Source organism: Micromonospora sp. CPCC 205539, from assembly GCF_036906815.1.
Classification (GTDB): Bacteria; Actinomycetota; Actinomycetes; order Mycobacteriales; family Micromonosporaceae; genus Micromonospora.
This window is the reverse complement of the sequence record NZ_JBAKHW010000012.1, coordinates 57672-114604: the sequence shown is the minus strand read 5'-3', so window position 1 is coordinate 114604 and position 56933 is coordinate 57672. Positions and strand designations below refer to the sequence as shown.

The 56933-nt window shown below is 72.5% G+C and carries 52 protein-coding genes and 1 riboswitch (2 of these 53 cut by a window edge); of the genes, 26 read left to right on the top strand and 26 right to left on the bottom strand.

The window, feature by feature from the left end; all coding sequences use genetic code 11:
* Positions 1-354, top strand: the 3' portion of a protein-coding gene (locus tag V6V47_RS13195) for a WXG100 family type VII secretion target (RefSeq protein ID WP_334628466.1). The gene continues 990 nt to the left of window position 1, outside the view; the window shows 354 of its 1344 coding nt (coding positions 991-1344); the start codon falls outside the window, past its left edge; the stop codon is at positions 352-354.
* Between the two features lie 83 nt (positions 355-437).
* On the opposite strand, the gene mycP is transcribed toward V6V47_RS13195, so the two are convergent.
* Both mycP and V6V47_RS13185 read right to left on the bottom strand, forming a co-directional pair.
* Positions 438-1670 (bottom strand): type VII secretion-associated serine protease mycosin, encoded by a 1233-nt coding sequence (mycP, locus tag V6V47_RS13190; RefSeq protein WP_334628465.1) that lies wholly within the window; start codon positions 1668-1670, stop codon positions 438-440.
* A gap of 51 nt (positions 1671-1721) precedes the next feature.
* A complete protein-coding gene (locus tag V6V47_RS13185) occupies positions 1722-2063 on the bottom strand; it encodes a helix-turn-helix transcriptional regulator (protein ID WP_334628464.1) in 342 nt (113 codons plus the stop codon).
* Between the two features lie 199 nt (positions 2064-2262).
* On the opposite strand from V6V47_RS13185, the gene V6V47_RS13180 reads away from it, so the two are divergent.
* Complete coding sequence (locus V6V47_RS13180; protein WP_334628463.1) at positions 2263-2991, top strand: carbonic anhydrase; 729 nt, start codon at positions 2263-2265, stop codon at positions 2989-2991.
* Between the two features lie 54 nt (positions 2992-3045).
* Here V6V47_RS13180 and V6V47_RS13175 read toward each other — a convergent pair whose 3' ends face one another.
* From V6V47_RS13175 to V6V47_RS13165, 3 genes are all read right to left on the bottom strand, one after another.
* Entirely contained in the window at positions 3046-4065 is a 1020-nt protein-coding gene (locus tag V6V47_RS13175; RefSeq protein ID WP_334628462.1) for a coiled-coil domain-containing protein, read from the bottom strand.
* Positions 4066-4069: 4 nt separating this feature from the next.
* A riboswitch (cyclic di-AMP (ydaO/yuaA leader) is annotated at positions 4070-4200 on the bottom strand.
* 166 nt (positions 4201-4366) lie between these two features.
* The gene (locus V6V47_RS13170) at positions 4367-5719 is read right to left on the bottom strand and encodes a YibE/F family protein (protein ID WP_334628461.1); all 1353 of its coding nucleotides are present in this window, start codon (positions 5717-5719) and stop codon (positions 4367-4369) included.
* A 237-nt stretch (positions 5720-5956) separates the two neighbouring features.
* Positions 5957-6253, bottom strand: coding sequence for a metal-sensitive transcriptional regulator (locus tag V6V47_RS13165; protein ID WP_334628460.1), 297 nt, complete (start codon positions 6251-6253; stop codon positions 5957-5959).
* Positions 6254-6348: 95 nt separating this feature from the next.
* Between V6V47_RS13165 and V6V47_RS13160 the strand changes: the two genes are divergently transcribed.
* The 4 genes from V6V47_RS13160 (at position 6349) to V6V47_RS13145 (ending at position 10047) form a co-directional block, all read left to right on the top strand.
* Positions 6349-6558: a heavy-metal-associated domain-containing protein gene (locus V6V47_RS13160; protein ID WP_334628459.1), complete on the top strand. Its 210-nt coding sequence runs from the start codon at positions 6349-6351 to the stop codon at positions 6556-6558.
* Between the two features lie 12 nt (positions 6559-6570).
* The gene (locus V6V47_RS13155) at positions 6571-7512 is read left to right on the top strand and encodes a hypothetical protein (protein ID WP_334628458.1); all 942 of its coding nucleotides are present in this window, start codon (positions 6571-6573) and stop codon (positions 7510-7512) included.
* A 12-nt stretch (positions 7513-7524) separates the two neighbouring features.
* Complete coding sequence (locus V6V47_RS13150; RefSeq protein WP_334628457.1) at positions 7525-9789, top strand: heavy metal translocating P-type ATPase; 2265 nt, start codon at positions 7525-7527, stop codon at positions 9787-9789.
* A gap of 84 nt (positions 9790-9873) precedes the next feature.
* A complete protein-coding gene (locus V6V47_RS13145; RefSeq protein WP_334628456.1) occupies positions 9874-10047 on the top strand; it encodes a CsbD family protein in 174 nt (57 codons plus the stop codon).
* 254 nt (positions 10048-10301) lie between these two features.
* On the opposite strand, the gene V6V47_RS13140 is transcribed toward V6V47_RS13145, so the two are convergent.
* Positions 10302-11618, bottom strand: coding sequence for a DUF2786 domain-containing protein (locus V6V47_RS13140; protein ID WP_334628455.1), 1317 nt, complete (start codon positions 11616-11618; stop codon positions 10302-10304).
* Between the two features lie 267 nt (positions 11619-11885).
* Between V6V47_RS13140 and V6V47_RS13135 the strand changes: the two genes are divergently transcribed.
* Positions 11886-12377: a DUF2243 domain-containing protein gene (locus V6V47_RS13135; protein ID WP_334628454.1), complete on the top strand. Its 492-nt coding sequence runs from the start codon at positions 11886-11888 to the stop codon at positions 12375-12377.
* The gene (locus V6V47_RS13130; protein WP_334628453.1) at positions 12374-13228 is read left to right on the top strand and encodes a cytochrome c oxidase assembly protein; all 855 of its coding nucleotides are present in this window, start codon (positions 12374-12376) and stop codon (positions 13226-13228) included. Before V6V47_RS13135 ends, V6V47_RS13130 begins: the two co-directional genes overlap by 4 nt.
* A gap of 50 nt (positions 13229-13278) precedes the next feature.
* On the opposite strand, the gene V6V47_RS13125 is transcribed toward V6V47_RS13130, so the two are convergent.
* The 6 genes from V6V47_RS13125 to V6V47_RS13100 form a co-directional block, all read right to left on the bottom strand.
* Positions 13279-13554 carry a hypothetical protein gene (locus tag V6V47_RS13125; protein WP_334628452.1) on the bottom strand — a complete coding sequence of 92 codons (276 nt, stop codon included), beginning with the start codon at positions 13552-13554 and terminating at the stop codon, positions 13279-13281.
* A 20-nt stretch (positions 13555-13574) separates the two neighbouring features.
* On the bottom strand, positions 13575-14672 hold the full coding sequence (locus V6V47_RS13120; protein WP_334628536.1) for a CaiB/BaiF CoA transferase family protein: 1098 nt from the start codon (positions 14670-14672) through the stop codon (positions 13575-13577).
* A 74-nt stretch (positions 14673-14746) separates the two neighbouring features.
* Positions 14747-16915: a 3-hydroxyacyl-CoA dehydrogenase NAD-binding domain-containing protein gene (locus V6V47_RS13115; RefSeq protein ID WP_334628451.1), complete on the bottom strand. Its 2169-nt coding sequence runs from the start codon at positions 16913-16915 to the stop codon at positions 14747-14749.
* Between the two features lie 14 nt (positions 16916-16929).
* Positions 16930-18144, bottom strand: coding sequence for an acetyl-CoA C-acetyltransferase (locus tag V6V47_RS13110; RefSeq protein WP_334628450.1), 1215 nt, complete (start codon positions 18142-18144; stop codon positions 16930-16932).
* The gene (locus V6V47_RS13105) at positions 18134-19300 is read right to left on the bottom strand and encodes an acyl-CoA dehydrogenase family protein (RefSeq protein ID WP_334628449.1); all 1167 of its coding nucleotides are present in this window, start codon (positions 19298-19300) and stop codon (positions 18134-18136) included. Before V6V47_RS13105 ends, V6V47_RS13110 begins: the two co-directional genes overlap by 11 nt.
* A 141-nt stretch (positions 19301-19441) precedes the next feature.
* Positions 19442-20458, bottom strand: coding sequence for a peptidoglycan recognition protein family protein (locus V6V47_RS13100; protein WP_334628448.1), 1017 nt, complete (start codon positions 20456-20458; stop codon positions 19442-19444).
* Positions 20459-20811: 353 nt separating this feature from the next.
* On the opposite strand from V6V47_RS13100, the gene V6V47_RS13095 reads away from it, so the two are divergent.
* The gene (locus tag V6V47_RS13095) at positions 20812-21456 is read left to right on the top strand and encodes a TetR/AcrR family transcriptional regulator (protein ID WP_334628447.1); all 645 of its coding nucleotides are present in this window, start codon (positions 20812-20814) and stop codon (positions 21454-21456) included.
* Positions 21457-21624: 168 nt separating this feature from the next.
* Here V6V47_RS13095 and V6V47_RS13090 read toward each other — a convergent pair whose 3' ends face one another.
* Positions 21625-22503 carry a zf-HC2 domain-containing protein gene (locus tag V6V47_RS13090; RefSeq protein WP_334628446.1) on the bottom strand — a complete coding sequence of 293 codons (879 nt, stop codon included), beginning with the start codon at positions 22501-22503 and terminating at the stop codon, positions 21625-21627.
* A 72-nt stretch (positions 22504-22575) separates the two neighbouring features.
* Here V6V47_RS13090 and V6V47_RS13085 point away from each other — a divergent pair, with 72 nt between their 5' ends.
* The 8 genes from V6V47_RS13085 (at position 22576) to V6V47_RS13050 (ending at position 34599) form a co-directional block, all read left to right on the top strand.
* Positions 22576-23616: a TRM11 family SAM-dependent methyltransferase gene (locus tag V6V47_RS13085; protein WP_334628445.1), complete on the top strand. Its 1041-nt coding sequence runs from the start codon at positions 22576-22578 to the stop codon at positions 23614-23616.
* A 732-nt stretch (positions 23617-24348) separates the two neighbouring features.
* Positions 24349-24438 (top strand): K(+)-transporting ATPase subunit F, encoded by a 90-nt coding sequence (gene kdpF, locus V6V47_RS13080; RefSeq protein WP_036390805.1) that lies wholly within the window; start codon positions 24349-24351, stop codon positions 24436-24438.
* Positions 24438-26093 carry a potassium-transporting ATPase subunit KdpA gene (kdpA, locus tag V6V47_RS13075; RefSeq protein ID WP_334628444.1) on the top strand — a complete coding sequence of 552 codons (1656 nt, stop codon included), beginning with the start codon at positions 24438-24440 and terminating at the stop codon, positions 26091-26093. The genes kdpF and kdpA overlap by 1 nt, the downstream gene beginning before the upstream one ends.
* A gap of 20 nt (positions 26094-26113) precedes the next feature.
* Positions 26114-28321: a potassium-transporting ATPase subunit KdpB gene (gene kdpB / locus V6V47_RS13070; protein ID WP_334628443.1), complete on the top strand. Its 2208-nt coding sequence runs from the start codon at positions 26114-26116 to the stop codon at positions 28319-28321.
* Positions 28321-29202: a potassium-transporting ATPase subunit C gene (locus V6V47_RS13065; RefSeq protein ID WP_334628442.1), complete on the top strand. Its 882-nt coding sequence runs from the start codon at positions 28321-28323 to the stop codon at positions 29200-29202. The genes kdpB and V6V47_RS13065 overlap by 1 nt, the downstream gene beginning before the upstream one ends.
* Before the next feature lie 61 nt (positions 29203-29263).
* On the top strand, positions 29264-31813 hold the full coding sequence (locus V6V47_RS13060) for a sensor histidine kinase (RefSeq protein WP_334628441.1): 2550 nt from the start codon (positions 29264-29266) through the stop codon (positions 31811-31813).
* A complete protein-coding gene (locus V6V47_RS13055; RefSeq protein ID WP_334628440.1) occupies positions 31810-32490 on the top strand; it encodes a response regulator in 681 nt (226 codons plus the stop codon). Before V6V47_RS13060 ends, V6V47_RS13055 begins: the two co-directional genes overlap by 4 nt.
* A 99-nt stretch (positions 32491-32589) precedes the next feature.
* Complete coding sequence (locus tag V6V47_RS13050; protein WP_334628439.1) at positions 32590-34599, top strand: FAD-dependent oxidoreductase; 2010 nt, start codon at positions 32590-32592, stop codon at positions 34597-34599.
* A gap of 20 nt (positions 34600-34619) precedes the next feature.
* Here V6V47_RS13050 and V6V47_RS13045 read toward each other — a convergent pair whose 3' ends face one another.
* The 4 genes from V6V47_RS13045 to V6V47_RS13030 form a co-directional block, all read right to left on the bottom strand.
* Positions 34620-34979, bottom strand: a complete 360-nt coding sequence (locus V6V47_RS13045; RefSeq protein ID WP_334628438.1) for an SAV_915 family protein — start codon at positions 34977-34979, stop codon at positions 34620-34622.
* A gap of 43 nt (positions 34980-35022) precedes the next feature.
* Positions 35023-35544, bottom strand: a complete 522-nt coding sequence (locus tag V6V47_RS13040) for a universal stress protein (RefSeq protein ID WP_334628437.1) — start codon at positions 35542-35544, stop codon at positions 35023-35025.
* Positions 35523-35948, bottom strand: a complete 426-nt coding sequence (locus V6V47_RS13035) for a hypothetical protein (protein ID WP_334628436.1) — start codon at positions 35946-35948, stop codon at positions 35523-35525. Before V6V47_RS13035 ends, V6V47_RS13040 begins: the two co-directional genes overlap by 22 nt.
* Positions 35949-36088: 140 nt before the next feature.
* Positions 36089-37021 carry an SDR family oxidoreductase gene (locus V6V47_RS13030; RefSeq protein WP_334628435.1) on the bottom strand — a complete coding sequence of 311 codons (933 nt, stop codon included), beginning with the start codon at positions 37019-37021 and terminating at the stop codon, positions 36089-36091.
* A 195-nt stretch (positions 37022-37216) separates the two neighbouring features.
* Between V6V47_RS13030 and V6V47_RS13025 the strand changes: the two genes are divergently transcribed.
* On the top strand, positions 37217-37972 hold the full coding sequence (locus V6V47_RS13025; protein ID WP_334628434.1) for a dienelactone hydrolase family protein: 756 nt from the start codon (positions 37217-37219) through the stop codon (positions 37970-37972).
* Between the two features lie 45 nt (positions 37973-38017).
* Here the strand turns inward: V6V47_RS13025 and V6V47_RS13020 are convergent, their stop codons facing one another.
* Positions 38018-38548: a DUF421 domain-containing protein gene (locus tag V6V47_RS13020; RefSeq protein WP_334628535.1), complete on the bottom strand. Its 531-nt coding sequence runs from the start codon at positions 38546-38548 to the stop codon at positions 38018-38020.
* A gap of 169 nt (positions 38549-38717) precedes the next feature.
* Between V6V47_RS13020 and V6V47_RS13015 the strand changes: the two genes are divergently transcribed.
* The gene (locus V6V47_RS13015; protein WP_334628433.1) at positions 38718-39668 is read left to right on the top strand and encodes a PrsW family intramembrane metalloprotease; all 951 of its coding nucleotides are present in this window, start codon (positions 38718-38720) and stop codon (positions 39666-39668) included.
* Positions 39669-39688: 20 nt separating this feature from the next.
* Here V6V47_RS13015 and V6V47_RS13010 read toward each other — a convergent pair whose 3' ends face one another.
* The 4 genes from V6V47_RS13010 to V6V47_RS12995 all read right to left on the bottom strand — a co-directional run bounded on the left by V6V47_RS13010 (position 39689) and on the right by V6V47_RS12995 (position 46887).
* Complete coding sequence (locus V6V47_RS13010; RefSeq protein ID WP_334628432.1) at positions 39689-40630, bottom strand: sugar kinase; 942 nt, start codon at positions 40628-40630, stop codon at positions 39689-39691.
* On the bottom strand, positions 40627-41247 hold the full coding sequence (locus tag V6V47_RS13005; protein WP_334628431.1) for a bifunctional 4-hydroxy-2-oxoglutarate aldolase/2-dehydro-3-deoxy-phosphogluconate aldolase: 621 nt from the start codon (positions 41245-41247) through the stop codon (positions 40627-40629). The genes V6V47_RS13010 and V6V47_RS13005 overlap by 4 nt, the downstream gene beginning before the upstream one ends.
* An 86-nt stretch (positions 41248-41333) precedes the next feature.
* The gene (locus V6V47_RS13000; RefSeq protein WP_334628430.1) at positions 41334-43757 is read right to left on the bottom strand and encodes an ATP-binding protein; all 2424 of its coding nucleotides are present in this window, start codon (positions 43755-43757) and stop codon (positions 41334-41336) included.
* Positions 43758-43854: 97 nt separating this feature from the next.
* Complete coding sequence (locus tag V6V47_RS12995; RefSeq protein ID WP_334628429.1) at positions 43855-46887, bottom strand: S8 family peptidase; 3033 nt, start codon at positions 46885-46887, stop codon at positions 43855-43857.
* Between the two features lie 595 nt (positions 46888-47482).
* Between V6V47_RS12995 and V6V47_RS12990 the strand changes: the two genes are divergently transcribed.
* The 3 genes from V6V47_RS12990 to V6V47_RS12980 are packed head-to-tail and all read left to right on the top strand — an operon-like array spanning position 47483 to position 49357.
* Positions 47483-48091 carry an ArsR/SmtB family transcription factor gene (locus V6V47_RS12990; RefSeq protein WP_334628428.1) on the top strand — a complete coding sequence of 203 codons (609 nt, stop codon included), beginning with the start codon at positions 47483-47485 and terminating at the stop codon, positions 48089-48091.
* A gap of 1 nt (position 48092) precedes the next feature.
* Positions 48093-48554 carry a DUF6069 family protein gene (locus tag V6V47_RS12985; protein ID WP_334628427.1) on the top strand — a complete coding sequence of 154 codons (462 nt, stop codon included), beginning with the start codon at positions 48093-48095 and terminating at the stop codon, positions 48552-48554.
* Between the two features lie 44 nt (positions 48555-48598).
* Positions 48599-49357, top strand: coding sequence for an SRPBCC family protein (locus V6V47_RS12980; protein ID WP_334628426.1), 759 nt, complete (start codon positions 48599-48601; stop codon positions 49355-49357).
* A gap of 64 nt (positions 49358-49421) precedes the next feature.
* Here V6V47_RS12980 and V6V47_RS12975 read toward each other — a convergent pair whose 3' ends face one another.
* Positions 49422-49901 (bottom strand): winged helix-turn-helix transcriptional regulator, encoded by a 480-nt coding sequence (locus V6V47_RS12975; RefSeq protein ID WP_334628425.1) that lies wholly within the window; start codon positions 49899-49901, stop codon positions 49422-49424.
* Between the two features lie 175 nt (positions 49902-50076).
* Between V6V47_RS12975 and V6V47_RS12970 the strand changes: the two genes are divergently transcribed.
* Positions 50077-51654, top strand: a complete 1578-nt coding sequence (locus V6V47_RS12970; RefSeq protein WP_334628424.1) for an MFS transporter — start codon at positions 50077-50079, stop codon at positions 51652-51654.
* Positions 51655-51762: 108 nt separating this feature from the next.
* On the opposite strand, the gene V6V47_RS12965 is transcribed toward V6V47_RS12970, so the two are convergent.
* The 3 genes from V6V47_RS12965 to V6V47_RS12955 all read right to left on the bottom strand — a co-directional run bounded on the left by V6V47_RS12965 (position 51763) and on the right by V6V47_RS12955 (position 54580).
* A complete protein-coding gene (locus V6V47_RS12965) occupies positions 51763-52629 on the bottom strand; it encodes an oxidoreductase (RefSeq protein ID WP_334628423.1) in 867 nt (288 codons plus the stop codon).
* A gap of 171 nt (positions 52630-52800) precedes the next feature.
* The gene (locus V6V47_RS12960) at positions 52801-53982 is read right to left on the bottom strand and encodes a low temperature requirement protein A (protein ID WP_334628422.1); all 1182 of its coding nucleotides are present in this window, start codon (positions 53980-53982) and stop codon (positions 52801-52803) included.
* Positions 53942-54580: a DUF5994 family protein gene (locus V6V47_RS12955; protein WP_334628421.1), complete on the bottom strand. Its 639-nt coding sequence runs from the start codon at positions 54578-54580 to the stop codon at positions 53942-53944. The genes V6V47_RS12960 and V6V47_RS12955 overlap by 41 nt, the downstream gene beginning before the upstream one ends.
* 378 nt (positions 54581-54958) lie before the next feature.
* Here V6V47_RS12955 and V6V47_RS12950 point away from each other — a divergent pair, with 378 nt between their 5' ends.
* The 3 genes from V6V47_RS12950 to V6V47_RS12940 all read left to right on the top strand — a co-directional run.
* Positions 54959-55132 carry a hypothetical protein gene (locus tag V6V47_RS12950; protein WP_334628420.1) on the top strand — a complete coding sequence of 58 codons (174 nt, stop codon included), beginning with the start codon at positions 54959-54961 and terminating at the stop codon, positions 55130-55132.
* A complete protein-coding gene (locus V6V47_RS12945) occupies positions 55129-56133 on the top strand; it encodes a glycosyltransferase family 4 protein (protein WP_334628419.1) in 1005 nt (334 codons plus the stop codon). The genes V6V47_RS12950 and V6V47_RS12945 overlap by 4 nt, the downstream gene beginning before the upstream one ends.
* 108 nt (positions 56134-56241) lie before the next feature.
* Positions 56242-56933: the 5' portion of a glycosyltransferase gene (locus tag V6V47_RS12940; protein ID WP_334628418.1), read on the top strand. It continues 445 nt past the right edge of the window; 692 of the gene's 1137 nt are visible here — the first part of the coding sequence; its start codon is at positions 56242-56244; the stop codon falls past the right edge of the window.

Here is a 56933-nt window from a genome sequence, read left to right as displayed (position 1 = left end):
TCCCCGAACATGGGCCCGATGATGGGCGGCGGCGCCGCAGGCGCCGGTCGCGGTGGCGGCCGGGGCGGTGGCCGCGTCGGCGGCGCGGGCGGCAAGCTGGGCGGCGGCATGGCGCCCGGCATGGGCGGCGTCGCTGGCGGTGCCGGTGCCGGCCGTGGCGGCACCGGTCGCGGTGCAGCGGGTGCCGGGGCCGGAGCCCGGGGCGCGGGAGCCCGGGGTGCCGGTGGAATGGCCGGGATGGGCGCCGGTGCGGGGTACGGCGCCGAGGAGGAGTCGGCCCGCAACACCTGGCTGGAGGAGGACGAGGACGTCTGGGGCGCCGACGGCGACGGCACCCCCGGCATCCTGCGCTGATCGTTCGCGCACCACGACGCCGACGGCTCTGACCGGCCGGCGTCGTGGTGCGCGCGTTTGCGACCCGGAAACCGGGCTGTCGGTCAGCCGGCGACGGGTGAGTCGGTGCGCCGGCCCGGGCGCCAACCGCGGCGGCGGCCCCGCATGATGATCGGTCGGGCGGCCAGCAACAACGCGGCCAGCAGGCCGCCGATCGCGGCCGTCCAGATCGCGGCGGTGCGCTGCCAGCTCAGGGGGTCGTCCGGCCCGGTCGGTGCCGGGAGTAGGCCGGCGGGCGGGTTGGTACGGGTGCCCAGCAGGCTCGTCACCGCCCGGTACGGGTTGACGACGCCGTAACCGAGCTCCGCGTTGTGCCCCTCCGGCGGGTTGTCGGCCGTGCGCTCGATGCGGTCGGCGATCTCCTGTGGAGTGAGATCCGGGTGGGCGGCGCGAACCAGCGCGACCACCCCCGAGACGTACGCCGAGGCGAAGCTGGTGCCGCCCGTCGGCTCAGCGAGGTAGCCGGGCCCGGCGGGTGCCGGGCCGACGATGTTCAACCCCGGCGCGGCGATGTCGACATAGCCACCGCTGACCGAGCTGTCCACGTGGCCGCCCTGCTCGTCGACACCGGCGACCGCGATGACCCCGGGGTAGGCGGCCGGGTAGGCCGTCCGGTCCTGCTGCGACTCCCCCCGGTTACCGGCGGCGGCGACCAGCACCACCCGCTTGGCGAGCGCGCGCTCGACGGCCGTCGCGAGCTGGGGGCGGTTTTCGGTCACCAGGGACAGGTTGATCACATCGGCGCCGTTGTCGACCGCATAGTCGATGGCCCTGGCGATCTCCCCGGGTAGACCCTCGTCGTTGGTGCCCTTGATGCTGGGCAGCACCCGGATCGGCAGGATCCGGGCCGCCGGTGCGATGCCGCTGAACGGCGCGCCGGTGCCCTCCTTGCCAGCGATGATCCCGGCCACCAGCGTGCCGTGCCCAGCCTGGTCACACTGGCCCTGGTGGGCGGGCAGGTTGTTGAAGTCCTTGCCCTCGAGCACCTGCCCCTTGAGCAGCGGGTGGATGGCGGAGACCCCGGAGTCGATCACCGCGACCGTGATCCCGGTGCCCCGGGTCAACGGCCAGGCGGCGGACGGCTCCAGTCGGCGCAGCGCCCACGGCGTTTCGACCGGGGCGCTGCCGCCGGTCGGCCCGCAGGTGGGCGGTGCCGCGACCGCTGGAGAGGGGCCCACCACGGCAGCGCCGAGCAGGGCGGCCAGCGCCCCACTGAGGACAGTCCGGATTGGGCGGCGGGTCGGGGTGGTCGCGCTCAACGGCAGGCATTCGCGCACCCTCAGAGATTACCGCCGTGCCCCGACGGGCATCGGCCCGGACGACGGCGATCAGGACCGGCGGGCCGCCTGGTCCTCGGGCGTCTCGGCGAAGAGCGCGAGCAGATCGCCGACCTCGCGGTCGTCCTCGGCGGGGTGCCGGAACCGGCCGGCCGGGTTGAGCGTGTATTCGTTTCGCCGCCCCACCCGGGTGCGGTGCAGGTAGCCGCCCGCCTCCAGGTCGGCGACGATCGCCTGCGCGGCCCGCTCGGTCACGCCGACCTCGGCCGCGACGTCGCGCAGCCGAGCCGTGGGGTCGCGGGCGATGGCCAACAGGACGTGCCCGTGGTTGGTGAGGAACGTCCAGTTCCGGCCACCGCCGGTGTCGCTGCCGCCCGTCGCCGTGCTCGCCATCGTGGCACCGCCTCTCCGGTTCCCGCCCTGCCCTGTCGGGCGCTGCCGGCGGACCGGCGGGGCCAACGTATGAAATCTAAATCACGCATATCTTGACGCATCTTGCGGTGCGTGTGACCGTGGAGCCGGGTCAGCGCCCGCCGCCGACCCAGTTGACCATGCGGCTGAGCAGGCCAAACGTAACGAGACGAGGTGCGGGATGAGTCTTCCCGGTACGCCCGACGGTCAGCCAGGTCCGCAGCGCACCACCGACTCCGTGTCGGTGCCGGCCAATCCGGCCCGCGCGTACGCCGAGCTGGCCGCCGGCAACCAGCGCTTCGTCAGCGGCGCCCCGCACCACCCCAACCAGGACGCCGGGCACCGGGCAGCGGTGGCCGACGGACAGCACCCGTTCGCGGTGATCGTCGGCTGCTCCGACTCCCGACTGGCTGCCGAGATCATCTTCGACCGCGGTCTGGGTGACCTGTTCGTGGTCCGCACGGCCGGGCACACCGCCGGCCCCGAGGTGCTGGGCAGCGTCGAGTACGCGGTGACCGTGCTCGGCACCCCGCTGGTGGTGGTGCTCGGCCACGATTCGTGCGGCGCCGTGCAGGCTGCCCGGGAGTCCGACGCCACCGGCACCATGCCCCCCGGGCATCTCCGTGCGGTGGTCGACGCCGTACTGCCCAGCCTGCGGCGGGCCGCCGCCGAGGGGGTGGACGACATCGACGGCATCGTCGACGTCCACATCGCGCAGACCGTCGAGACGCTGCTCGGTCAGTCGCCCGTGCTGGCCGCCGAGGTGGCGCAGGGGCGCTGTGCCGTGGTGGGGGTGTCGTACCGGCTCGCCGCTGGCGTGGTGCGCCCGGTGACCGCCGTACCGGCCGGTGCCGCTCCGCTCGACGTACTGACCGGTTCCACCGACCCGGCCGCGCACGCCGCCGCCTGACGCGGCGAGGGCCGCCCCGCGCGAAGCGGGACGGCCCTCGACGGAGCGTGCGGGTCAGAGCAGCGACATGTGTACGTGGTCGGTGTGGTTCGACGGTCCGCTGTACGACTTCCAGCCGGTCGCCGGGAACCAGATCTGTCGGTTCCAGATCACGTAGTAGATGCCGAGTCGATCGGCGTTGCGGATGAGGAACGCGGCGACGTTGTTGCCGTACATCCGGGTGTCGTCGTTGTGCCACGGGGCGAAGCCGCTCTTCTGCAGCGACCAGTCGCAGGCGCGGCCCTTCGGGTGCTCCCACGGCCCGCCGGAGCGGTAGCAGCCGACGAACCGGTTGAAGCCGGCCCGTTTGACCTCCTTGTACGCGTGCAGCGTGCGGGGAGTGACGCAGCCGGAGGTGGTCGGGTCCTTCTCGCTGCACGACTCGGACTTCCAGTCCCCGTCGGCGGTGCGGCCCGGGCCGATCTTGGCGACCGGCGAGGTGGCCGACACCAGACCGCCGGTGAAGCCCTTGCCGCCGACCAGCGAGAGCGCCTTGTCCGCTTCGTACTTCTGCTTGGCCATCACGGCGGCCTGCTTCTGCTGCTCGCGGACCTCCGTGTCGAGGGCCAGCTTGGCCTGCTCGGCGCGCTGCTTGACGGTGTTGACCTCGGAGAGCTTCTTCTCGTTGACCATGTTCATCTCGTCGAGCACCGCGGCGCGCTGGACGAACGAGTCAGGGGCGTCGCTCTCCAGCAGCATCGCGAGGGCGCCGATCCGGCCCGTCCGGTACGACTGGGCGGCGATCTGCCCGACCTGTGGGGCCAACGCGGCCAGGTCGGCGTTGGCGCGCGCCACCTCCTGGCCCAGCTCCACCTGCCTGCGCTTGGACTTGTCGAGCTTGGACTTGGCCGCCGAGTATTCGCGGTTGGTCTTCTCGATGACGTCGGTGAGCAGTTGGGGCTCGCCGTCCTCCTCGTGCCCGGACGGCGTCGGAGTCGCCGGGGCGGCGTGCGCCGGGAGGGGGCCGACGAGCACGGTCAATGCGGCGATCACGGCCACCACGGGTGTCGACCAGCGGCGTAGGGGTGCCGTCACAGTGTTCCCTTCCGTCGACCGCCGACCGGGTTAGCTGACGGGTTCGGGGCGGAAGTGGCCCCTACCGCTGACGCGGATTCACCCCACGTGCCTGGGTCCCCGGCTCGCCGTGCGGCGATTGGGCGGTGGCACCGCAGGCGCCGCTTCGCGCCTTCGGCGGTGACCGGCAGTGAGGTTACCCGAGAGTCCTTCGCCTGAGCTACGTCCAGATGCCGACTAAAAGCGTCATTTCGCCATGGCGCTGCGTGACCAGTGACGCGGTTCTCAGGGCGAATGCCCCACCTCGTCACACTGAGGAGTGTCACCATGCCGTCTCCGTGCTCCTGTCCGGGTCTGGCCACGCGTCGATGGCGGTGGCGGGGGGTGTGGACCGGGCCGGGTCGGACCGACCCGCGCGCGGTGAACTCAGTGCGGCCAGTGCCTCCGCCCGGGACGGCCCGGCGGGGGCCTCGACCGTCGGCGTGTCGCCGGGCCGGCCGGCAGCGGCCACCACCGCGGCCAGCCCGGTGGTCAGCGGGACGGCAGCGATCAGGCCGAGCGTGGCCACGATGCTGCGGACGATCTCCTGCGCGAGGAACTCGCTGGTCAGGATCTGCGCGACCGGCCGCGAATCGGCGGTGAGCAGGAGCAGTAGCGGCAGCGAGGCGCCGGCGTACGCCAGCACGATGGTGTTGACCGTGGAGGCGATGTGCGCCCGGCCGACCCGGGTGGCTGCCCGGTAGAGCTGGAGCCGGGTCAGCCCGGGGTTGGCGTTCGCCAGCTCGGTGACGGTGGCCGCCTGGGTGACTGTCACGTCGTCGAGCACACCGAGCGAGCCGATGATGATCCCGGCGAGAAGTAGGCCGTGCAGGTCGACGTTGGCCTGGAACATCGACAGCGTGGTGGCGTCCTCGCTGCCGAAGCCGGTGAGGTGGGTGGCCGCGGTGGCGACGGTGCCGAGGACGCCCGTCAGCACGAGGCTGCCCAGGGTGCCGAGCACCGCGACCGAGGTCTGCGCGGTGACGCCGTGCGTCAGGTACAGCACCACGAACATGATCAGGGCGGCCCCGACCACCGCCACCAGCAGGGGCGACCGACCGGCGGCGATACCCGGCAGCACGAAGGTGAGCAGGATGGCGAAGCTGGCGGCCAGACCGCCCAGCGCGGCCAGGCCCCGCCAGCGGCCGAACGCGACGATCGCGGCCGCGAAGACCACCGCCAGCCACACCAGCGGCGTACCGCGCTGATGCTCGGCGATGTGCCAGGTGCTGGCGGTGGGATCGGTCGGATCGGTCAGCTCGACCAGGATGACGTCGTCGCCGGCTTCGATTCGCGGGGCGCCGGGGCCGTCCGGCACCGGCGTGTCGACCTGCTGGCCGGCCGCCGGCCCGTCGTCCACCCGGACGGTGATCGTGCCGCACGGCCCGGCTCCGGCGCCCGGGGTGCCCTCGGTGCCCGGTGGTGTCGGTGGGCAGGGCACGGTGACCACCCGGACGGCCGTGCCGTGGTGGCGCGGCACGTCGGCGCCGCCGTCGCTCGGTGCCGCGCCACCTCGTGGCCAGAGCACCACGGCGGCGAGCACGGTGGCGATGAAGAGGGGCACCACCGTTGCGACGAGGATCCGCCGGACCCCGGGTGGGGCGGGCGGAGCGGTACGGCCATGGTCGGAACCCAATGCGTGACTCCCAACGATCCAGTGCGGGGTACGTGCCGGCAGGCCGGTCGGTTCACCGCCGTCGCGGGAATGCGGCGAAGGTTGCGGCAGATCGCTGGTCGGCGACCTGCCGCTGACGGACGGTGAGTGCCCGGCCTGGTCGTCGCCGCCCGACCGGGCAGGTGGATTTGGGGGCCATCGTGGGAAATGCTAACCAGCCCGACCCGGGGACGCAGGTCGTGGCGGAGTGTCGTGCTGTCAGCCGCGCTTCATCAGCCGGCCGACGGCCGCCATCATCTCGGAGGCCATCTCGTCGGCCCGGCCCTCGGCCGCACCCTCATGCATGCAGTGCCGGGCGTGCCCGTCGAGCAGCCCCAGGGCGACCTTGTCGAGAGCGGCCTGGATCGCGGAGATCTGGGTGAGCACGTCGATGCAGTAGCGGTCCTCGTCGACCATCTTCTCGATGCCCCGGACCTGGCCCTCGACACGGCGCAGGCGCGCGAGCAACTGGTCCTTGCTGGCGGTGTACCCGCGGATCGGCGTGGGAGTGGTCATGCCGATCAGAATAACCTACCCCTGGGGGGTATGGTAACGTTCTCGCAGTACCCCTAGGGGGTATGGGTTCCGAGACGGTTAAGGGAGACAGGCCGATGGTCGACACGACGTACCAGGTGCAGGGCATGACCTGCGGGCACTGCGTCAGCTCCGTCAGCGCCGAGGTGCGCGCCATCCCCGGGGTGCACGACGTCCAGGTCGACCTGGCCGCCGGCCGGGTCACCGTCAGCAGCGACCAGCCACTGGATGCCGAGCTCGTCCGGGCCGCCGTCGACGAGGCCGGCTACGACCTCATCGACGACTGATCGGGGCCCGCCATGAACACGGTGACCAGACTGGGCGGCTTCGCCCTCGGTCTCGCGGCGGTCTTCGGCGCGGCGTACGGGATGGGCCGGGTGGTCGATCCCGTGACCCCGTCCGCCGACAACCGGCACGACACCGCAGCGCACGGTGAGCGCGACGATTCCGTCGACCGGATCCCCGGTGGTCTGCTGGTCTCCGAGGGCGGCTACACCCTCGAACCGGTCGCCGCCCCGGCCGGCGAGTTCGCCTTCCGGATCGGGGGTCCGTCCGGCCAGCCGGTGACCCGGTTCGACGTGGCGCACGACAAGCAGATGCACCTCATCGTCGCCCGGCGGGACCTCTCCGGCTTTCGCCACGTGCACCCCGACCTGAGCCCGGACGGCACCTGGCGGGTCACCTCCCCGCTGGCCGGTCCCGGGCAGTGGCGGGCGTTCGCCGACTTCACCCCCACCGGGGGTCGACCGCTGACCCTCGGCGTGGACGTGGCCGTGCCCGGCGCGTTGACCGAGCGGCCACTGCCCGCCCCGGCGACCAGCACCACCGTCGACGGTTACACGGTCACCCTGGCGGGCGCGCCGGAGCCCGGCCGCACCTCTCCGCTCACGTTCACCGTGACCCGGGCCGGGCGGCCGGTCACCGACCTGGAGCCCTACCTGGGCGCGTACGGGCACCTGGTGGCGCTGCGCCGGGGTGACCTCGCGTACCTGCATGTGCACCCGGACGGGACACCCGGCGACGGGCGGACCAGGCCCGGCCCGGCCGTCACCTTCCTCGCCGAGGTGCCGTCGGCCGGCAGCTACCGGCTCTACCTCGACTTCCGGCACGACGGTTCGGTGCACACCGCCGAGTTCACCGTCGTTGCCGGCACCACGCCGGCCGGCGCCGACCCGACCCCGGGCGCTCCCGCACCGAGCGGCAGCGCCGACCACGGCGCCCCCGGGCACGGGCACAACTGACGGGACGCGACGATGACCACCACCAGCAACAGGCCACTGCCCGAGGCGCCGAATCGCATCGAGTTGGCGATCGGTGGGATGACCTGTGCCGCCTGCGCGGCCCGGGTCGAGAAGAAGCTGAACCGGATGGACGGGGTGAGCGCGACCGTCAACTACGCCACCGAGAAGGCCACCGTCCGGTACGCCGACGACGTCACCCCGGACGACCTGATCGACACCGTGCAGAAGACCGGTTACTCGGCGGTGCTGCCGGCCCCGCCGGCCGCCGTCGGGCCGGCCGCGCAGCCGGTGGACGAGCTGCGTGGTCCGCGTACCCGGCTCTGGGTCTCGGCGGCACTCAGCGTGCCGGTGGTCCTGCTGGCCATGGTGCCGGCCTGGCAGTTCGACTACTGGCAGTGGCTGTCGCTGACCCTGGCCGCGCCGGTGGTGGTCTGGGGCGGGCTGCCGTTCCACCGTGCCGCCTGGGTCAACCTGCGGCACGGCGCGGCGACCATGGACACGTTGGTCTCGCTCGGCACCCTGGCCGCGTTCGGCTGGTCGCTCTGGGCGCTCTTCCTCGGCGACGCCGGCACGCCCGGCATGACGCACCCGTTCCGCTTGGCCATCAGCCGCACCGACGGCGTCGGCAACATCTACCTGGAGGCGGCCGCCGGGGTGACCGTGTTCCTTTTGGCCGGCCGCTACTTCGAGGCCCGATCGAAGCGGACCGCCGGCGCAGCCCTGCGCGCCCTGCTCGACCTCGGCGCCAAGGATGTGGCGGTGCTGCGCGACGGGGTGGAGACCCGCATCCCGGTGGACCGACTCGCCGTCGGTGACCGGTTCGTGGTCCGCCCCGGGGAAAAGATCGCCACCGACGGGGTGGTCGACGAGGGCACCTCCGCCGTCGACGCCAGCATGCTCACCGGCGAGTCGGTGCCGGTCGAGGTCGGTCCCGGTGACGCTGTGGTCGGCGCCACGATCAACACGGCCGGCCGGCTGGTCGTCACGGCCACCCGGGTCGGCGCGGACACCCAGCTCGCTCGGATGGCCGAGCTGGTCGAGCAGGCGCAGAGCGGCAAGGCGGCCGTGCAGCGGTTGGCCGACCGGATCTCCGGTGTCTTCGTGCCGATCGTCATCACGCTGGCCGTGGGCACTCTCGGCTGGTGGCTCGGCACCGGTGCCGGGCCGACCGCCGCGTTCACCGCCGCGGTGGCCGTGCTGATCATCGCCTGCCCCTGCGCGTTGGGTCTGGCTACGCCGACCGCGCTGCTGGTGGGCACCGGTCGGGGCGCGCAGCTCGGTGTGCTGATCAAGGGGCCGGAGGTGTTGGAGTCGACCCGGCGGGTGGACACGGTGGTGCTGGACAAGACCGGCACCGTGACGACCGGCCGGATGACAGTGGTGGACGTGGTGCCGGCGGCCGGGGAGGAGCACGCAGAGCTGCTCCGGCTCGCCGGCGCGGTGGAGGCCGCCTCCGAGCACCCGATCGCCCGGGCGGTCGCTGCCGCGGCGGCCGAGGCCGGGGCGCTGCCCCCGGTGAGCGGCTTCGCCAACCTTGAAGGGCTGGGCGTGACCGCCACCGTCGACGGGCGGGCCGTGCTGGTCGGTCGGCCCCACCTGCTGCGCGAGCGCGGACTCGACGTACCGCCGGAGGTTGCGCGGGCGGTGACCGACGCGGAGGCCGCCGGGCGGACGGCGATCCTCGCCGGCTGGGACGGGCGGGCCCGAGGCATGCTCGCGGTCGCCGACGTGGTCCGGCCGACCAGCCGGGCCGCCGTGACCCGGCTGCGTGCCCTGGGGCTCACCCCGATCCTGCTGACCGGGGACAACGCCACCGTGGCCCAGGCGGTGGCGGCCGAGGTGGGTGTGACCGAGGTGATCGCCGAGGTGCTGCCTACCGGCAAGGTCGACGTGGTCAAGCGGCTCCAGGCCGAGGGCCGGTCGGTGGCGGTGGTCGGCGACGGGGTCAACGACGCCCCGGCGCTCGCCCAGGCCGACCTGGGCCTGGCCATGGGCACCGGCACCGACGTGGCGATCGAGGCGTCCGACCTCACCCTCGTCCGAGGTGACCTGAACGCCGCGGTGGACGCCATCCGGCTGTCCCGGCGCACGCTCGGCATCATCCGGGGCAACCTGTTCTGGGCCTTCGGGTACAACGTCGCGGCCCTGCCGCTGGCCGCCGCCGGGCTGCTCAACCCTATGATCGCCGGCGCCACGATGGCCTTCTCCTCGGTCTTCGTGGTGGCCAACAGTCTGCGGCTGCGCCGGTTCCGCTCGGTCGGCGACGACGTTGTGTGACGGACGGCTCTCGTCGAGATGATTGGGCCGCCGGCGGCGGGGGTATTGCTGATGGCGTAGCGACGCTCGCAATGGAGGTTGGCAATGGGTATCGACGACAAGATCAACAACGCCACCGAGGACGCGGCCGGCAAGCTCAAGGAGGGCACCGGTCGGGCCACCGATAACGAGCAGCTCGAGGCCGAGGGCCGCGCGGACCAGTCCGTGGCCAAGCTCAAGCAGGCCGGCGAGAAGATCAAGGACGCTTTCAAGAGCTGACGTACGCCTTCCGCACGCCGGGCCGGTGAACTCTCACCGGCCCGGCGTGTTTCGTCCGCCCGGCCCCACGCTCATTGCTCGGCGGCCGGGACGGTTCCAGATCGGCAGCATGTACTTCACGGCGGTGCTCCTCGGGTCGCGGTCGCACCCCGGTCTGGGGCGCGGCTCACCGGAGGTCGGAGCGGACCGCCCGTTCCCTACCGATCATCAGAAGAAGATCGCAGAATCTTCCGCCGTGGGGGTTACACGCCGGGTCAGTCGGCGCGAGTCGGCCGACCGCGTACCTGCTTCGGTGGTCGGCCACCGCCGAGGTCCAGCGACGCCCGGTCGGCCGCCGAGGTGCCGGAGGACCAGCCCTCGGCATCCCGGACGCTGAGCCGGTGCCGCGTGACGCCGGGAAAGAGGGTGGTCAGCCGCTCCTGGACCGCCTCGCCGCGCGCGGCGAGCACCGGCAGCAGCTTCTCCGGCCCGGCCGTCTCGGCGGCCTCCCGGTCCGCCGCCTCGGTGGCCGCCCGCAGTCGCTCGCCGATCCGCAGCGCGAACGCGTTCAGGAAGGACTCGTCCCAGACCTTCGTTCGTCGCCCCGCGCCCGGTCGGCGCTCGGCCCGCCCGCGCAGCATCGCCGCGGTGGCCTGGACCAGCAGCGAGGTGTAGAGCAACTCCACCGCCACGAGGTCGGCCGGCCAACCCAGCACGGTGGCGAAGCCGAGGTCGTCGGACCAGACGGCCTCGCACCGGTTCGCCGCCGCCACCTCCTGCACCAACAGCGCCTTCGCCCCCGCGTACGGGGCGTCGGTGCCGAGCCGTACCCCGCCGGGCAGGTCGGTGCGTTCGGCCCCGGCCGCCAGCAGCGCTTCGTCGATGCTGTGCCGGGCGATCAACTCCTGCGCCTTGCCGGTCAGCGCCTCGGCCTCGGCCGGGAACGTGGTCGACTCGGCCTTGGCCAGCAGGGCCCGTACCCGGTCCAGCATCGGCGAGCCAGACCTGCCACGGGCCGGTTGGTCGGCGGTCGCCGCACCCGAGGTGCCCGGCGGCGGGCGCAGCACCGCGATCGGCGGCAGGCTCTCCACCAGCACGAGAGTGTCCACCGCCGTGCGCAGCGCGTCGACCCGATCCAGCCCCTCCCGCGCGGACCAGCCGGCCAGCACGCTCCGGTCGTCGTGGAGGGCCTCGGCGGCCAACTCGCGGAGCTGCTCGTCCCACCATGCCGGGACCGGCCCGGACTGGTCCCGCCGCTGCGCGGCCATCGCGTCCCGAACCAGCCGGGTCGGGCGGGCACCGAGGCGCCGGGTGGCGATCCGGTCCAGGTCCACCGGCTGCCAGCCGCGCGGCCAGAGCCGTCCCACGCCGCGAACCAGGCGACGCAGCAACGCCGCGTCCACCTCCGCCGCACCGTCCGCCGCGCCGGTGCCGACCATCAGCCGGTCCAGCTGCCGTTCGGCCTGCCGTACGTCGGTGCCGCGCACCGCCGCGAGCGCTTCAGCCACGAGTTCGTCCGCGTCCGGCACGAGCATCTCCTTCTGCGGGTTCGCTGCCGGCCTGGGTTGGTCCGCCCGCAGCTCAATGATCATGCCGGTAGCCGTCCGACGGGTGTGGAACGGGGATGTCACCAGTTACCCAGCGCGCTATCGCCCGCCCGCCCGCTTTGATCAACACGAGGTCCGGGATGTGGCGGTATCCCCGGAGGTCGGACCCCCCGATGTCGGCGACCTCGTGTCGACCATGCCGTGCCCTGGCCCGTGCCCGAGGCTTCGGCCGTGCCCGTGGCCTCGGTCGGGCGCGGGTCGTTTAGTCCGGGGGAGTTCGGGCGCTGATCCGAGGCGGATGCGAGGTGTGTGGTGGCCGGTTCGAGCCTGCCGGGGGCGCGCGCCGCCGCCGTACCGGACGGTCGTTCGTCGACACTTGCCGGAATCCTGATCGGCATCGGGGTGATGGCCGCGGTGGATCAGATCATCTTTCATCAGCTGCTGGCCTGGCATCACTTCTACGACCGGTCCACCCCGACGGTGGGCCTGCTCTCCGACGGGCTGCTGCACTCCGCCGAGGTGCTCGCCCTGGTCGGCGGGCTCTTCTGGTTCGCCGACCTGCGCCGGCGGGCCGCCTCGGCAACCTCGTACGTCTGGGGCGGGTTGCTGCTCGGCGCCGGAGGGTTCCAGCTCTTCGACGGCCTGGTCGACCACAAGGTGCTCCGGCTGCACCAGATCCGCTACGGCGTACACCTCGTGCCGTACGACGTGGTGTGGAACGTGGCCGCGGCGCTGCTGCTGGTGGCCGGCGCCCTGCTCCTCTGGCGTGCCCGGTCCCGCCCGCCAGCTGACCGCCCTCGGTGACGGCGACGTTCGACCTGCCGGCGGTCGCCCACCAGGGGCACTCGGCGGATGGTCCCGGTTGGTTTCCGCTGGCGGTGGTGGGCCTGCTGGCCGGTGGCTACCTGCTGGCCGCCGTCCGCGACCAGCGAGGTTGGGACCATCGGCGTACCGCCGCCTGGCTGGCCGGCTGCGCGCTGCTGGCGATCGCGATCGGGCCGCTCGCCGCTTCCGCCCACGACCCGCGCGGGCACATGGCCCAGCACGTGCTGCTCGGGATGGTGGCACCCCTCGGACTGGTGCTCGGCGCCCCGGTGACCCTGCTGCTGCGGATCGCGCCACCGCCGACGCGTCGGATGGTGGGCCGACTGCTGCGCGTACGCCCGCTGCACCTGCTCGCCCACCCGGTCACCGCGGGGCTGCTCAGCACGGGTGGGCTGGCACTGGTGCTGCTCACCCCGGTGTACGCGGCCGCGGAGCGGCAGCCCAGCCTGCACCACGCTCTGCACCTGCACTACCTGGCCGCCGGGTACCTCTTCGCCTGGTCGCTGGTAGGGCCGGATCCGGCACCGCGCCGGCCGGGGCTGGGCGTGCGGTTGGGTGCGTTGCTGGGTGCGGCGGCCGGTCACGCCGTGCTGGCGAAGTACCTCTACGCGCACGCCGGCACCCTCCCGCCGGGGCTGGCCGACCCGGATCCGGCGGCTTTCCGGTCCGCCGCCCAGCTCATGTACTACGGCGGAGACATAGCCGAGCTGCTGCTAGCGGTGACTCTCTTCGCCAGCTGGTACTCCCGGCCCAGTCGCCTCCGACCCCGCCGACCGCCCCGGCCGCCCCGACCCGCCCGGCCCGCCCGACCCGCTCAACCCGCCCGGTGATCAAGGGGTTTGCGTCAGGAGAGCGCACATCCTTGACGCGAACCTCTTGATCAACCCGACGGAGGGGCGGCCAGGGCGCTGCTGAGCCTCCCGAGGAACGCACGGATGGCCTCCTCGCTGTGGTGCGTCTCGGCCTGGTCGTTGAGGGGACCTGGGAAGCGCAGCGCCTGCTCGAGCGCGTTTAACGTCTCCGCCCGGTCTCCCGGGTAGAGCCCGCCGATCACCCCGTCGGCAACCCGGATCACCACCGCGTCGTCGAGCGTACGGTCGAACTGGATCCCGTAGAGGAGCCCGTTGACGTGGCCCTTCCAGCTGCTCGTCCCCATGCTTGGCGGCTCCTCGGAGGTCACGTGCGTGCCGGCCAGTCGGTGAGGATCGCGTCGACCGGCAGGACATCCCGGTCCGGGTCCGGCGCCGGGACGGGCAGATCCGCTGGCGTACGACCGAAGCGGGGCGCCGGGGCCGGCTGGATCTCGCCGCCCACGTCGACGAAGGTGCCCCGGGCCGCGTTGTGCGGATGCCGGTGCGCCTCGCCCGGGGCGAGCACCGGTGCGACGCAGGCGTCCGAGTCGGCGAAGATGGCCGTCCACTCGTCGCGGCTCCGTTCGGCGAACCGATCGGCGAACCGTCGACGCAGCTCATCCCAGCCGGATGGGTCGTACTGGGCGGGTAGGTCCGACTCGTCGGCGAGGTCGAGGCCGGCCAGCAGCGTGGCGTAGAAGGCCGGCTCCATCGCGCCGACGGCCATGAAGCCGCCGTCGGAGGTGCGGTACGTGTCGTAGAACGGCGCTCCGCCGTCGAACATGTTGTGCCCGCGCGGCGCGCCCCACAGGCCGGTGCCGAGCAGCCCGTGCAGGAACGCGGTGAGCAACGCCGAGCCGTCCACCATCGCCGCGTCGACCACCTGGCCGACCCCGGAGCGTTCCCGTTCGAGCAGCGCGGCGAGCACCCCCACGGCGAGCAGCATGCCGCCCCCGCCGAAGTCACCGAGCAGGTTCATCGGCGCGTACGGACGCTCACCGGCCCGACCCAGCGGCTCCAGCGCCCCGGCCACCGCGATGTAGTCGATGTCGTGTCCGGCCCGGGGTGCCAGTGGACCGTCCTGACCCCAGCCGGTCATGCGCGCGTACACCAGTCGGGGGTTGCGGGCCTGGCACGTCTCCGGTCCGAAGCCCAGCCGCTCGGCCACCCCCGGTCGGTACGCCTCGACCAGGACGTCCGCCCGCTCGACCAGGCGCAGCAGGTCGGCCACCCCGGCCGTGGACTTCAGGTCCAGCGAGGTGACCCGCCGGCCGCGCTGCAACGGCCCACTGGTCGGCGCGGCCAGCCGTCCCGCACCCGGGCTGCCCGGCCGGTCCACCCGCACCACGTCCGCGCCGAGGTCGGCGAGCACCATGCAGCCGAACGGCGCCGGGGCCAGACTGGCCAGTTCGACCACCCGCACCCCGGCGAGCGGCCCGCCGCGCGCCGACCCTGCCGACTCGCCGCCCGCCGCCCCGGACGGGCTGCTGGACGCCGTCACGCGACGCCTGCCGGTTCGGTGCGGTCGGTGGCCGGGGAGGCGAGCCGCTCGGCCAGGTCCGCGGGGGGCGTGAACCGGTCGCCGTAGCGGGCGGCCAGCTCGGTCGCCCGGGCCGCGAAGCCGGCCGGCCCGCCCGCGTACTGCCGGACGTAGCGGATCACCCCGCCGGTCCAGGCCGGGAATCCGATGCCGAAGATCGAACCGATGTTGGCGTCGGTCTCGGTACGCAGAACGCCCTCGTCGAGGCAGCGCAGCGCGTCGAGCGCCTCGGCGAAGAGCATCCGCTCCTGGAGGTCGGTGAACGGCACCGCCCGGCCGGTGTCGGTGGTGAGTTCGGTGAGACCGGTCCACAGCCGGCCGCGGGTGCCGTCCGCGTACGAGTAGAAGCCGCGTCCGGCGGCGCGCCCCGGCCGGTCGTACGCGTCGACCAGCTCGTCGACGAGCCGGTGCGCGGGCAGCGGCAGGAAACCTTCGCCGGCGGCCTCGAACTGCCGGCGGATGCGCTGGATCAGGGTGAGACTCACCTCGTCGGCCAGCGCCAACGGCCCGGTCGGGTAGCCGGCCTGGAGGGCGGCCTGCTCCACCGAGGCGGCCGGCACCCCCTCGGCGACCATCCCGACCGCCTCGTCGATGAACCTGCCGATCACCCGGCTGGTGAAGAAGCCCCGGCCGTCGTTGACCACGATCGGAGTCTTGCCGATCCGTCGGGCCAGGTCGAACGCCCGGGCCAGCGCGGCGTCGCCGGTCCGCTCGCCGACCACGATCTCGAGCAGCGGCATCCGGTCCACGGGGGAGAAGAAGTGCATGCCGATGAAGTCGGCCGGCCGGTCCACTCCGGCGGCCAGCGCGGTGATCGGCAGGGTGGAGGTGTTCGAGGCGAGGAGCGCGTCCGGTGCCAGCACCGGCAGCACCTCGGCGAACACCGTCCGCTTCAGCTCCGGATCCTCGAAGACCGCTTCGATCACCGCGTCGCAGCCGGCGAGCGCGTCCACCTGGTCGGTGGTGGTGATCCGCTCCAGCACCGCTCGGGCGTCCGCCTCCGTGGTGCGGCCCTTGCGTACCCGTCGGGCCAGCAGCCGCTCGGCGTGCTCCCGGGCCCGGCCCGCGGCCTCCGGCGAGACATCCCGGACCACCACGTCCAACCCGGCAACAGCGCAGGCGTACGCGATGCCCGCGCCCATCATGCCGGCGCCGAGCACCGCCACCCGGCGCACCGGGGCGACGTCCACCCCGGCCGGTCGGGCCGCGCCGCCGTTGACCGCCTTCAGGTCGAAGAAGAACGCGCCGATCATGTTCTTGGCGACCTGCCCGGTGAGCAGGCCGATCAGGTGCCGGGTCTCCACGGTGAACGCGGTCTCCAGGTCGACCTGCGCGCCCTCGACGGCGGTGGCGAGGATCGCCTCCGGTGCGGGCAGCCGGGCCCCCTTGAGCTGCTTGCGCAGGGTGGCCGGGAAGGCCGGCAGCTGCGCGGCCAGCGATCGACTCGCCGGGGTGCCGCCGGGCATCCGGTAGTCCGGTCGGTCCCAGGGCTGGGTCGGGCTCGGGTTGGTGGCGATCCAGGCCCGGGCCCGGTCCAGTAGCTCCGTCGGGGTGGCCACCACCTCGTCGACCAGCCCGGCGGCCAGAGCGTCGGACGGGCGCATCCGCCGGCCGGTGAGCAGCACCGTGGTCAGCGCCCCGGCCAGGCCCAGCATCCGTACCGTCCGGGTGACGCCGCCGGCGCCGGGCAGCAGGCCCAGGGTCACCTCGGGCAGCCCGAGCCGGGAACCGGGCGCGTCCAGCGCGACCCGGTGGTGACAGGCGAGGGCGATCTCCAGGCCGCCGCCGAGTGCCGAGCCGTTGACCGCGGCGACCACCGGCCGGCCCAGCGTCTCCAGCCGGCGCAGGTCGCGCTTGATGGTGCCGAGCAGTTCGGCCAGCGCGGGGGCGTCGGCGCGGGTCGCCCTGACCATCTCGGGCAGGTCACCGCCGGCGAAGAAGGTCGACTTCGCGCTGGTCACGATGACCCCGGTCAGCCCGTCGCGCTCGGCCTCCAGCCGATCGAGCACCGCGCTCATCGACGCGGCGTACGCCCGGTTCATGGTGTTGGCGGACTGGTCGGGGTCGTCCAGGGTGAGCGTGACGATGCCGTCGGCGCCGCGGTCGTACCGGATGGTGTTGGTCATGATCTTCCCCCGGGTCAGCAGCGCTCGAGAACGGTGGCGACGCCCATGCCGCCGCCGATGCAGAGGGTCACGACGGCGCGGTGCAGGTCGCGGCGCTCCAACTCGTCCAGAGCGGTGCCGAGCAGCATCGCGCCGGTGGCGCCGAGCGGGTGCCCGAGGGCGATCGCGCCGCCGTTGACGTTCACCCGGTCCGGGTCCAGGCCCAGATCGCGGACGTACTTGAGCACCACGGCGGCGAAAGCCTCATTGATCTCGAACAGGTCGATGTCGGCGAGCGTCAGACCGGCGGCGGCGAGCGCCTTGTGGGTCGCCGGAATCGGCCCGGTCAGCATCAGCGTCGGATCGGCCCCGCTGACCGCCGCGCCGACGATCCGGGCGCGCGGGGTGAGGCCGAGGTCTCGCCCGACCTCAGCCGAGCCGATCAACACCAGCGCGGCGCCGTCCACGATGCCGGAGGAGTTGCCGGCGTGGTGGACGTGCTCGATCGCCTCCAGCCAGTGGAACTTCTGCAACGCGACCGCGTCGAAGCCGGCCGCCTCGCCCATGGTGGCGAACGAGGGGGTGAGCCGGCCCAGTGCCTCCCGGGTGGTCTCCGGGCGAAGGTGTTCGTCGACGGTGAGGATGTCCAGCCCGTTGCCGTCGCGTACCGGCACCACCGAGCGCGCGAAGTGCCCGCCGGCCCACGCCTTGGCGGCGCGTTCCTGCGAGCGCAGCGCGTAGCCGTCCACGTCGTCGCGGGTGAAGCCGTCCAGCGTCGCGATCAGGTCGGCGCTGACGCCCTGCGGCACGAACGAGGTGGCCAGCGCGGTCTGCGGATCGGTGGCCCAGGCTGCTCCGTCGGAGCCCATCGGCACACGGGACATCGACTCCACCCCGCCGGCGAGCAGCAGATGCTCCCAGCCCGAGCGGATCCGCGCGGCGGCGGCGTTGACCGCCTCCAACCCCGAGGCGCAGAACCGGTTGAGCTGCACCCCGCCGACCTGGTCGGGCAGCCCGGCCAGCAGCGCGGCAGCCCGGGCCAGGTCGCCGCCCTGCTCGCCCACCGGGGTGACGATGCCGAGCAGCAGGTCCTCCAGCCGGTTGACGTCCAGGCCGGGGTTGCGCTCGCGCAGCGCGTCGATCAGGCCGACGACCAGCGAGATCGGCTTGACCCCGTGCAACGCGCCGGTGTCCCGGCCGCGTCCGCGCGGGGTGCGGACCGCGTCATAGACGTACGCCTCAGAGGACACGGGCGATCAGCTCCTTCATGATCTCGTTGGTGCCGCCGTAGATCTTCTGGACGCGGGCGTCGGCGTACATCCGGGCGATCGGGTACTCGGTGGTGTAGCCGTAGCCGCCGAAGAGCTGCAGGCACCGGTCGACGACCTCGCACTGCCCGTCGGTGAGCCACCACTTCGCCATGGCGGCCGTCGCCACGTCCAGCTCACCGCGCGCGTGCCGGACGATGCAGTCGTCCAGGAAGACCCGGCTGACCCGGGTACGCGTGGCGCACTCGGCGAGCACCATCCGGGTGTTCTGGTGCCCCATCAGCGGCTTGCCGAAGGCCGTGCGCTCCTTGGTGTACGCGACGGTCAGCTCGATGGCCCGTTCCATCACGGCCACCGCGCCGACACCGATCACCAGGCGTTCCTGCGGGAGTTGCTGCATGAGCTGGATGAAACCGAGCCCTTCGGCGCCGCCGAGCAGGTTGTCCGCCGGCACCCGGAACTCGTCGAAGAACAGCTCGGCGGTGTCGTTGGCGTGCAACCCGATCTTGGACAACAGCCGACCCCGGCGGAACCCGGCTGGATCGCCGCCGACCTCGCAGACCAGCAGGGAGACGCCGGCGGCCCGCTGCTCGGGGTCCGTCTTCACGGCCACGATGATCAGGTCGGCCAACGCGCCGTTGGTGATGAACGTCTTCGCCCCGCTGACCAGGTAGTCGTCGCCGTCGCGGGCCGCCCGGGTACGGATCGCCTGGACGTCCGAGCCACCGTCCGGCTCGGTCATCGCGATCGCGCCCACCAACTCGCCGCTGCACAGCCCGGGCAGCCAGCGTCGCTTCTGCTCCTCGCTGCCGTACGCGACCAGATAGCCGGTGACGATGCCACTGTGCACGGCCAGACCGAGGCTGCTCTCCCCGGTGTACGCCTGCTCGTGCAGCATGACCGCTTCGTGGGTGAAGCCACCGCCCCCGCCGCCGTACTCCTCCGGGACGGAGAGACCGAGCAGCCCCAGCTCACCGGCGCGCCGGTAGTGCTCGCGGTCCGGATGGCCCTGCGCCAGCAGGCGATCGGTGTGCGGTAGCACTTCTTTGGTGAAGAAGGTGCGGGCCAGGTCCGCAAGGTCGTCGTGCTCGGGCTCGCGCCAGGCTGAGGGGGAACCGTCGAGCGGGGGCGTCGGCATGTGCACCACCCTCGCGCGCTGTTGGCGGCATGTCAATAAGTCGCGACCAGCAGCCCCGAGGGCGCGGCGGGCAGTATGCAGCGCCGCCCCCCAGCAGCGCGGCGGGCGCGCTGGTGGGGGGCGGCGTGGCAGGGCTGCGAGCTAGCGCCTCGGCGGCCTCGGCGGCGGGGTCGGGCGCGTCGCGGCCAGAGTGGCCACGTCCTGACGTAGCTCGCCGAGGTACGGGTGGAGGTAGTCGCCTGGGCACTCCGTCGGATCGGCCCCGATGCTCGCCCAGTCCCGGTGGCCCGAGATGACGGCCACGTTGCCACCCGCTCCGCTGACCGGATTGACGTATCCGGTCCGACCGGTGGGGTTGAGTCGACTCGTGTGGCTGAGCCCCGCCAGGACGACGGCCAGGGACCGTTGCGTGGCGAGGCTGGGCAGGCGGGACGTGTACCGGCCCAGCAGGCAGATGCCGATGTTGCCCGCGTTGTAGCCGCCCACGTGCGCCGCGTTGACCATGAGCGGCCGACCGTCGCTGCCGACCCCCGGGCCGTAGACCGGCTGCGGCCCCGGGTCGGAGTAGCGACCCTCGTAGACCCGTCCGGCCTCGTCGATCAACAGGTGGTAGCCGATGTCGCCAAACTCCTGCAGTACGCACTGGTCGTAGTAGATGGCGCGAATCGTCGCCGCCGGATCGGGGTCCTCGTTGTGCTCGTACACCCCACTGTGGTGGACCGTCAGCGTCTGCACCGGATAGAACTCGCCCGGCCACAGCACGCTGCCGTTCGGGCCGAGCCGCAGCGACTCGTCAGCTCCCCAGCCGGCCCGGGGCAGGTACGTCGGCTGCCGCCGGATGCCGGGCGGCAGTGGAAGGCTGTTCGTCTGGGCGTTCGCGATCGTCTGCCGAGCCCCGTCGACCATGTTCAGCTCGACAACGGTGGCCGCCGAGCCGTCGCCGACCTGGACCTCGTATCCGGTGGCGCCGTTGGCCACCACGATGTCCGACCGGGCCGACACCGTCCGACCGTCCCGACCGTTCGGGCACGCGCTGATCTCCAGCCAGTCGCTCCACCCCTTGCCGGTACGAAGGCGTACCGCCGCCGCCGGGCCGCTGTGCGCGACAGACAGGTGAGTCAACGGGATGGCCGGTGCGGTCACCACCGTTCGGCTCATCAGTCGACCACGGCGGGCCGCGAGCGGCGCCGTCACTGTGGAGGTGGACGGGGCCGCTGTCACCGACCCACCGAACGTACCGGCGGCCGACAGGCCGACGGCCGCGCCGGCCGCGCCAGACAACAATCGACGTCGAGAAACCAAGGCTTCGCTCCCTTACCCAGTTGATCCTGTCCGATGGCATGGCGTTGCGGCCGCGCTGGTCGGACTGTCACTGATGCGTGGCAAGGGTAGAGCAGAAGGTGGATCACCGCAGGCCGCTCGAACGGTGGCCGTCCTGGCACCTACTTTTCATCACCTGATCAAGGTGAGGGCGGGTGGCCGACGCCGGAGTGCTCGATAGGGTCGGGCAGATGAGTGTCGAGACGGCTCCGCGCCGCCGCCGTCTGGAGCCGGACGCCCGGCGGGGGCAGATCCTGGCCTGCGCGGTCCGGCTGTTCGGCGAACGCCCGTACGCGGACGTGTCGACCACCGACGTCGCCCGGGAGGCGGGTGTCGCTCGCGGCTTGGTCAACCACTACTTCGGTGCGAAGAAGGACCTCTATCTGGAGGTCGTCCGCGTCATGGTGACCATCCCGGAGGTCGCCCTCGAGCGGTTGCCCAAGGGTGACCTGCGGACCCGGGTCGACGCGAGCGTCTCCTGGTTTCTCGACGTGGTGTCGCGACACAGCACCTCATGGTTGGCGGCGGTCACCGCCCGGGGGATGGGCGGCGACGCCGACGTGGAGCGGGTGCTCGCCGAAGCCGAGGAGGTCGCCGCGGACCGCATGCTCGTCGCCGTCGGCCTGGCCGGCGAGGGCGGGCACCGGGAGGAGTTGCGTGCCATGGCTCGCGCGTACGGCGGGCTGGCCACGTCGACCGCCCGGGAGTGGCTCCAGCGCGGCGCGTTGACCCGCGCCCAGGTGCACCTGCTGCTCGCCACCACCCTGCTGACCATCGTCGAACAGGTCATCCCGCAGGCCGTCGGCGATCCGACCCGGCCGGCGCCGCCCGCTTGAGCTGTCCGACCCTGCGCTGGCCTGGATGGTCGCGCCGCCGCTGACGGAACCCACGCATCACCCTCGCTGCCCACCGGTGTCGGGCTTCGGACTGGTGCGGCGGCGGGTACGTCCGACACCTTGGACCGAGTGCCGGGCTGGCGACGCTCCAGTCGAGGCCGCCGACGCTCAGGCGGCGCGGCGTCCACCGGCCTGCCCGGCACCAGCGGAGCGCTCGGTACGCGCCGCCGGTGCGGCGTGACCAGCACGCGCCGCCGGTGCGGCGTAGCGGTCGGCGGCCTGCGCCGGGTACGACTCGGGGCGAACGACCCGCAGCGGCCGGTCCACCTCGTCGGCCCCGAACCGCCAGCGTGACGGTGCCGGTTGCCGCTGCGGCGCGGGTCCACCGGGGCGCATACCGGGCCGGGACAGCACCACCGTGATCAGGTAACCGACCACCAGGAAGCCGTGACTGACCAACCGCTCCCCGCCCACCGAGCCGGTGGCCAGGTCATTGACCGAGAGCAGCAGCAACGTACCGACGAACGCGCTGAGCATCGGCAGCAGCCCGGCGGGCGGGCTGCGGCGTACCGCGACGAAGAGGAAGCCGGCGCCCACCGCCACGTTCCACGCGGCCGACTCGTGCCACAGGTGCTGGCCGGTTGGGTGCAGGTGGTCGGCGGTCGCGCCCCGGCCCACCTGGGCCAGGCCGAGCACCAACTGCACCGCGCCGAGCAACCCCAGCGCCGCGCGCAGCCCGGTGACCAACCGACCACGCCCGAGCACCGCGCGCAGGCCGGCCACCAGCCGACCACCGCCGGCCAGGCGCCGCCACCGCGGTCGGCGGGTCGGCTCGGCCGCGACGGCGGCCAGGATCGCCGCGGTGCGGTCGGGCACATCGGCGACCAACCGGGTACGAACCCGACGCGTCACCGCGGCCGCGGCCGTGAACCAGGCCCGGCACTCGGCACACCCGTCGAGGTGCCCCTGCACCGCCGCCAGTTCGGCGGCGGTCTCCTCCCCGTCCAACTGCGCGGACAGGACCTCCCGCCACTGCTCACACCCCATGTACCGGTAGTCGCTCCAGCGACCGCTCCGGTTCCCGGCGACCGGGGCGGGTTGTGGAATACTCGCCGGATCATGACGCGTTACGGCCTGCTGATCCTGCCCGCCACCAACCGGGTGTACGCCCGCTCCGCCGTCGACCTCACCCGGGCCGAGCTGGAGATCTTCGGCCGTTCGGCGCTGGACGGCCGGATCGGCGAGCTGGAAACCGAGGTCGTCGGAGGGGCGTCCTACGTCACCTTCACCGGCGACGGGCTGACCGGACGTGACCTGGCCGTCCTGGGCAACCTCTCCGCGGGGTACGCGCTGTTCGAGATCGTCGGCGAGCTGCTGCGGCCGATCGAGTGGAGCCGACTGGACCGCTACGACGACGACCTGCTCACCATCCAGAAGTACCCCGGCAAGACCAACGAGCAGTTCACCAAGCTGCTGCTCAACGTCACCCTGCTCGCCTCGGACTGGGCCGGCGAGCTGACCAGCCGGCGGTTCCGGGTGCTCGACCCGCTCTGCGGTCGGGGCACCACCCTCAACCAGGCCCTGATGTACGGGTTCGACGCCGCCGGGATCGAGCGCGACCAGAAGGACGTCGAGGCGTACCGGACGTTCATCACCACCTGGCTGAAGCAGAAGCGGGTCAAGCACCGGGTGCTGGAGTCGGGGCCGGTGCGGCGCGAACGCAAGGTGGTCGGTCGCCGGGTGCGGATCGAGCTGGCGCCGACCCGCGAGGAGCACAAGGCCGGCCAGACGCAGCTGCTAGATGTGGTCAACGCCGACACGACCCGCTCGGGGGAATTCTTCCGCCCGGAGACCGTCGACCTGATCGTCGCCGACGCCCCGTACGGCGTGCAGCACGGCAGCCGTACCGCCGAGCACGGGCTGACCCGGGATCCGCTGGCGTTGCTCGCGGACGCCGCGCCGGTCTGGGCCCGGTTGTTGCGCCCCGGCGGCGCTCTCGGCATCTCCTGGAACACCCACGTCGCCAGCCGGGACGACGCCGCAGCGGCGCTCGACGCGGCCGGCCTGACCGTGGTCGACGCGGAGCCCTACCTGGCGCTGCGGCACCGGGTGGACCAGTCGATCATGCGTGACGTACTGGTGGCCCGCCGACCGGCCTAACCGCCCCCGCCCCGCCCGCGCCGCCTCCGCGCCGCCTCCGCGCCGCCTCCGCGCCGCCTCCGCGCCGCCTCCGCGCCGCCTCCGCGCCGCCTCCGCGCTGCGCCTCCGCGCTGCGCCTCCGCGCTGCGTCCCCGCGCTGCGCCTCCGCGCTGCGTCCCCGCGCTGCGTCCCCGCGCTGCGCCTCCGCGCTGCGTCCCCGCGCTGCGCCTCCGCGCTGCGTCCCCGCGCTGCGCCCCCGCGCCGCGTCCCCGCGCCGCGCGCCCCGCCCCGCCCGCGCCCCCCGGCCTCACAGCCGTGTCGATCTAGGTCAGATCACGGTAAGTCGATCTCCCTGAGCGACGATTCGCCCTAGATCGACGAAGCTCGGGGGTGGTGGCGCGCCCGCGCGCGCCTGCGCCGGGCGGGCCGGGCGAGCCGGGCGGGTCGGGCGGGTCGGGCGGGTCGGGCGAGCCTTGGCCGGTCGGGCGGGTCCTTGGTGGGTCTGTGCCGCATTTCACCTGTTCAGTGGGCAGGTGTGAAAACCACGTCAAGAAAGGGATCGCCGCCGTCATGGTCGCGTTATGACCCCTGCCGTCCGGCGGGTGGTGGGGCTTTGATTGCCCGGCGCGACCGGAAGGCGGTCGCGACGAACCTTTCCGGCTGAGGAGTCAGCGTGTCTGACGTGGTGTTCGTGGTCCTGACGGTGGCGCTGTTCGCAGTGCTCGCCCTGGTGGTCCGGGCGGTGGAGAAGCTGTGAACGCGGTCAACGCCGTCGGTCTGGTGCTCGCGATCGTCCTGGGCGCGTTCCTGGTGTTCGCCCTGTTGTTTCCGGAGCGCTTCTGATGACCATGACAACAGCGGGCGTCATCTTCATCTTGACGCTGGTGGCGGCCCTGGTCGCCGTCTACAAGCCGTTCGGCGACTACATGTTCCGGGCGGTCGCCGGCACCAAGCAGTCGCGGATCGAGCGGGGCATCTTCCGGCTGGTCGGGGTCAACCCGGCCGCCGAGCAGACCTGGGGCGTGTACGCCCGCAGCGTGCTCGCGTTCTCTGCCGTCTCGATCCTCTTCCTGTACCTGTTCCAGCGGGTGCAGAACCACCTGTGGCTGTCGCTGGGCTTCGACCCGGTGGTGCCGCACGGCGCGTGGAACACCGCCGTCTCGTTCGTGACCAACACCAACTGGCAGTCGTACTCGGGTGAGTCGACGATGGGCCACCTGGTGCAGATGGCCGGTCTGGCGGTGCAGAACTTCGTCTCCGCAGCCGTCGGTATCGCGGTGGCGGTCGCGCTGGTGCGCGGCTTCGCCCGGAGCCGCACCGGGCAGCTCGGCAACTTCTGGGTCGACCTGATCCGGATCACGCTGCGCATCCTGCTGCCGATCGCGGTGCTCGGCGCCCTCGCGTTGATGATCGGCGGGGTGGTGCAGAACCTCTCCGGCGGCACCGACGTGAGCACGCTGACCGGCGGCACCCAGACCATCACCGGTGGTCCGGTCGCCAGCCAGGAAGTGATCAAGGAGCTGGGCACCAACGGTGGCGGCTTCTACAACGTCAACAGCGCCCACCCGTTCGAGAACCCGACCTCGTGGACGAACTGGCTCCAGATTTTCCTGATCTTCCTGATCCCCTTCAGCCTGCCCCGGGTCTTCGGCCGGATGGTCGGGCAGAACCGGCAGGGGTACGCCATCGCCGCGGTGATGGGGATCCTGGCGTTCGTCAGCGTCGCCCTCACCAACATCTTCGAGCTGACCGGGCACGGCACCGTGCCGCAGGCGGTCGGCGCGGCGCTGGAGGGCAAGGAGGTTCGGTTCGACGTGTCGAACTCGGCCACCTTCGCCGCCGCGACGACGCTGACCTCGACCGGTGCGGTGAACTCGTTCCACGACTCGTTCACCTCGCTCGGCGGCATGATGACGATGTTCAACATGATGCTCGGCGAGGTCGCGCCGGGTGGTACCGGTTCGGGGCTGTACGGCCTGCTCATCCTCGCGGTGATCACGGTCTTCGTGGCGGGTCTGATGGTTGGCCGTACCCCGGAGTACCTGGGCAAGAAGATCGGGGCGCGGGAGATCAAGTTCGCCTCGCTCTACTTCCTGATCACGCCGATCCTGGTGCTGGTCGGTACGGCTGCCGCGTTCGCCACCGGCAACAACTCCACCGCGCTCAACGTCGGGCCGCACGGCCTCTCCGAGGTGCTCTACGCGTTCACCTCGGCCAGCAACAACAACGGTTCGGCCTTCGGCGGCATCACCGTGAACACCACGTGGTGGGACACGGCGCTCGGGTTGTGCATGTTGTTCGGCCGCTTCCTTCCGATCATCTTCGTGCTCGGACTGGCCGGATCACTGGCCCGCCAGGCGCCCACCCCCGCGTCCGAGGGCACTCTGCCGACGCACCGACCGCTGTTCATCGGCATGGTCGTCGGCGTCACGGTGGTCCTCGTCGCGCTGACCTTCCTGCCCGCACTCGCGCTCGGCCCGCTGGCTGAGGGGCTGTGACCATCATGAGGAACGAGGACATGTCCGTCACCTCTGTGACATCCGGGACCGGCGAACAACCGACGCCCGGTACCCCGGCCACCCAGGGCAACCGGGTCGGCGGGGGCCTGCTCGACCCCAAGCAGATGCTCCGGTCCCTGCCGGACGCGCTGCGCAAGCTCAACCCGGGCACGATGTGGCGCAATCCGGTGATGCTGATCGTGGAGATCGGCGCGGCCTTCACCACCGTCCTGGCGGTGACCGACCCGTCGGTGTTCGCCTGGGCGATCACCGTCTGGCTCTGGCTGACCGTGCTCTTCGCCAACCTGGCCGAGGCGGTCGCCGAGGGTCGGGGCAAGGCCCAGGCCGCCGCGCTGCGGCAGGCGAAGAAGGACACGATCGCCACCCGGCTGATCGACTGGAAGCCCGGGGCCCGGGCCAACACCTACCGCGACGAGGCGGTGCCCGCGCCGGAGCTGCGTCAGGGCGACTTCGTACTGGTCGAGGCGGGCGGGACCATCCCCGGCGACGGTGACATCGTCGAGGGCATCGCCAGCGTCGACGAGTCGGCCATCACCGGCGAGTCCGCCCCGGTCATCCGGGAGTCCGGCGGCGACCGCAGCGCGGTCACCGGCGGCACCAAGGTGCTCTCCGACCGGATCGTCGTAAAGATCACCCAGAAGCCGGGCGAGAGCTTCATCGATCGGATGATCGCCCTGGTCGAGGGCGCCAACCGGCAGAAGACGCCGAACGAGATCGCGCTGAACATCCTGCTCGCCGCGCTCACGATCATCTTCCTGCTGGCTGTGGTCACCCTCCAGCCGCTGGCCATCTTCTCCAAGGCGTTCCAGGCGGCCGCGCCGGACAGCGGCGCGATCACCGACTCCGGTGTCACCGGAGTGGTGCTGATCTCGCTGTTGGTCTGCCTCATCCCGACCACCATCGGCGCGCTGCTCTCCGCCATCGGCATCGCCGGTATGGACCGGTTGGTGCAGCGCAACGTCCTGGCCATGAGCGGTCGGGCCGTCGAGGCGGCCGGCGACGTCAACACCCTGCTGCTGGACAAGACCGGCACCATCACGCTGGGCAACCGGCAGGCAGCCGAGTTCGTGCCGGTCGAGGGGGTGACGGCCGCGACCCTGGCCGACGCCGCGCAGCTGTCCAGCCTGGCCGACGAGACCCCCGAGGGACGCTCGGTCGTGGTGCTGGCGAAGAACGAGTTCGGGCTGCGCGAGCGCGAGCCCGGGGTGATGCCGCACGCCACCTTCGTACCGTTCACCGCACAGACCCGGATGAGCGGCGTCGACCTGGCCCCCGAGGCCAGCGTGGACGCCGGGGCGGCCGGATCGGCGCGCCGGGTCCGCAAGGGCGCCGCCGCCGCGGTGATGAAGTGGGTACGCGAGAACGGCGGGCACCCCACCGAGCAGGTCGGCGAGATCGTGGACGGGATCAGCAGCACCGGCGGCACCCCGTTGGTCGTCGCCGAGCACATCGACGGCGAACCGGCTCGGGCGCTCGGCGTCATCCACCTCAAGGACGTGGTCAAGTCCGGGATGCGGGAACGGTTCGACGAGATGCGCCGCATGGGCATCCGGACCGTGATGATCACCGGCGACAACCCGCGTACCGCGAAGGCGATCGCCGACGAGGCCGGGGTGGACGACTTCCTGGCCGAGGCGACGCCGGAGGACAAGCTCGCGCTGATCAAGCGGGAGCAGGAGGGTGGCCGGCTGGTCGCGATGACCGGCGACGGCACCAACGACGCGCCGGCGCTCGCCCAGGCCGACGTCGGGGTGGCCATGAACACCGGTACGTCGGCCGCCAAGGAGGCCGGCAACATGGTCGACCTCGACTCCGACCCGACCAAGCTCATCGAGATCGTGGAGATCGGCAAGCAGTTGCTGATCACCCGGGGCGCGCTGACCACCTTCAGCATCGCCAACGACATCGCGAAGTACTTCGCGATCATCCCGGCCATGTTCGCCGGCCTCTACCCGAGCCTGGACGCGCTGAACATCATGCGGCTGTCCAGCCCGGAGTCGGCGATCCTGTCCGCGGTCATCTTCAACGCCCTGGTGATCATCGCGCTGATCCCGCTCGCCCTGCGCGGCGTGCGGTACCGGCCGGCCTCCGCGTCGAAGCTGCTCGGCCGCAACCTGCTGCTGTACGGATTGGGCGGCATCATCGTGCCGTTCATCGGGATCAAGATCATTGACCTGCTCATCCAGTTCATCCCGGGGATTTCGTGATGCGCCTACCCAACTGGCTCGCCCAACACCTCGCCGCCCTGCGCGCCGTGCTCGTCTTCACCGTGCTGCTCGGGCTGGTCTACCCACTGGCCCTGGTCGCGGTCGGCAAGCTGCCCGGCCTCGACCACAAGGCCGACGGCTCGCTGATCCACTCGGGCGGTACGACGGTCGGCAGCACGCTGATCGGCCAGTCCTTCACCGACGCCGACGGCAACCCCGTCCCGCGCTACTTCCAGTCCCGCCCGTCCGCAGCCGGCGACGGCTACGACCCCACCTCCACCTCGGCCAGCAACCTGGGCCCGGAGAGCGTGGTGGACACCCTCGCCACCGACCCGGAGGAGGCCAGCGAAAGCCTGCTCACCCAGGTCTGTGGTCGGAGCAAAGCGGTCGGCGAGCTGGACGGCGTCGACGGTCGGCGCCCCTTCTGCACCACCGACGGGGTGGGAGCCGTGCTCGCGGTCTTCCGCGCCGACGGACTGACCGGCCGGGTCACCCGCGTGGTCAGCGTCAACCAGGCCGCCCCGGCCACCCCGTTCCTCGCCTCGTACCAGGGGGTGCCAGTCGAGCTGGCCCAGCCCGGCGAGGACTACGTGGCCGACGGCGGGGTGGTCACCCCGATCCGTGGCGACGCCCCCGCCGACCCGGCGGTGCCGGCCGACGCCGTCACGGCCAGCGGCAGCGGGCTCGACCCGCACATCAGCCCGGCGTACGCCGAGTTGCAGGTGAACCGGGTCGCGCGGGAGCGTGGCGCGGACCCGGCGGCGGTGCGTCGGCTGATCGACGAGCACACCGCCAACCGGTCGCTCGGCTTCATGGGCGAGCCGGGAGTGAACGTGCTGGAGCTCAACCTCGCGCTGGACAAGCAGTTCCCGACGCGCTGAGTACGTCCGGAAGGGCCCTTGAACAGGGGGCCCTTCCGGGCTGATCGGAGAGGATGGTCCCGTGCCACGCGGAGAACTGCGCATCTATCTCGGGGCCGCCCCCGGCGTCGGCAAGACGTACGCCATGTTGGAGGAGGCCCAGCGGCGGGCAGCGCGCGGCACCGACGTGGTGATCGGCTTCGTGGAGACCCACGGCCGCCAGCACACCGCGGCCATGCTCGGCGACCTGGAGCAGGTTGCCCGCAGCACGATCAGCTACCGGGGCGCCGAGTTCACCGAGATGGACCTGGAGGCGGTGCTGGCCCGCCGGCCGGAGATCGCGGTGGTCGACGAGTTGGCGCACACCAACGTGCCCGGCTCCCGGCACGAGAAGCGCTGGCAGGACGTCCAGGAGCTGCTCGACGCCGGGATCGACGTGCTCACCACGGTCAACGTGCAGCACCTCGAATCGGTCAACGACGTCGTCGCGCAGATCACCGGCACCACCCAGCGCGAGACCGTGCCGGACGAGATCGTCCGCGCCGCCGAGCAGGTCGAGCTGGTCGACATGACCCCGGAGGCGCTGCGCCGACGGATGGCACACGGCAACATCTACCGACCTGACAAGATCGACGCGGCGCTGGGCAACTACTTCCGGGTCGGGAATCTCACCGCGCTGCGTGAGCTGGCCCTGCTCTGGCTGGCCGACAAGGTCGACGAGCAGCTCGACCGGTACCGCAGCCAGCAGGGCATCGCGGCCACCTGGGAGGCCCGGGAACGGGTCGTGGTGGCGCTGACCGGCGGCCCAGAGGGCGAGACGTTGATCCGGCGGGCCGCTCGGGTCGCGGCCCGCAGCAAGGGCGCCGATCTGCTCGCCGTGCACGTGGCCCGCAGCGACGGGCTGGCCGGCGCTGATCCGGCCCAACTGGCCCGCCAGCGGGTGCTGGTGGAGAGCCTGGGCGGCACCTACCACCAGGTGCTCGGCACCGACGTGCCGGCGGCGCTGCTGGACTTCGCCCGCGGCGTGAACGCCACCCAGCTCGTGCTCGGCGCGAGCCGCCGGGGCCGCTTCGCGCAGATCTTCGCCCGGGGCGTCGGGGTGACCACCACCGCGCTCTCCGGCGCGATCGACGTGCACCTGGTCAACCACACCGAGGCCGGCCGAGGTCGACGCGCCGCGATGCCGGCGGCACTGTCCCGGCGCCGCCGACTGCTCGGTTTCGCGCTGGCCGGGCTGGGCGTACCGCTGCTGACCCTCCTGCTGCTCACGCTGCCCGACCTCACCCTGACCAGCGACATCCTGCTCTTCCTCGCCGGGGTGGTCGGGGTCGCGCTGGTCGGCGGGCTGTGGCCGGCCCTGGTCGCCGCGCTCGGCGGCTCGCTGCTGCTCAACTGGTTCTTCACCCCGCCGCACCACACGCTGACCATCGCCGAGGTGGACAACCTGCTCGCCCTGGCCGTCTTCGTCGGGGTGGCCGTCGCGGTGAGCTGGGTCGTCGACGTGGCGGCCCGCCGTACCCGGGAGGCCGCACGGGCCGCCGCCGACGCGCAGACCCTGGCCACGGTCGCCGGCGGCGTGCTGCGCGGCGAGCGGCCACTGCCGGCGCTGCTCGACCAGCTGCGGGAGACCTTCGGCCTGCGGGCGGTGAGCGTGTTGGAGCTGGCCGAGGAGGCCAGCGGTCGGCCGGCCCGGGCCCGGGAGGAGCACGCGTGGTGCGTGGTCGCCAGCGTCGGCGACCGGCCCGCCTGCACGCCCGACGACGGCGAGACCTCGGTGCCGGTCGACGAGCGGATCACCGTCGTGCTCAGCGGTCGACGGCTGGAGGCCGCCGACCGGCGGATCGTCGAGGCGTTCGCCGCCCAGGCGGCCATCGCGCTCCGCCAGGAACGGCTGGCCGAGGAGGCGGCCACGGCCCGGCCCCTCGCGGCCGCGGACCGGATGCGGACCGCGCTGCTCGCCGCCGTCAGCCACGACCTGCGTACGCCGCTGGCCTCGGCGAAGGCCGCGGTGACCAGCCTGCGCAGCCACGACATCGAGTTCGACGAGCAGGACCGCGAGGAGCTGCTGGAGACCGCGGAGGAGTCGCTGGACCGGCTCGCCCGCCTCGTCGGCAACCTGCTGGACATGAGTCGGCTTCAGGCCGGCGTCCTCGGCATCACGGCGACCGCCATCGGCCTGGAGGACGCCGTACCCCTGGCTCTGGACGAACTTGGCCCGGTGGCCGCGACCGTCGGCACCGACATCCCGGCCGACCTGCCGGCGGCCACCGCCGACCCCGGCCTGCTGGAACGGGTGCTGGTCAACGTCATCGCCAACGCGCTGCGGTTCAGCCCACCCGGCCAGCCGCCCACCGTCACGGCGAGCGCGCACGCCGGCCAGGTGGAGCTGCGGGTCATCGACCGTGGACCGGGCATTCCGGAAGACCAGTGGGAGCACGTCTTCCTGCCGTTCCAGCGCCTCGGCGACCGGGACAACCAGACCGGCGTCGGCCTCGGGCTGGCGCTGTCCCGGGGGTTGGCCGAGGCGATGGGTGGCAGCATCACCCCGGAGACCACCCCCGGCGGTGGGCTCACCATGGTGCTGCGGCTGCCCGCCGCGGCGCAGACCACCTCGGAGGGGCCGCAGGAATGACGCGCATCCTGGTCGTCGACGACGAACCGCAGATCCTGCGGGCCCTGCGGATCAACCTGCGGGCCCGCCGGTACGACGTGGACGTCGCCGACACCGGGGCCGCCGCACTGAAGGCCGCCGCCAGCCACCCGCCCGACCTGGTCGTCCTCGATCTCGGTCTGCCGGACATCGACGGCGTGGAGGTGATCCGCGGCCTGCGCGGATGGACCGCCGTGCCGATCATCGTGCTCTCCGGCCGGGCCGGCAGCGAGGACAAGGTCGCCGCCCTCGACGCCGGCGCGGACGACTACGTCACCAAGCCGTTCGGCGTGGAGGAGCTGCTGGCCCGGATCCGGGCGGTGACCCGCCGACTCGGCGCGCCCAGCGAGACGGTCCCCGCGCTGCGGATCGGTCAGCACACCGTCGACCTGGCCGACCGTACGGTCGTGCGGGACGACGGCACCGAGGTCAAGCTGACGCCGATCCAGTGGAGCGTGCTGGAGAAGCTGCTGCGGCACCCCGGCAAGCTGGTCAGCCAACGGCAGCTCCTCCAGGACGTGTGGGGGCCGGAGTACCAGAACGAGACCAACTACCTGCGGCAGTACCTGGCCCAGCTCCGGCGCAAGCTGGAAGACGACCCGGCCCGCCCCCGGCATCTGATCACCGAGCCCGGCATGGGTTACCGCTACCGCCCCTGACGGTTGACACCCGCCGGCGGAGATTGAAGAATTTCGTTCGCAGCGGCAGCGGCGTGCTTCTGTAACCGTCCCCATTCCGGTTACCCCTCGGGAGCCCGCGTGTCTCTGCCCCTGTCCCGCCGTCGGCTGCTGACCGCCGGCGGTGCCGGCCTCGTCCTGGCCGGTCTCACCGACCCGTTCCGGGCCGGCCCCGCCCTGGCCGCCGTCACCACCGCCGACCTGGTCGTCTACGGCGCTACCTCCGGCGGGCTCGCCGCCGCGATCACCATGCGCCGTCTCGGGCGTACCGCCGTCGTGGTGGAGCCGACCAGCCACGTCGGAGGACTGAGCACCGCCGGGCTGGGCGCCACCGACACCGGCGTGCAGGCCGCGATCGGCGGCCTGGCCGCCGAGTTCTACCGCCGGGTGTACGTGAAGTACCACGGCGGGACGGTCACCTCGACCTCGCCGCTGCGGATGACCTTCGAGCCGCACATCGCCACCGCCGTCTTCGCCGACCTGCTCGCCGAGGCGGGCGTCCCGGTCGTCACCAACGCGCGGCTGGCCAGCCTCGGCCGCAGCGGCACCCGGATCACCGAGCTGCGCACCGAGGACGGCTCGATCTATCGGGGCGGCGTGTTCGTCGACGCCACCTACGAGGGGGACCTGCTGGCCATGGCCGGGGTGGGGTTCACCATCGGACGGGAGTCCAACAGCACCTACGGCGAAACGATCAACGGTGTGCAGTCCCGCAACACCCACCAGTTCGCCTACCCGGTGGACCCGTACGTCACGGCCGGCTCACCGGGCAGCGGACTGCTGCCGGGCATCTCCAGCACCCCACTCGCGCCGCAGGGCAGCGGCGACGACCGGATCCAGGCGTACTGCTTCCGGATGTGCCTGACCCAGGCGGCCAACCGGATCCCGTTCGCCAAGCCGTCCGGCTACGACCCGATACGGTACGAGCTGCTGCTACGACACATCCAGGCGGGCTACACCGGGCCGTACTTCACGACCCACTCGATCGGTGGCGGCAAGACCGACTCCAACAACAACGGGGCCGTCTCGACCGACAACATCGGCTTCAACTACGCGTACCCGACGGCGAGCTGGCCCGCGCGGGAGAGCATCATCGCCGAGCACCGGACCTACCAGCAGGGGCTCATGTGGTTCCTGGCCAACGATCCCCGGCTGCCCGCGTCGGTACGCGACTCGACCGCCCGCTGGGGGCTGCCGATCGACGAGTTCACCACCACCGGTGGCTGGCCGCCGCTGCTCTACATCCGCGAGGCGCGCCGGATGGTCTCCGGGTACGTGATGACCGAGCACGACTGCCGGGGCCGGGTCCGTGCCACCGACTCGGTGGGGCTGGCCAGCTACACGATGGACTCGCACAACTGCCAGCGCGTGGTGGTCGACGGCAAGGTGCGCAACGAGGGGGACGTGCAGGTCGGGGTGCCCGCGCCCTACCCGGTGAGCTACCGCTCGATCGTGCCGCAGCAGGCCCAGTGCGCCAACCTGCTGGTGCCGGTCTGCCTCTCGGCGAGCCACATCGCGTACGGCTCGATCCGGATGGAGCCGGTGTTCATGATCCTCGGGCAGGCGGCGGCCACCGCGGCGTCCCTGGCGCTCGCCGGGAGCCTCGCCGTGCAGGCGGTGTCCGTGCCTGCCCTCCAGGCCCGGCTGCGCCAGGACGGCGCGGTGCTGGAGTGGGGGACGACCGGCGACGTGATCCTGGACAACGCGGCGGCCAGCGGGATCACCCGAGCCGGCACGTGGGTGCGCAGCATCGACATCGGCGGCTACTACGGCGCGGACTACGAGCACGACGGCAACACCGCCAAGGGGGTCAACCGGCTGCGGTTCCGTCCGACGCTGCCGGCCACCGGCTCGTGGACGGTGCACCTGCGCTGGACCGCGCACCCGAACCGGGCGACCAACGTGCCGGTGGACATCGCGTACTCCGGCGGGTTGGTCACCCGGACCGTGGACCAGCGGCAGGCCGGCGGCCAGTGGGTGGCGCTGGGCACCTACCCGTTCACGGCGGGCAGCGACGGGAGCGTGCTGATCCGTACCGAGGACACCGACGGCTACGTGGTCGCCGACGCGGTGCGCTTCGTCCGCGCCTGACCTGCGCCGACCGGTCCCGGTCAGGCGCCGACCGGGACCGGGTCGGCCCCGGCGCGTGGGCCGACGGGTGCGGCCGGGACGCGGCTCGGCACGGTCGGCGCTGCCCGGTCGCCGAAACCCGGGTCGACCGGCGGTGCCACCAGCAGCGGGTCGACCTGGATCCGGTCGATGCCGAGCGGGCGCAGCATGCCGCGCAGCGCGGACTCGCACAACTCTTCCCACTGCTGGTCCGCGCCCATCGCGGCGACCAGCAGCTCCGGTCGGGTGAAGGCGATGCCCACCCGCTGGCCCTGAGGGGACCGGCCGGTCCGCACGGTCCGCACCATCCGTCCCGGCAGTTCGCGCACCGGAACGGCGTAGATTATCGGGGCCTCGTCCATGGTCGGGCCGATCCTTTCGTTCGTGTCGCCGTGGTGGCGACGGTCATCGACTGAAGTGGTCGAGGTCGCGGGCGAAGCGGCGGATCGTCGCCGCCCGTGCCCAGGTCGGTGCGGGCACCGCGACGACCGGCACCGCCGCCCGTGTCACGCAGAACCGGGTCACGTGCCCGTGTGAGCCGCCGAACCGACGGCGTTCCGGGCTGCCGACGACGAGCAGATCGGATTCCCGGTGCGCATGGTCGATGAGCACCTGACCCGCGTAGCCCTGCGTCGCCACCAGCCGCACCGGCACGTCCCGGGGCAGCCCACCCAGCGCCGCGTCGAGGACGCCGCGGAGGTAGACCAGGGCCGCCCGGTCGCACTCGTCCTGCCAGCGCCAGGTCAGCGTGCCGGGCCGCCACGTCGGCGCGAAGACCCACGCCCGTACGGCGTCGAGCTGCGCGCCCTCGCGGCGGGCCAACTGCACCGCGCGGCGTACCGCCTGCATCCCGGCGAACGATCGGTCGATGCCGACCACGATCCGTGGGGTGGTGCAGGGGCGGCTCATGCGGCGGGTGCGATCCACGTCGGGGCGGTACGCGGGTCCGCCGTCGTGGTCAGGTCCAGCGCGCGGAGGACCGAGTGCGCCACCACCACCTCCACCCCGGCGCGGCGGCGCAGGTCGGCCACGGCGCGGTGCAGCACGGTCATGCTTCCGGCGGAGAGCCGCACGACGGCGTCGACGTCGGCCGCGATCCACCACGCGGCGACCGCGCACGGCTCGTGCCGCAGGTACTCCACCAGGTGACTGCCGGGCGCGGACGGGCCGAGTCGGACGCTGACCAGCGCCTCGTGCCGCCGTTCGGGCTCGGCCGTCACGGTGTCGGGGGGCACCGCCGGCTCACCGGCGCCGCCATCCCGGCCCGAGGGTGTGTCGGTGCCGGGTGGCAGGTTTCCGCGTTCCCAGCGTGTCATCCGCCAAGGACTCATGAGCCCATCGTGACCACCCGAGGCGGCCGGATGGCCCGTCGATACGCCGTCCTGACGGGCCAACGGCAAATCTTGACGCGGCGTTCACGGCCCGCCGCGACCAAGGGGTCTCCCGTGGTCGCGGTGACTCCGCGCGGTGATCAGTTGTGCGGGAACTCCACGCCCACCAGCCGCTCGGAGACGCTCCAGAGTCGGGCGGCGTCGTCCGTGCTCCGGGCCGAGCGGTAGACGGCCAACTCGGTCGGTTTGCCGGTGAACTGCCCGATGCCGTCCGGGCCGTAGAACCGGCCACCCTGTGCCTGCGGGCTGGTGGCCGCGTAGAGGGCGGGGAGCAACCCGGCGTCCACCGAGTGCACCAGGAAGCCCCAACGGGCCAGCCGGTTCATCACGGAGTGGTGCAGCGAGGGCCGGCTGCGACCCAGGTTGGGGCCGGACGCATAGAGGTTGGTCATCGTCGTGCCCGGGTGGGCGACATTGCTGACGATGCCCCAGTCGCCGGCCCGGCTGCGCCGGTCGAGTTCCAGCCCGAACTGCAGGGTGGCCAGCTTGGAGGCGTTGTACGCGCGGATCGGCGCGTACCGGTGGGCGCTCTGCAGGTCGTCCCAGTCGAGTCGGCCGGAGCGGGCGGCGCTGCTGGACATGCTGGTGACCCGGGCTCGTCCGGCGCGCAGCAGCGGCAGTAGCCGGCCGGTGAGCGCGACGTGGCCAAGATGGTTGGTGCCGAACTGGAGCTCGAAGCCATCGGTGGTCGTGTGCCGGGTGGGAGGTGTCATCACACCCGCGTTGTTGATCATGACGTGGATCGGTCGGCCCTCGCCGAGCAGAGTGTCGGCCAGCGCGGCCACCGAGTCCAGCGAGGCGAGGTCCAGCTCCCGGGTCGAGACGGTGGCGTCCGGCGCGGCAGCTCGGACGGCGGTCAACGCGGCGGCGCCCTTGGCCGGATTGCGAACCGGCAGCACCACCTCGGCGCCGGCCCGCGCCAGCCGCGTCGCCAGGCCGAGGCCCAGCCCATCGCTGCCGCCGGTCACGACAGCGAGTCGCCCGGTCAGGTCTGGAACGGTCAGGTCGAGCACGACGTCCCCCAGTTCGACGGTGTTCTTCTTCGGTCAGTGCCAACCCTGGGCCGGCCGCCGCCCGCCAACCAGGGTCGACTTGTCCAGGGACCGGCGGTCCCTGGCTGGCTGCCCGGTAGCCCGGACCCCCGCCGGCCCCCGGGGCGGCGAGTAGCGTTCCGGACGAACCAACGACTGGCGTACGAGGAGAACCTGGTGCAGACGACGACGGTGGACATCCCGACCAGCGACGGAACAGCGGACGCGAGCCTCACCCGACCGGACGGGGACGGCCCGTTCCCGGCGGTGCTGCTCTTCATGGACGCCTTCGGCCCGCGTCCCCGCCTGGTCGAGATGGCGGAGCGGATCGCGGCCCGGGGCTACCTCGTGCTGACGCCGAACCTGTTCTACCGGGGCGGTCGGGCGCCGCTGTTCGATCTGTCCCGACTCGGTGAGCCGGACCAGCGCGGCGCGATCTTCGAGAAGATCATGCCGCTGATCGGGGCGCTGACCGCCGACGTGATCAGCCGGGACAGCGCGGCGTACCTCGATTTCCTGGCCGCTCGGGACGACGTCCGGCCGGGTCCGGTGGCGATCACCGGCTACTGCATGGGCGGTACGAACGCACTGCGGGCCATCGAGGCGCACCCGGACCGGATCGCTGCGGTGGCCACCTTCCACGCCGGGCGGGTCGTCACCGACGCCCCCGACAGCCCGCACCTCGGCGTCGACTCGATCACCGGCGAGCTGTACCTCGGGCACGCCGACCAGGACCAGTCGATGACGCCCGAGCAGATCGCGACCCTGGAGAAGGCGCTCGACGCGGCCGGTGTCCGGTACCGCTCCGAGGTGTACGAGGGCGCCCACCACGGCTTCACCATGGCCGACACCGCCGCCTACGACGAGCGGGCCACCGAGCGGCACTGGGTCGCCCTGTTCGACCTGCTGGACCGGGCTCTGCCGGCCGCCTGACCATGCGTCGGCCGGCCGCCTGACCATGCGCCGGCCGGCCGACGCTCAGCCGAGGTGAGTTGGCGGATTCTGTGCGTCACGCCGGGCCCGGCCGGGCGTCCGGGTGGTGACGCTGAACCGGCCGTCGCTCTCCATCCGCACCTCGTGGACGTCCGCGATGTCGGCGACACCCTGCTGCCGCAGCAGGGTGTGCAGCTCCTCGTTGGTGATCAGCTCCCGGCGCATGTTGCTCCGCATGATCTGCCCGTCCCGCACCAGCACCAGCGACCCGGGCCGGATCAGCCGGGAGGCGGCTGGCCAGCGGTAGGCGACGGCATTCAGCAGGTACGACCAGCCGATGATCACCCCGACCAGCAGCACCCCGTCGGTGACCGAGTGGTAGCCGCCGGACAGTCCGTTCTGCGCCGCGTCCGCGAGCAGCACGATCACCAGCAGATCGGTGACGCCGGTCGTGCCGCTCTCCCGCTTGAGGATGACCCGCAGCAGCGTGAAGAGCGCCAGGTACATGACGCTGCCCCGGATCACGATCTCCAGCAACGGAGTGTCCGGGACGAACACGCCTTTCCAGTCGGCCACCCGACGGGCTACCCGCCGGCTGACCCGCCATGCCTGCCGGCAGGGGACGGTCTTGACCAACGGCGCATCACTAGGCTGAAATCGCCCTGCGGAGGCCGACACCCCGGCCGATCCGGGTCGGATCGACCGGTCCGACCAGTGGAGGACGGCGCTTCCCGGTGGAGGACTGATGGACCGTACGACCCTCGGTGCCGACGGCCCGGCAGCGTCGCCCGCTCGACCCCGGCGCCGCTGGCTGCGAATGTTCGGCGTCGGGTTCGCCCTCTGGCTGGCCACCGTCGTGATCACCTTTATCACCGGCAATCCGAACCTCATCCCGACCCTGGTGCTGCTGGGCAGCTTTCTGGTGCCGGTCACGTTCGTCGCCTGGGCGTTCGACCGCCGGGACACCGGCGAGCTGACCTCCGACCTGGTCTTCAGCACGTTCGTCACCGGCGGGGTGCTCGGCGTGCTCGCGGCCTCGGTGCTGGAGTCCTACCTGCTCCGTCCGTCCGGCTGGCTCTTCGGCGGGGTCGGGCTGATCGAGGAGGCGGTCAAGCTCGCGGCGTTGGCGCTGCTGACCCGGCACCTGGCGCACAAGTCCATTCGGGACGGCATGGTCCTCGGCGCGACGGTCGGCTTCGGGTTCGCCGCCCTCGAGTCCGCCGGGTACGCCTTCACGGCGCTGTTCACCGCCAACGGCTTGTCCGTGGTGCAGCTCGTGCAGACCGAGCTGCTGCGAGGGCTGCTCGCCCCGGTGGGGCACGGCCTGTGGACCGCCATCCTCGGCGGCGTCCTGTTCGCCCCGAGCACCCGCGAGCACTTCCGGGTCGGGCTGCGCCTGTTGCTTGCCTACCTGGGGGTCTCGGTGCTGCACGCGCTCTGGGACTCGATGCACTCCATCGCGCTGCGCCTCACCCTGCTGCTCACCAACGGTGAGTCGTACCAGCGGACGTCCAACGGGTACCTGGTGGAGCCGTCGGCCGCGCAGGCGCGATTGCTGCCGCTGCTGGAATGGGCGGGCCTGGCCGTGGTGTCCGCGGTGGGCATCGTCTGGCTACTGCTGGAGTGGCGTTCCGGGCGTCGGCGCGACTCGACCCCCGCCGGGCTCCGGGTGCCCACCGGCACGCAGCCCGCCTGACTCGCGGCCCGCCGCCGTGGTCAGCGGACGGTGCCGCCGGGCCCGTGGTCGAGCAGCGCCAGCTCCGCCCGGTCGGGCAGGCCCTCCCAGTCACCCCGGGTGGCCACCGCGAACGCGCCGGTGGTGACCGCGCGGTCCAGCCGGGCCGGCACGTCGACGCCGTCCAGCCAGCCGGAGAGCAGCCCGGCCACGAACGCGTCCCCGGCGCCGACGGTGTCCACCACCGGCACCGTACGGGCCGGGCAGTGCACGGTGCCGAACGCGCTGTGGCTGGTCGCGCCGTCGGCGCCGTGCTTCACGACGACCTCGGGCACGCCGGCCGCGCGCAGCGCCGCGACCGGGTCGGCCGCGTCGGTCAGGACGGCCAACTCGTCGTCGGAGGCGACCACCAGGTCGATCGAGGGGAGCAGAGGCCGTAGCGCGGCGGCGGCCTCGGCGACGGACCAGAGTCGGTGCCGGTGGTTGACGTCGAGGCAGACGGTGGTGCCCACCGCGCGGGCGAGCCGGATGGCCGTGACCACGGCCTCGTACGGCTCGGCGCCGAGCGCGCAGGTGATGCCGGTGACATGCAGCAGCCGTGGCGGCGGCGTGGACGCGTCGAAGGCGCTCGCGACGTCGGCCGGACGCAGCCGGGAGCCGGCCGACCCGGCGCGGTAGTAGGTGACTCGGTTGATGTCGGCGACCCGGGACTCGAAGAGGATCAGCCCGGTGGGGGCCGCCGGGTCGACCCGGGACCAGGTCAGGTCGATGCCCTCGGCGCGCAGCGTGCGGCGGACCAGCTCACCGGGTTCGTCGGCGCCGGTGACCCCGACCCAGGCGGCCCGGTGGCCGAGCCGGGCCAGGCCGATCGCCACCGTCGACTCCGAGCCGGCCACCGAGATGCCGGCGGTCCCGCCCAGCCGCAGCGGACCGGTGCTGCGGAAGGCCGCCATCGTCTCGCCGAGGGTGAGCAGATCGGTCACGGCCGGACCGCCGTCAGGAAGGCGGAAGCGCGCTCGCGCAGCGCCGCCGGGTCGCCGCCGCGGACGGCGTCACCGAGCAGCGGGGAGCCGACACCGACCGCGACCGCTCCCCGGTCGAGGTAGCGCCGGGCACCGTCCGCGTCGACGCCGCCGACCGGCACGAACGCGGTGCCCGGGAAAGGGTCGCGCAGCGCGCCGAGATAGTCGGGCCCACCCAGTGAGGCCGGGAACAGCTTGACCGCGGTGGCCCCGCCGCTGCTGGCCTGCACCACCTCGCTGGGGGTGAGTGCGCCGGCGAGCACAGGCAGCCCGAGCCGGCCGGCCTCGGCGAGGCTCGGCGCCAGCGCCGGGGTGACGAGGAAGGTGGCGCCGGCGTCGGCCGCCACCCGGGCGTCCTCGGTGCTGAGGACGGTGCCGGCCCCCAGGGCGAAGCCGGGCCCGAGGGCGGCCCGGGCGCGCCGGATGATGCCGAGCGCGTCGGCGCCGGTCAGCGAGACCTCGATGAGCGCGACGCCGCTCTCGGCGAGGGTGAGGACCGCGGCCAGCGCCGCGGCCGGGTCGGGGCCGCGCACGATGGCCAACAGTCGGTGGGTACGCAACTCGTCGAGCAGGTTCATCGGGGGTGTCCTCAGGGGAAGCGGTGAGCGGAGATGGTAAGCCGCCCGGCGACCTCACGCGCGGGCGGGACGACCGTCGCACCAGCTCAGACCGGAACGAGTTCCCGGCACCGGCGCAGGACGGCCAGGGCCAGTGGCGCGTCCCGGCCCTCGATGCCGGCCGCCAGTTCGTGCACCGCGGCCTCGGCCCGCGCCGGATCACCCGCCGCCACGGCGGCCTCGGCCAGCACCAGGACGGCGTCGGCGGCCCATGCCAGGATGCCCTTGCCCCGCACCAGCGACAGCGCGTCGGTCGCGTGGCGCACCGCCTCGTCCGGCCGCGCGACCAGGGTGAGCCGGGCCAGCGCCGAGAGCGCCTGCACCAGCGGCCAGATCGCACCCACCCGTCGGGCGTCGGCCACCACCTCGCGCAGCGCCCGCTCGGCCGGCCCCACCTGATCGCCCACCGCGGTGCGGGCCAGCACGGTGGCCAGCTCGGACCGCGCGTCGAGCAGGGTCACCGGCATCCGCTCGGCGGCCGCGACCAGTCGGGTGAGCCGTTCGGTCAGCCCGTCCAATCGCCCGGCCGCCCGGTCCAGCGACAACTCGGTCGCCTCCACCAGCGTGGCCAGCCGTTCGTAGCCGGTCTCCTCGACCAACTCCCGGCCGGTGGTCAGGAGCGCGGCGGCCTGGTCCAGATGCCCGGCGTGCACCGCACCCTGCGCCCAGTTCAGGCACGCCCGAGCGTGCTCGCGGGGTCGGTCCGACAGCTCCGCGGAGGCGCGCAGCTCCGCGATGATCGTCCAGGCCGTCCGGTCGCCCAGCTCCAGCAGCAGCGAGGCGCGAGCGATGCGGACCGCGAGGTGGGCCGCCGGGTCCCGGCTGGCCGCCGCGGCGACCTCCGCCTCCGCACAACGCGCCAGGTGGTCGTCGACATGCCGGCCGACGACCGTGTCCGGGGCCGCCAGCACCGCCAGGGCCGGGGCCCGTCGGCGGGGTGCCCGCAGGTACGGCACGGCACGTTCGATCTCGGCGTACCCGCGCAGTGCCTCACCCTGCTGGCGCAGCATCCGCCCGAGCACCAGGCCCAACTCGCCCCGGGCGCCGGGCGGCAGCCGCCGATCGGCCAGCAACCGTTCCAGCACCGGGATCGCCGCCGCCTGGCTGAGTCCGTCGATGGCCGACCGGCCCAACTTGCCGGCCAGCCGCGCCCGTACCGGTCGGGGCAGTTCGGCGATGTCCATGGTCTGGAGCAGGAACCCGGCCGCGGTCGCGTCGTCACCGCGTTCGGTGGCCAGGTCGGCGGCCGCCTCGGCGTTGCGGATGAAGTCGGCGCCGCTGCCGGCCAGCCGGTAGTGGTGCGCCAACTGGGCGACCGGCCGGGGCAGCTCCTGCTCCAGCACCCGGGCGACGCGCAGGTGCAGCCACTCCCGGGTCTCCCGGGGCACCAGGTGGTACACGACCTGCCGGGCCAGGTCGTGGCGGAAGCGCAGCCCGTCCCCGGCGTCGTGCAGCAGACCCGCCTGGTGTGCGCTGGTCAGCGCCGCGCCCACCGCCGTCCGTTCCGTGCCGAGCACCGCAGCGAGGACGCGTTGGTCCGGTGCCAGGCCCAGCACGGCGGCGGCGCCGAGCACCTCCCGGGTCGCCTCGTCGAGCGGGCGTAACCGCCAGAGCAGCACATCGCGCAGCACGAACGGGACGCTGTCGTCGGCCAGCGGGTCACCGCCGCGCTCGGCGAGCGTACGCAGCACCTCCTCGACCACGAACGGGATGCCGGCGGTGCGGTCCAGCAGCGCGTCGGTGAGTTGTGGCGGCGGGTCGTCCAGCCGCAGCGTCCGGGCGGCCAGTTGTCGTACGCCCTCCGCGTCGAGCGGGCCCAGCGGCACGCGGGTGACCGCCCACGGCGATGTACGCGCCAACGCGTCGTGGATGGGCGTGCTGCCGCCGGGCGCCGGAGTGCGGGCGGTCAGCACCACGGCCAGGCCGTCCACCGGGTGGGTACTCAGGTAGGCGAGGAATTCACAGGTCGCCGGGTCGGCCCAGTGCAGGTCCTCGAGCAGCAGGGTGGTGGGGCTCAGCGCGGCCAGCACCGCGGCGACGGCTCGGAGCAGCCGGTGCCGCTCGGCCGCCGGGTCCGCCAACGGCGGGGGTGCGGCGGGCAGGACGTCGGCCAGCTCGGGCAGCAGCGGCGCCAGGGCGCCGGCCACCGGGCTGAGCGGCCCGAGTCGGTCGGTCCCCGTCCGCACGGCGTCCAGCAGTACACCGAGCGGGAAGGGTTCCGGTACGTCGTCGCACTCGCCGATCAGGTGCCGGCCGGGCAGGTTGGCGAGCAGCTCGGCGACCAGTCGGCTCTTGCCGATGCCGGGCTCACCCTCCAGCAGGACCAGGCACGGCGGGGCCTCGAGGAGTCGGCGTAGCTGGGCCAGCTCCGCCGTACGTCCGACGAACTCGACTGGTCCGCGCAGGCGCGCGGGGCGGGCGGGAGATGGACCCCCGCCGCCCCGCGTCTTGCCCTCGCCGCTGTCGATCACCGTGCGGCGAGCAGATCACCTCTGCGGTGACCGATGGCCGGCCGGCGGACCGACGGTGATCTGGGTCACACGTCGGCCCGCCGGGTCGATGGCACCGTCAGGACTGGACGGTGACCGGCACGGTCTTGAGCAGACCGCTGCCGTTGCGGAACTCCAGCACCCCGACGTAGCGCTGCCCCGGGGCGAGCCCGAACCAGCGCAGCGTCAGGTTCGCCGTGGCACCCGCCTGCACGCTGCGCTGCTTCGGGTCGATGACGGCCCGACCGACGGAGGTGCCCGGCGCGCCCGGCAGGTAGGTGGTGACGGTGTACGCGTTGTCCTCGCGCCCCTTCGGCAGGTTCTCGGTGAACTCCTGCTCGACGACGACGATGTAGTCTCCGCCGCCGTCCGGCAGCGTCACCTTGGCGCCGATCCGGGTGCTGGCCGTGGCGGTGACGAACTTACCGGTGGTGTCGTACACGTTGAGGCTGAACTCCGTGCACTCCATCACCCCCTCCTCGTCCTCCCAGTCGATGTGCGAGCAGGTGGGCCGCTCCGACGTCACGTGGATCTGCGGGCTGCGGGTGCCGGCCGGTACGTGCAGCGTGGTCTTGCTGATCGACGCGGGCAGCGGCACCGGCAGGTTGTTCGAGGAGCTCCAGTCCCAGGACGGTCCGTCGCCGTGCAGGGTGACCGCGCTGCTGGTGCCGGCGGTCAGGCCGGAGAGCTGCGAGATCAGTTGACCCTGGTAGCCGACCTCGGCGGCGACCCGGACGCTGCCGAAGGTGCCCGTCCCGGTGATGGCGTCGGGTGCGGTCAGCCCGGTGTTGTGCACGACCAGCGGCGTACGCACCTGGTGGTGGTTCTGGTCGTTCCAGGTCAGCGCACCGTCGGCCCAGGTGTCGAACGCGCCACCGGTGTTGGTGACCTCCACCGTGAAGCGGGCGCTCTGACCGGCACCGATCCGCAGCTTGGCCGGGGTGACCTTGACCTTGTAACCCTTCGGCGCCTGCACCGAGGAGGTGTAGGTGCTGGCCTTGCCGCTGACGTTGGTGACGGTGCGGGTGACCTTCTGCTTGCCGACCATCCGGCCGAACGAGATCGACGGGTAGTTGAGCTGGGCGGTGTCGATCGCGCCGATGGTGTCGCAGCCCCCCAGGTTGCCGAGCCCGAAGTCGCCACCGCGGTCCGCGGACACTCCACACAGGTACCGCAGCCAGTCCTGCTCGTTGGAGTCGTAGACCAGGCCCGGGTCGAAGGCGCTGCCGGGCGTGACCTGGCCGGCACCGTAGTTGAGCGGGGTGGCGTCGTACGTGCCGATCTTGATCGGCTTCCCCTTGCCGGTGGTGCTCTGGGCGCTGGTCATCATCGCCGAGCGGATCGCCGCGGGCGACCAGCCAGGGTGCTTGGCCAGCAGCAGGGCGGCGATGCCGGCGATGTGCGGCGCCGCCATCGACGTGCCCGACTCCAGGGCGAAGTCGTTCCCGCCCTGCGACGGGGAGAACGCCGCGACGATGTCCTGGCCGGGCGCGCTGATGTCCGGCTTGAGCAGTTCACCGGCGTTCAGGTTGGACGGACCCGCCGAGGAGAACGCCGCGACCGAGGGCGCGTCGACGATCTCCAGCTTGCTCGGCGAGATGCTCGCCGTGGCGTTGCCGGCCTTGACGTACGCGGTGACCGTGGCCAGGTCGATCTCATTGATGTGCACGGTCGGCACGGTCTGCACGTCGGCGTTGAGGGAGCTCAGCTCGCTGTTGAACAGCACCATGCCGACGCCACCCGCCCGGGCGCCCTCGATGCTCTTGTCGGTGCGGGGGATCTCGCCGCGCAGGCAGAGCACGATCGCGCCCTTGACCTTGGCCGGGTCCAGCGTGTCGTCGGCGCAGAGCTCGGCGCCGTAGGTGTCGCTCGGGTCGAGCGCGCTGTCCTTCGCAAAGACCAGTCGCGTCGACGACACGCCGGTGTCGCCCATGCCGGCGCCGGTGATGGTGGTGCCGTTGCCGAGGGTGAGTTTCCGGTTGTACTCCCGGTCGGTGGTGCTCGCGGCCACCGTGGTCACCCACGGGGTCGAGTTGTCGACCGTGTTCGCGTACGGGCCGGAGTTGCCGGCGGCGGCGGAGACGAACACGCCGGCGGCGGCAGCGTTGAAGAACGCCGCGTCGACCGCACCGAAGTACTCGCTGTCGTCACCGATCGAGTAGTTGATCACATCGACGCCGTCGGAGACCGCATCGTCGATGGCGTGCACGATGTCGATCTCGGTGCCGCCAGCGCCACCAGCGCCGTTGTCGTACAGCGCCTTGTAGATCGCCAGCCGGGCGGCCGGCGCCATGCCGGAGATCTTGCCGAGGTCCTTGCCGGCCTGCGTCGCCGGTACCCCGAAGTTGCCGGCGGCGGTGCTGGCCGTGTGGGTGCCGTGGCCGTTGCGGTCGCGGGGGGAGGAGTAGTCGTCCGGGAACGCGTCGGCGATCCCGCTGTCGTTGTACCAGCGGGCACCGATCACCTTGTTGTTGCAGTTGACCGGCGCCTCGGTGCCGACGTCGCAGGTGCCCTTCCACTTGGCGTCGATGACCGCCTGGTCCGGCCGGGGGGTCGGCAGCGGAGCGAAGCTCGCGCTCTCCGGCCAGTAACCGCTGTCGATGACACCGACGATGACGCCCTCACCCGCGTGCGAGTCGCCGCCGAACTCCTTGTTCCACACCCCGCCCTTGCCGGTCAGGCCCAGGTAGTCCGGCGTGTGCGACGTGGTCGCCTGCACCTTGCGGTTCTCGTACACCGCCCGCACGCCCTTGGTGGCCCGGAGTCGGGCCGCCTGCGGGCCGGTCAGGTCCGCGGCGAAGCCGTTGAACGCGGTCTCCAGGGTGACCCGCGTCCGGTTCGCCGGCACACCCACACCCTCCAGCACCGACGTGCGCTTCTGACGCAGGTGCTCACGGTAGGCGTTGGCGCTGCCGGACGTCCGGTTCAGCTTGCCGCCCGGGGTCGGCTTGGTGGCCGCGATCCCGGGGACGCCGCCGGTGTAGGTGGCCAGCGGTTCCTCGTCGAGTTGGACCAGGTAGCGGGCGGTCGGTCCGGTGCTGGCCGGGGCGGCTGCGGCGCCGCTCGGCAGGCTCGTCAGACCGGCTGCGGTCAGCGCGACGGCGGCCAGCATGCTGACTCCGCGTCTGGTCCGTCCGGGCCGATGTGCGTTCGGTTGTGGCACGTCGTTGCCTCCACGTTCGGTGCCGGCCGCCACGACTGATGACGGTGGCCGAAACCTAGGATCGGCATCGATCAAGCAGAAGCACTCGTAACGTGGCCGTAACCTTGGAAACAAGCTCGTAACGTCACGGGTACTTTGCGCGTCATTTTGGGCCACCAGCGGGCCGCTCCGCGCCCGCTCCCCGCTCCCCGCTCCCCGCTCCCGCGCCTGCGGCCTTGGCTTCCGGTGGCCGTCGGTGCCGTCCGGATCGTCCGGGGTCCGGCCGGCCCGACGCTCAGCTATCCCCCGGGGGACGCAGCACGACGGGGCGCTGGGGCCAATTCGCATGATCGTGCTCGATCCAGGAAGTAGTGGTATCGCCGTGTCGGTGAGGCCACTACTTCCAGGATCGAGCGCGATCGCGGCGGCGCGGGAGCCGCCAAGATCCGCACAAAGTCCGGCGAAAGTGCTGCTTGCGGTGGGTGCAAGGCGGCAACCTCCCGGAGCAGCCACCGAAAATTAGAGTTGTCTTGACAAAAAAAGTTGTCGGTGACAAGGTTGGGGCATGTTCGACATCGCAGTGATCGAGGACCCGGCGGCGGCCGAGGCGTCATTGGACCCGACGCGGGCCCGACTGCTCGCGGCGCTCGCCGAGCCAGCCTCCGCGACGATGCTCGCCGCCCGGGTCGGCCTGCCCCGCCAAAAGATCAACTACCACCTGCGGGCGCTTGAGCAGCACGGCCTGATCGAGCTGGTCGAGGAGCGCCGCAAGGGCAACGTCACCGAGCGCGTCATGCGGGCCACCGCTGCGTCGTACGTGATCTCGCCGGTGGCTTTCGCGGCCGTGCGGCCCAACCCGTCCCAGTCGCCCGACCGGCTCTCGGCGCGGTGGCTGCTCGCGCTCGCGGCCCGGCTCGTGCAGGACGTCGGCGCGCTGATCACCGGCGCCGAGCGGGCCCGCAAGCCGGTGGCGACCTTCGCCGTCGACGCCACCGTCCGGTTCGCGTCCGCGAGTGACCGCGCCGCCTTTGCCGAGGAGCTGGCGGTCACGGTCGCCAACCTGGTCGGCCGCTACCACGACGAGCAGGCCCCCGGCGGCCGTGAGCACCGGGTGGTGCTCGCCCTGCACCCGAGCGTCAGCCCCAACACCGACACCGCACCGAAGGAGTCCTGAGATGACCGCCATGACGAGCACGGCCACCGCCCCGGTCCACCCGAAGGCCCGTGCGCTGACCGCCACGACCCTGCGTCGCCGGCAGCGCGCCCTCGGAGTGGGCGCTGCGGTGATCGCGAACAGCCTGCTCTACCTGGCCGCCCGCGCGGCCGGCACGGACTTCACCCTCACCGACCCCGGCGCGACCCAGGCGCACCCGCTGATCCTGCCGGAGATCGCCGTCTTCAGCCTGGTCTTCGCGCTGCTCGGCTGGGGATCTCTGGCGCTGCTGGAGCGGATCACCCGGCACGCACGGGTGATCTGGAGCGTGCTGGCCGGCGCGGTCCTGGTGGCCTCCTTCGTTCCGATCTTCATCGAGCAGGCCACCGTGGGCACCCGAATCATGCTGTGCGTCCTGCACCTCGTGGTGGCCGCCGCGCTGGTGCCGATGCTGCGCCACCGCGCCGCTGCGCGCACCCGCTGACCAGCAAATACCGACACCTCACCGACTGAAGGGCACCACCAGACATGGGACACCAATTCGAGCTGCACAAGGACATCGAGCTTGCCGCCACCCCCGAGCAGGTGTGGGAGGCGATCGCCACGGGGCCGGGCATCGACTCCTGGTTCATGGGCCGCAACGAGGTCGAGCCGGGCGAGGGTGGCCGTACCCGGATGACCATCGCCGGGCACACCGAGGAGGCCACGGTCACCGGCTGGGAGCCGGGGAAGCGCTTCGGCTACGGCACCCAGCCCGGACCGGACGGCACCTTCCTGGCCTTCGAGTACCTCATCGAGGGGCGCGCGCAGGGTGGCACCGTGCTGCGGCTGGTGCAGAGCGGCGTCCTCGGCGACAACTGGGAGACCGAGTACGAGGCGATGCAGGTCGGTTGGGACATGTACATCCGGACGTTGGCCGCGTACCTCGCCCACTTCCCCGGCCGGACGGCCACGCCGGTCACCGCGTTCCGCCCCGGCGCCGGTGCCCCGGACCAGGTCTGGGCGGCGGTGACCGACGCGTTCGGCATCTCCGGCCCGGTCGTCGAGGGTCAGCCGGCCCGGATCACGGTCGACGGCCTGCCGCCGATCGAGGGGGTCGTCGACCTGGCCGCCCTGCCCACCTACTTCGGCGTACGCACCGACGACGCGCTCTACCGGTTCCTGCACTCGGGCAGTGACCGGGGCGACGCCCTGGTGGTCGGGCACCACCTCTTCGCCGCCGACGCGGACCCGGCCGCGACCGAGCGGGCCTGGCAGACCTGGCTGAGCGAGCTGCCCGTCAGCTGACCCGTACCCGTCCGCGCGACCGTGGCCGCTCTCCCCTGGGGAGGGCGGCCACGGTCGCTGGGCGTCACGTCTGTCGGATCAGGCCCGGACCGGCGGTGAGCACGGTCTCGGAGTTGTGGACGTCATGGCCGGCCGCGCAGCGGAGCACGGCGTGGATCGGCTCGCCGCAGTCGCGGTGGATGGCGAGGAGAGAGGGGCCGGCGTCGTCGGCGGTCCAGGTGTCGCCCCAGTTGCGCAGCGCGGTGATGACGGGAACCAACTCGCGGCCCTTGCGGGTGAGCCGGTACTCGTGCCGGGTGCGCTGCCCCGGCTCCTGGTAGGGGACCCGTTCGAGGAGGCCGGCCGCGACCAGCTCCTTGAGTCGAGCCGCCATCGCGGGCTCGCCGATCCCGACCCGGCGGACGAAGTCGTCGAAACGGTGCGTGCCGAACAGGGCCTCGCGCATGATCAGCATCGTCGACCTGCTGCCCACGATGTCCATGGCGCGGGCGACCGAGCAGTTCGCCGTCGACCAGGTATCGCGGTCGTCCCGTAGGTCCTCCATACCCACGAGCGTAGAGCCTGGCTTGCGTATCCGCTAGTCAGGTGCTTCACTGGGGCCGGACGCTGGCTTCGCCACGGGCAAGTCAGTCCATGTTCGCCCGGCGCAGCCCGCATGTCCGCGCGCCGCCAGCGCTCGAAGCGCCGGTGCTTGCGTGGAACGACCCCGAGGACACCTCGTGACCGACCAGCGCACCACGATCCCGACCGGACCAGCAGGCACGCCCGGCGCGAGCGCGCCCGGACCGACCGGTGCCCCGCGTGCAACCGCCCACGGCTCCCGCGCCGTGACCCTGGTCGCCATGTGCCTGGGCGCGATGATCACGTTTCTCCAGATCACCGCGACCGTCTCCGCCCTGACCACCATCCAGCGGGACCTGCACGTCGACCCGACCACCCTGATCTGGATCCCCAGCGCCTACACCCTCGCGGTGGCGAGCCTGGTGCTGTCCGCCGCGACGCTCGGCAACCGCTACGGTCCCAGGCGCATGTTCGGCGCCGGCGTTCTCGCCATGATCGTTGGCGGCGCCGCCGTGGCCGGGGCACCCAGCGTGGGCTGGGTGATCGTGGGGCAGTTGGTCGCCGGCCTCGGCGGGGCCCTGATCCTGCCCAACAGCCTCGCGATCCTCGGTGCGACCTTCACCGACCCGCACCGACGCACCGAGGTCATCACCGCCTGGTCGGCCGCGTCCGGTGTCGGTCTGGCGGTCGGCCCGCTCATCGCCGGCGCCCTGCTGCGGCACCACTCGTGGCACAGCGTCTACCTGTCGACGATCGTGCTGGGCGTGATCACCCTGGTCGTCGCCGTGCTCGGGGTGGCCGAGTTCCGGCCCAACGCGGGCCGACTCGACGTACCCGGCCTGCTGCTCGGCACCCTCACCATCGCCGCGGCCGTCTACGCCATGATCAGGGGCGGACGGGACGGTTACACCAGCCCGGTGGTGGCTACGGCCTGGCTCGTCTCCGCAGCCGCGCTGGTCGGGTTCGTGCTGGTCGAGCTGCGATCCAGCGCCCCGATGCTCGACGTGCGGTTGTTCCGGTCCCCGTCCTTCAGCACTGTCATGGTCATCGGCGCGGTGTCCCTGTTCGGCTTCACCGGCGTGGCTATCCTGCTCGTCCTGTTCCACGAGCGCGCGCAGGCGCTCAGCCCGCTGGACACCGGATGGCGGATGGCGGTGCTGTTCGGTGCGTACGTGCTCGTCGCCTCCGCGGCTGGTCGCGTGATCCGCCGTACCGGGTTCAAGGCGCCCCTGACCATCGGTCTCGTCCTCGGTGCCGTGGCCAGCTTCGGGCTGGCGGCCCAGGAGTCGACCACCACGTTCGGCCACCGCTGGCCGCTGCTGGCGCTGTTCGGAGCCGCGAGTGGCCTGGTGGTGGCTCCGGCGACCGCGGCGGCACTGGCCAGCGTTCCGCCCGCGCAGGCGGGTATGGCCGCCGGTGCGGTCAACGCTGCCCGCCAGGTCGGCTCCGTGCTGGGCTCGTCGCTGTTGGGCACGCTGCTCACCACCACGATGCTCGCCGAGTTGCCCGCCCGGCTCGCCGCGCACCAGGTGGGCGAACCCACGCGTTCCGCCGTGCAGGCGGCTGCGACCGCCGGAACCACGGGCGGTCAGCCGCTGCCCGATCCGGTCCGGTCGGCGCTCGCCGAGGCACTGACCGCCGGCGTGCAGGCCGGGCTGCGGGTCAACGGTGTCGTCTTCCTCGTCACCGCCGTGCTGGCAGTGGCCCTCGTCCGCAACCGGCCGCACCAGCATTGACGGCTGCGGTGACCTCGACCTCCAGCACCGCGCCGTCGAGCCGCCCTCCGGCGGTGGGGCGGTTCCTCACCCACCTCGAGCGGGCGACGGTGGGGTTGGACTGACCCCTCAGCCGGCGATGGTGTCGAGGTCCTCGATCGCGTCGGTCGGCAACGTCAGGTCGACCGCGGCGATGTTCTCCCGCAGGTGCGCCAGGGTCGAGGTGCCGGGGATCAGCACCGTGGTGGGGGAGCGCTGGAGCAGCCAGGCGAGGGCGACCTGCTGCGGCGAGGCACCCAGCCGGGCGGCCACGGCGTTGAGCGTGTCGGACTGCAACGGGGTGAACCCGCCGAGCGGGAAGTACGAGGCGAACGCGATGTTCTCCGCCGCGCAGCGGTCGACCAAATCGTCGTCCTGCCGGTTGGCGAGGTTGTAGAGGTTCTGCACGGTGACCACCGGTGCGATGGCCTGGGCCTCGGTCAGCTGATCGGAGGTGACGCCGCTGAGCCCGAGGTGCCGGATGAGGCCCTCCTGGCGCAGCTCCGCGAGGGCGCCGAACTGCTCCGCGATGGACTCGTCGCCGGCGCCCTCCGCCGAGCCGACCCGCAGGTTGACCACGTCGAGGGCGTCGAGGCCGAGGTGCTGGAGGTTCTCCCGGACCTGGGCCTTGAGGTCGTTCGGCTCCAGCGACGGGATCCACGAGGCGTCGTCACCACGCCGCGCGCCGACCTTGGTGACCAGGTGCAGGTCGGCGGGGTACGGGTGCAGCGCCTCGCGGATCAGGTCGTTGACCACCACCGGGCCGTAGAAGTCGCTGGTGTCGATGTGCCGGACACCCAGGTCGACCGCCTCGCGGAGCACGGCCAGGGCCTGGTCGCGGTCGCGAGGTGGCCCGAAGACGCGCGGTCCGGCCAGTTGCATCGCGCCGTACCCCATCCGGCTCAGGGTGAGGCCGTCAGCGATGGTCAGGGCGCCGCCGGGGAGGTTGTGGTTCATGTCGCCTTCTATCCGTTGAGTGGAGGGATATGCGGCTGTCCCGGAGAAATCAGGGGTTGCCGCGCTCCACCGACTGTGCGCCGGGACGCTCTCGGCCGGCAGGCCGAGATGTTCCTGGTAGTGGCACAGCCACCCAGCCGGTCAGGGATAGGACATGGATCATGATCACGGCTAGACCGAGGGCGCTGGTGGCTCGGGTGGATTGCCGCGGGCCCGGACGCCGTCCGAGACGGCAACCCCGGCCAGGACGACGGCGGCGGTGAGGCCGGCCACCAGCGCGGGCGCGAGCAGCAGCACCGGTCCTGCGGCCACCAACACGAGCAGCGCCACCAGCCGCGACGGCGAGACCCGGCTGAACACCTCGTACTCGAAGCGGGCTCGTCCGGCCAGGAACAACGCGGGCCCGCCGAGGACGACGCCGGCCAGCCACGGCGTCACCTGCTCCGTGGGGTGGGCGATGACGACCTCGAAGCCGGCGGCGGCGGCAACCACACCGGCCACCATGAGCAGGTGGGTGTTGGGCGCGGAGCGCACGAATCCGCCCGGATCCCGGGCCGCCTCGATCGCGGCCTGGAGCAGGGCCCCGGCGCGGTGGACGTAGACCTGCCACAGCAGCACGGTGGCGGTGAAGGCGACCAGGAGTGCCGCCGTACGAGCGACGGTCACGTCGTTGTCGGCGTAGGTCAGGGTGGTGACGAGGATGAGATCACCGAGGGCGAGGGTGAAGATCTGCTGGTAGCGCTCCGCCAGGTGGTCGGCCGCCACGGCGTACCGGGCCGGGGGCATCCGGCCGACGTGTGGCGTGGGGTAGCGGAGCACGGCTGACCCGTAGTCGATGACGAGCGCGACCGTCCACAGCAGGCCCCGCGCCGGGCCCGCCAGGAGACCCCCGGCGAGCCACGGTACGGCGGACACGGCGAACCAGAAGATGAACCGGCTGGCGGACAGTCGCGCCGCGCGGCCGTGCAGCGCGACGACGAGGAAGATCACCCGTCCCACCTGGATCGCCACGTACGCGCCCGCGAACAGCAGGGCGTGCTCGGCGAACGCGCCGGGCAGCGAGCCGGCCAACAGGATGGTCCCGACCATGACCCAGAGCGTCATGACGAAGATCGGGGGCCGCTGCGCGTGGTAGAGGTCGGTCGCCAGCGCGGTGGCAGACCAGATCCACCAGATCGCCATCACGAGCAGTACGGTCTGAGCGGCCCCGACCCAGTCGAGACGCTGCGCCAAGGTGCGCGATGTCAGGGCGAGCGCGGCGACGAACACCAGGTCGAGAAACAGTTCCAGCAGGGTCGCCCGCTGGGGCCCCTCATCCTCGCGGGTCAGCCCTACCGCTTGGTCCATCGTCATCAGGTGCCCGTCCGCTGACTCCGAGGTCTGGGGATACCCGCATTGATGGTAGGCGAGTATCAGCCGCAACGCGGACAAAGCGGTGCTCCGGCCGCTTCCCGCCGGGCGATGCCGCCGCCGAGGCCGAGGGTGCGTCGAGGGCAGCCAGGATGCCGGGCGCGCGGCTGAGGTTGGCCGGGTCGGCGGCGGTCGCCATCGCCCGCTCGGCTGCCGCCGGTGCAGTGTCCGGCGGCACCACCAGCAGGTCGACCTGCACGTCCTGACCGGTGGTGGCGACCAGTACGGCGGGGTTGAGGGTGTCGAACCAACCGAGGTGGACCACGTCCGGTCCGACGGTCATCCGATGGATTCGGCTGTCCCAACCGTGCAGGTTGAGCATGATGTGCCGGATTCGGCCGTGCCGTTCGGCCAGGGCGAGGACGAGGCCGGGGAGTTCGGCGCCCAGGTCCCAGGATCGCGGCCACCAGCCGCCATCCAGCACCGTTCGCCTCCGAGTCGGGGAGAGGACGAGCCGAGGCGCGGCCGGCGTCGAAGCGCCGGGACCACCGTGGCCGTCGACGGTGGAGAGGTGGATGTCGCTGTCCCGGGGTGCGGTCACGATGCGCCGCCGCCTTCCGATGATGAGGGGGGCCGTCGGTCACCGGGGTCTCGAGCGACACTGCCAGCGTACGCTCCAACTCTCGCGCCGCTGTGCAGGCAGTTTCCGTCGGGCCGGCCCCCGGTGCGGGTGCACCTGCACGCCTGAGGGCGTACGGTGGGCATGTCGCCCGGGTTACCGGTGGCCGCCAGGTGCCGTCGCCACCAGCCCGATCTCGATCTCCATCCCCATCGCCGCAGCGCGCTCGTCGTGACAGTCGACCGCCGGCCGCCGACCTGTTCGGTTCGCCCCGATGCCCGGTACTGGGATCTGACCCGCGCGTCCGCACCGCCGCCCGTGAGCATGATCGTCCCGGCCGGCACTATCAGGGAGCACCAGATGAGGATCGCCAAGCACAGGATCGTCGCCGCCCTTCGGGACCGAGGCCAGCAGGCAAGGGCCGACTGGGTCGAGCGCGAGTTGCCCGAGCAGGTCGACCCGGCCAAGCACTCCGGGCTGCTCGCCACCCTGCATCTCGATCCGGCTGACCTCGCCGACGCGCCCTCCCCGTGAGGGTGGCGCTGCTCGGCCCGGTCGCCTGGCGCACACCTCCGCACCACTACGGCCCCTGGGAGCAGGTCACCGGTCTGCTCGCCGAGGGGTTGGTCACCCGCGGCGTCGACGTGACGCTCTTCGCGACACTCGACTCCGTCACCTCCGCCCAGCTCGACGGCGTCTGCCCCCGGGGGTACGCCGACGACCCGGCCCTGGACGGCCGGGTCTGGGAGGCGATGCACGTCTCCTACGCGCTGGCCCGCTCGGCGCAGTTCGACCTGGTGCACAGCCACCTCGACTGGCTGCCGCTGGCGTTCGCCGAGCACTGCCGCGCTCCGCTGCTCACCACCGTGCACGGCTTCTCCGGGGCCGAGATCCTGCCCGCGTACGCCCGAGCCCACTCGTCCTACGTGTCGATCTCCGACGCCGACCGCTCCGCGGAGCTCGACTACGTCGCGACGGTGCAGCACGGCGTCGACGTCACCGAGCTGCCGTTCACCCGCGACGCCGGGCCCGGGCTGGCCGCCTTCGGCCGGATCCATCCAGACAAGGGCACCCACACCGCCATCGAGATCGCCCGCCTCGCCGGTCGCCCCCTGACCATCTGCGGCATCGTGCAGGACGAGCGGTACTTCGCCGAACAGGTGGCTCCGCACATCGACGGCGATCAGGTCGTGTTCCTCGGGTCGGTGGGGCCCCGACGACGGGCGGAGGTGCTGGGGGCCAGCACCTCCCTGCTGCACCCGATCGCGTTCGACGAGCCGTTCGGACTGTCGGTGGTCGAGTCGATGGTCTGCGGCACGCCGGTCGTCGCGTACGCGCGCGGATCCATGCCGGAGGTCGTCGACGAAGGGGTGACCGGTCTCCTCGTGCACACCGTCGAGCAGGCCGTCGACGCGGTCGCCCGGGTCGCCGGGCTCGACCGGGCCGCCTGTCGCGCGCGGGCTCAGCAGCGGTTCAGCGCCGACCGGATGGTCACCGACTACCTCTCCGTCTACGACCAGCTCATCCACGGCTGACCGCCCCGAATCCGTTTCGTCGGCCACACACGCTGGCCGCCGTACGCCGATACCGCGTGAGGCTCGCCCGTACCCCCGGCGGTGGCCGACAACCGGAAGGCCCGACCCATGCCCAGCTACGGATTCCTCAGCACCCACCCACCGACCCGGTGTGGACTGGCCACCTTCAATTCCGCCCTCGCCGCCCACCTGACCGCCGACGGCACGCGCGGAGGCATCGTGCGGGTCACCGACCGTGGCGACGACCAGCGGGCCGGCGTTGGGGTCGTGCACACCTGGTCGACGCTCACGCCGGGCGGCTGGCGGGACGCGGCAGCCGCCCTGAACACCTTCGACGTGGCGATCGTCCAACACGAGTACGGCATCTACCCCGGCAGCGACGGCGAGGACGTCCTACCGCTGCTGCGCCGGCTCACCGTGCCGAGCATCGTGGTGCTGCACACCGTGCTGCGCCAGCCCTCCGCACGGCAGAAGTCCCTGCTGGAGCAGATCGTCGCCGCTGCCGGGGCGGTCGTCACGATGACCGACACCGCGCACGACCGGCTGCTCGTCGGCTACGCCGTGAGCCCGGCCAAGGTGACGGTCATTCCGCACGGCGCCGCCGAGCACTCCCACGTTCCCGCCGAGCGCCGCACCCGCCCACACCTGCTGACCTGGGGGCTGCTCGGTCCCGGTAAGGGCGTCGAGTGGTCGTTGCGGGCCCTCGCGCGGTTGCAGGACCTCGAGCCGACGCCCACCTACACCATCGCGGGCCGGACCCATCCCAAGGTCATCGAGCACCACGGGGAGGCGTACCGGGC

Coding starts and splice junctions, on each gene's coding strand:
- V6V47_RS13185 (WP_334628464.1), bottom strand. CDS start 2,063: ATGGCGAGCACGGCGACGGGCGGCAGCGACACCGGCGGTGGCCGGAAC.
- V6V47_RS13180 (WP_334628463.1), top strand. CDS start 2,263: ATGAGTCTTCCCGGTACGCCCGACGGTCAGCCAGGTCCGCAGCGCACC.
- V6V47_RS13165 (WP_334628460.1), bottom strand. CDS start 6,253: ATGACCACTCCCACGCCGATCCGCGGGTACACCGCCAGCAAGGACCAG.
- V6V47_RS13160 (WP_334628459.1), top strand. CDS start 6,349: ATGGTCGACACGACGTACCAGGTGCAGGGCATGACCTGCGGGCACTGC.
- V6V47_RS13155 (WP_334628458.1), top strand. CDS start 6,571: ATGAACACGGTGACCAGACTGGGCGGCTTCGCCCTCGGTCTCGCGGCG.
- V6V47_RS13150 (WP_334628457.1), top strand. CDS start 7,525: ATGACCACCACCAGCAACAGGCCACTGCCCGAGGCGCCGAATCGCATC.
- V6V47_RS13145 (WP_334628456.1), top strand. CDS start 9,874: ATGGGTATCGACGACAAGATCAACAACGCCACCGAGGACGCGGCCGGC.
- V6V47_RS13140 (WP_334628455.1), bottom strand. CDS start 11,618: ATGATCATTGAGCTGCGGGCGGACCAACCCAGGCCGGCAGCGAACCCG.
- V6V47_RS13125 (WP_334628452.1), bottom strand. CDS start 13,554: ATGGGGACGAGCAGCTGGAAGGGCCACGTCAACGGGCTCCTCTACGGG.
- V6V47_RS13115 (WP_334628451.1), bottom strand. CDS start 16,915: ATGACCAACACCATCCGGTACGACCGCGGCGCCGACGGCATCGTCACG.
- V6V47_RS13105 (WP_334628449.1), bottom strand. CDS start 19,300: ATGCCGACGCCCCCGCTCGACGGTTCCCCCTCAGCCTGGCGCGAGCCC.
- V6V47_RS13100 (WP_334628448.1), bottom strand. CDS start 20,458: ATGAGCCGAACGGTGGTGACCGCACCGGCCATCCCGTTGACTCACCTG.
- V6V47_RS13095 (WP_334628447.1), top strand. CDS start 20,812: ATGAGTGTCGAGACGGCTCCGCGCCGCCGCCGTCTGGAGCCGGACGCC.
- V6V47_RS13090 (WP_334628446.1), bottom strand. CDS start 22,503: ATGGGGTGTGAGCAGTGGCGGGAGGTCCTGTCCGCGCAGTTGGACGGG.
- V6V47_RS13085 (WP_334628445.1), top strand. CDS start 22,576: ATGACGCGTTACGGCCTGCTGATCCTGCCCGCCACCAACCGGGTGTAC.
- kdpA (WP_334628444.1), top strand. CDS start 24,438: ATGACCATGACAACAGCGGGCGTCATCTTCATCTTGACGCTGGTGGCG.
- kdpB (WP_334628443.1), top strand. CDS start 26,114: ATGTCCGTCACCTCTGTGACATCCGGGACCGGCGAACAACCGACGCCC.
- V6V47_RS13065 (WP_334628442.1), top strand. CDS start 28,321: ATGCGCCTACCCAACTGGCTCGCCCAACACCTCGCCGCCCTGCGCGCC.
- V6V47_RS13055 (WP_334628440.1), top strand. CDS start 31,810: ATGACGCGCATCCTGGTCGTCGACGACGAACCGCAGATCCTGCGGGCC.
- V6V47_RS13045 (WP_334628438.1), bottom strand. CDS start 34,979: ATGGACGAGGCCCCGATAATCTACGCCGTTCCGGTGCGCGAACTGCCG.
- V6V47_RS13035 (WP_334628436.1), bottom strand. CDS start 35,948: ATGAGTCCTTGGCGGATGACACGCTGGGAACGCGGAAACCTGCCACCC.
- V6V47_RS13015 (WP_334628433.1), top strand. CDS start 38,718: ATGGACCGTACGACCCTCGGTGCCGACGGCCCGGCAGCGTCGCCCGCT.
- V6V47_RS13005 (WP_334628431.1), bottom strand. CDS start 41,247: ATGAACCTGCTCGACGAGTTGCGTACCCACCGACTGTTGGCCATCGTG.
- V6V47_RS12995 (WP_334628429.1), bottom strand. CDS start 46,887: ATGCTGGCCGCCGTCGCGCTGACCGCAGCCGGTCTGACGAGCCTGCCG.
- V6V47_RS12990 (WP_334628428.1), top strand. CDS start 47,483: ATGTTCGACATCGCAGTGATCGAGGACCCGGCGGCGGCCGAGGCGTCA.
- V6V47_RS12985 (WP_334628427.1), top strand. CDS start 48,093: ATGACCGCCATGACGAGCACGGCCACCGCCCCGGTCCACCCGAAGGCC.
- V6V47_RS12980 (WP_334628426.1), top strand. CDS start 48,599: ATGGGACACCAATTCGAGCTGCACAAGGACATCGAGCTTGCCGCCACC.
- V6V47_RS12975 (WP_334628425.1), bottom strand. CDS start 49,901: ATGGAGGACCTACGGGACGACCGCGATACCTGGTCGACGGCGAACTGC.
- V6V47_RS12965 (WP_334628423.1), bottom strand. CDS start 52,629: ATGAACCACAACCTCCCCGGCGGCGCCCTGACCATCGCTGACGGCCTC.
- V6V47_RS12960 (WP_334628422.1), bottom strand. CDS start 53,982: ATGACGATGGACCAAGCGGTAGGGCTGACCCGCGAGGATGAGGGGCCC.
- V6V47_RS12950 (WP_334628420.1), top strand. CDS start 54,959: ATGAGGATCGCCAAGCACAGGATCGTCGCCGCCCTTCGGGACCGAGGC.